At 55.1% G+C, this 57,671-nt stretch carries 48 protein-coding genes, 1 tRNA gene and 1 pseudogene (1 of these 50 running past the window's edge); 40 read left to right on the forward strand and 10 right to left on the reverse strand.

From position 1 onward, the window contains the following. Nucleotides 1-54: 54 nt before the first annotated feature. Nucleotides 55-129, reverse strand: a tRNA-Glu gene (locus BLQ24_RS02815). A gap of 196 nt (nucleotides 130-325) precedes the next feature. Between BLQ24_RS02815 and thrC the strand changes: the two genes are divergently transcribed. Together thrC and BLQ24_RS02825 are read left to right on the forward strand one after the other, a co-directional pair. Beyond that, nucleotides 326-1,798, forward strand: a complete 1,473-nt coding sequence (gene thrC / locus BLQ24_RS02820) for a threonine synthase (RefSeq protein ID WP_090162461.1) — start codon at nucleotides 326-328, stop codon at nucleotides 1,796-1,798. A 110-nt stretch (nucleotides 1,799-1,908) separates the two neighbouring features. Continuing rightward, on the forward strand, nucleotides 1,909-2,787 hold the full coding sequence (locus tag BLQ24_RS02825; protein ID WP_143004229.1) for a PrsW family glutamic-type intramembrane protease: 879 nt from the start codon (nucleotides 1,909-1,911) through the stop codon (nucleotides 2,785-2,787). A 307-nt stretch (nucleotides 2,788-3,094) separates the two neighbouring features. Here the strand turns inward: BLQ24_RS02825 and BLQ24_RS02830 are convergent, their stop codons facing one another. Further along, nucleotides 3,095-3,562, reverse strand: a complete 468-nt coding sequence (locus tag BLQ24_RS02830; protein WP_143004230.1) for a hypothetical protein — start codon at nucleotides 3,560-3,562, stop codon at nucleotides 3,095-3,097. Between the two features lie 143 nt (nucleotides 3,563-3,705). On the opposite strand from BLQ24_RS02830, the gene BLQ24_RS02835 reads away from it, so the two are divergent. Next, nucleotides 3,706-4,470, forward strand: coding sequence for an HpcH/HpaI aldolase family protein (locus BLQ24_RS02835; protein ID WP_090162467.1), 765 nt, complete (start codon nucleotides 3,706-3,708; stop codon nucleotides 4,468-4,470). A 103-nt stretch (nucleotides 4,471-4,573) separates the two neighbouring features. On the opposite strand, the pseudogene BLQ24_RS10300 reads toward BLQ24_RS02835, so the two are convergent. Beyond that, nucleotides 4,574-4,714 (reverse strand): annotated as a pseudogene (locus tag BLQ24_RS10300) (diaminopropionate ammonia-lyase); the annotation flags it as partial. A gap of 437 nt (nucleotides 4,715-5,151) precedes the next feature. On the opposite strand from BLQ24_RS10300, the gene BLQ24_RS02845 reads away from it, so the two are divergent. The 16 genes from BLQ24_RS02845 (at nucleotide 5,152) to BLQ24_RS02920 (ending at nucleotide 22,797) form a co-directional block, all read left to right on the forward strand. Continuing rightward, nucleotides 5,152-6,093, forward strand: coding sequence for a nucleoside hydrolase (locus BLQ24_RS02845; protein ID WP_090162469.1), 942 nt, complete (start codon nucleotides 5,152-5,154; stop codon nucleotides 6,091-6,093). 149 nt (nucleotides 6,094-6,242) lie between these two features. Beyond that, a complete protein-coding gene (gene bioB / locus BLQ24_RS02850; protein ID WP_173558662.1) occupies nucleotides 6,243-7,220 on the forward strand; it encodes a biotin synthase BioB in 978 nt (325 codons plus the stop codon). Nucleotides 7,221-7,245: 25 nt separating this feature from the next. Next, nucleotides 7,246-7,803, forward strand: a complete 558-nt coding sequence (locus BLQ24_RS02855) for a biotin transporter BioY (protein ID WP_090162474.1) — start codon at nucleotides 7,246-7,248, stop codon at nucleotides 7,801-7,803. A 124-nt stretch (nucleotides 7,804-7,927) separates the two neighbouring features. Beyond that, nucleotides 7,928-9,223 carry a hypothetical protein gene (locus BLQ24_RS02860; RefSeq protein ID WP_143004231.1) on the forward strand — a complete coding sequence of 432 codons (1,296 nt, stop codon included), beginning with the start codon at nucleotides 7,928-7,930 and terminating at the stop codon, nucleotides 9,221-9,223. 215 nt (nucleotides 9,224-9,438) lie between these two features. Further along, the gene (locus tag BLQ24_RS02865) at nucleotides 9,439-10,062 is read left to right on the forward strand and encodes a hypothetical protein (RefSeq protein ID WP_090162478.1); all 624 of its coding nucleotides are present in this window, start codon (nucleotides 9,439-9,441) and stop codon (nucleotides 10,060-10,062) included. A 10-nt stretch (nucleotides 10,063-10,072) separates the two neighbouring features. Then, entirely contained in the window at nucleotides 10,073-10,489 is a 417-nt protein-coding gene (locus tag BLQ24_RS02870) for a hypothetical protein (protein ID WP_143004232.1), read from the forward strand. A 9-nt stretch (nucleotides 10,490-10,498) separates the two neighbouring features. Continuing rightward, nucleotides 10,499-11,080 carry a PulJ/GspJ family protein gene (locus BLQ24_RS02875; RefSeq protein ID WP_090162482.1) on the forward strand — a complete coding sequence of 194 codons (582 nt, stop codon included), beginning with the start codon at nucleotides 10,499-10,501 and terminating at the stop codon, nucleotides 11,078-11,080. A gap of 111 nt (nucleotides 11,081-11,191) precedes the next feature. Then, on the forward strand, nucleotides 11,192-12,868 hold the full coding sequence (locus BLQ24_RS02880; RefSeq protein ID WP_090162484.1) for a GspE/PulE family protein: 1,677 nt from the start codon (nucleotides 11,192-11,194) through the stop codon (nucleotides 12,866-12,868). Nucleotides 12,869-12,906: 38 nt separating this feature from the next. Continuing rightward, complete coding sequence (locus BLQ24_RS02885; RefSeq protein ID WP_090162486.1) at nucleotides 12,907-13,980, forward strand: type IV pilus twitching motility protein PilT; 1,074 nt, start codon at nucleotides 12,907-12,909, stop codon at nucleotides 13,978-13,980. 108 nt (nucleotides 13,981-14,088) lie between these two features. Next, the gene (locus BLQ24_RS02890) at nucleotides 14,089-15,297 is read left to right on the forward strand and encodes a type II secretion system F family protein (RefSeq protein ID WP_090162487.1); all 1,209 of its coding nucleotides are present in this window, start codon (nucleotides 14,089-14,091) and stop codon (nucleotides 15,295-15,297) included. A 27-nt stretch (nucleotides 15,298-15,324) separates the two neighbouring features. Then, nucleotides 15,325-15,891 carry a hypothetical protein gene (locus BLQ24_RS02895; RefSeq protein WP_173452537.1) on the forward strand — a complete coding sequence of 189 codons (567 nt, stop codon included), beginning with the start codon at nucleotides 15,325-15,327 and terminating at the stop codon, nucleotides 15,889-15,891. 25 nt (nucleotides 15,892-15,916) lie between these two features. Next, complete coding sequence (locus BLQ24_RS02900; RefSeq protein WP_205508085.1) at nucleotides 15,917-16,711, forward strand: prepilin peptidase; 795 nt, start codon at nucleotides 15,917-15,919, stop codon at nucleotides 16,709-16,711. A 94-nt stretch (nucleotides 16,712-16,805) separates the two neighbouring features. Continuing rightward, nucleotides 16,806-17,816, forward strand: a complete 1,011-nt coding sequence (gene pilM, locus BLQ24_RS02905) for a pilus assembly protein PilM (RefSeq protein ID WP_090162492.1) — start codon at nucleotides 16,806-16,808, stop codon at nucleotides 17,814-17,816. Beyond that, the gene (locus BLQ24_RS02910) at nucleotides 17,816-18,532 is read left to right on the forward strand and encodes a cell division protein ZapB (protein WP_090162493.1); all 717 of its coding nucleotides are present in this window, start codon (nucleotides 17,816-17,818) and stop codon (nucleotides 18,530-18,532) included. The genes pilM and BLQ24_RS02910 overlap by 1 nt, the downstream gene beginning before the upstream one ends. Continuing rightward, nucleotides 18,532-19,158, forward strand: coding sequence for a hypothetical protein (locus BLQ24_RS02915; RefSeq protein WP_090162494.1), 627 nt, complete (start codon nucleotides 18,532-18,534; stop codon nucleotides 19,156-19,158). Before BLQ24_RS02910 ends, BLQ24_RS02915 begins: the two co-directional genes overlap by 1 nt. Nucleotides 19,159-19,224: 66 nt before the next feature. Beyond that, nucleotides 19,225-22,797 carry a type II secretion system protein gene (locus tag BLQ24_RS02920; RefSeq protein WP_143004234.1) on the forward strand — a complete coding sequence of 1,191 codons (3,573 nt, stop codon included), beginning with the start codon at nucleotides 19,225-19,227 and terminating at the stop codon, nucleotides 22,795-22,797. Nucleotides 22,798-23,485: 688 nt separating this feature from the next. Here BLQ24_RS02920 and BLQ24_RS02925 read toward each other — a convergent pair. Beyond that, complete coding sequence (locus BLQ24_RS02925; protein WP_090162497.1) at nucleotides 23,486-24,526, reverse strand: ribonuclease H-like domain-containing protein; 1,041 nt, start codon at nucleotides 24,524-24,526, stop codon at nucleotides 23,486-23,488. Between the two features lie 304 nt (nucleotides 24,527-24,830). Here BLQ24_RS02925 and BLQ24_RS02930 point away from each other — a divergent pair, with 304 nt between their 5' ends. The 6 genes from BLQ24_RS02930 (at nucleotide 24,831) to nhaC (ending at nucleotide 30,124) form a co-directional block, all read left to right on the forward strand. Further along, entirely contained in the window at nucleotides 24,831-25,400 is a 570-nt protein-coding gene (locus BLQ24_RS02930; RefSeq protein ID WP_090162500.1) for an NUDIX hydrolase, read from the forward strand. Beyond that, nucleotides 25,397-26,290: a tyrosine-type recombinase/integrase gene (locus BLQ24_RS02935; protein ID WP_090162502.1), complete on the forward strand. Its 894-nt coding sequence runs from the start codon at nucleotides 25,397-25,399 to the stop codon at nucleotides 26,288-26,290. Before BLQ24_RS02930 ends, BLQ24_RS02935 begins: the two co-directional genes overlap by 4 nt. 143 nt (nucleotides 26,291-26,433) lie before the next feature. Further along, nucleotides 26,434-26,790 (forward strand): 50S ribosomal protein L19, encoded by a 357-nt coding sequence (rplS, locus tag BLQ24_RS02940; protein ID WP_090162504.1) that lies wholly within the window; start codon nucleotides 26,434-26,436, stop codon nucleotides 26,788-26,790. A gap of 116 nt (nucleotides 26,791-26,906) precedes the next feature. Further along, nucleotides 26,907-27,812 carry a ribosome biogenesis GTPase YlqF gene (gene ylqF / locus BLQ24_RS02945; protein ID WP_090162506.1) on the forward strand — a complete coding sequence of 302 codons (906 nt, stop codon included), beginning with the start codon at nucleotides 26,907-26,909 and terminating at the stop codon, nucleotides 27,810-27,812. Beyond that, entirely contained in the window at nucleotides 27,809-28,480 is a 672-nt protein-coding gene (locus BLQ24_RS02950; RefSeq protein ID WP_090162508.1) for a ribonuclease HII, read from the forward strand. Before ylqF ends, BLQ24_RS02950 begins: the two co-directional genes overlap by 4 nt. A gap of 126 nt (nucleotides 28,481-28,606) precedes the next feature. Beyond that, nucleotides 28,607-30,124, forward strand: a complete 1,518-nt coding sequence (gene nhaC / locus BLQ24_RS02955) for a Na+/H+ antiporter NhaC (protein WP_090162511.1) — start codon at nucleotides 28,607-28,609, stop codon at nucleotides 30,122-30,124. Between the two features lie 781 nt (nucleotides 30,125-30,905). On the opposite strand, the gene BLQ24_RS02960 is transcribed toward nhaC, so the two are convergent. From BLQ24_RS02960 to BLQ24_RS02980, 5 genes are all read right to left on the reverse strand, one after another. Further along, complete coding sequence (locus BLQ24_RS02960; protein ID WP_242869571.1) at nucleotides 30,906-32,042, reverse strand: DHHW family protein; 1,137 nt, start codon at nucleotides 32,040-32,042, stop codon at nucleotides 30,906-30,908. A 71-nt stretch (nucleotides 32,043-32,113) separates the two neighbouring features. Further along, nucleotides 32,114-33,517 (reverse strand): MBOAT family O-acyltransferase, encoded by a 1,404-nt coding sequence (locus BLQ24_RS02965; protein WP_090162513.1) that lies wholly within the window; start codon nucleotides 33,515-33,517, stop codon nucleotides 32,114-32,116. Further along, the gene (locus tag BLQ24_RS02970) at nucleotides 33,507-34,016 is read right to left on the reverse strand and encodes a DUF4358 domain-containing protein (RefSeq protein WP_090162515.1); all 510 of its coding nucleotides are present in this window, start codon (nucleotides 34,014-34,016) and stop codon (nucleotides 33,507-33,509) included. Before BLQ24_RS02970 ends, BLQ24_RS02965 begins: the two co-directional genes overlap by 11 nt. Then, the gene (locus tag BLQ24_RS02975) at nucleotides 34,013-34,867 is read right to left on the reverse strand and encodes an SGNH/GDSL hydrolase family protein (RefSeq protein WP_242869574.1); all 855 of its coding nucleotides are present in this window, start codon (nucleotides 34,865-34,867) and stop codon (nucleotides 34,013-34,015) included. The genes BLQ24_RS02970 and BLQ24_RS02975 overlap by 4 nt, the downstream gene beginning before the upstream one ends. 208 nt (nucleotides 34,868-35,075) lie before the next feature. Beyond that, entirely contained in the window at nucleotides 35,076-36,281 is a 1,206-nt protein-coding gene (locus tag BLQ24_RS02980) for an ATP-binding protein (protein ID WP_090162519.1), read from the reverse strand. Between the two features lie 335 nt (nucleotides 36,282-36,616). Here BLQ24_RS02980 and BLQ24_RS02985 point away from each other — a divergent pair, with 335 nt between their 5' ends. From BLQ24_RS02985 to BLQ24_RS03050, 15 genes are all read left to right on the forward strand, one after another. Next, nucleotides 36,617-39,343, forward strand: coding sequence for a valine--tRNA ligase (locus tag BLQ24_RS02985; protein ID WP_173327978.1), 2,727 nt, complete (start codon nucleotides 36,617-36,619; stop codon nucleotides 39,341-39,343). 95 nt (nucleotides 39,344-39,438) lie between these two features. Next, nucleotides 39,439-40,212: a threonine/serine exporter family protein gene (locus BLQ24_RS10305; protein WP_242869572.1), complete on the forward strand. Its 774-nt coding sequence runs from the start codon at nucleotides 39,439-39,441 to the stop codon at nucleotides 40,210-40,212. Beyond that, nucleotides 40,212-40,736 (forward strand): threonine/serine exporter family protein, encoded by a 525-nt coding sequence (locus BLQ24_RS10310; RefSeq protein WP_173450761.1) that lies wholly within the window; start codon nucleotides 40,212-40,214, stop codon nucleotides 40,734-40,736. Before BLQ24_RS10305 ends, BLQ24_RS10310 begins: the two co-directional genes overlap by 1 nt. Before the next feature lie 22 nt (nucleotides 40,737-40,758). Further along, nucleotides 40,759-42,012: a serine hydroxymethyltransferase gene (locus tag BLQ24_RS02995; protein WP_090162523.1), complete on the forward strand. Its 1,254-nt coding sequence runs from the start codon at nucleotides 40,759-40,761 to the stop codon at nucleotides 42,010-42,012. A 16-nt stretch (nucleotides 42,013-42,028) separates the two neighbouring features. Next, a complete protein-coding gene (gene plsX, locus BLQ24_RS03000; protein WP_090162525.1) occupies nucleotides 42,029-43,039 on the forward strand; it encodes a phosphate acyltransferase PlsX in 1,011 nt (336 codons plus the stop codon). A gap of 128 nt (nucleotides 43,040-43,167) precedes the next feature. Continuing rightward, nucleotides 43,168-43,869: a ribonuclease III gene (gene rnc, locus BLQ24_RS03005; protein ID WP_090162527.1), complete on the forward strand. Its 702-nt coding sequence runs from the start codon at nucleotides 43,168-43,170 to the stop codon at nucleotides 43,867-43,869. Next, nucleotides 43,859-47,419, forward strand: coding sequence for a chromosome segregation protein SMC (smc, locus tag BLQ24_RS03010; protein ID WP_090162529.1), 3,561 nt, complete (start codon nucleotides 43,859-43,861; stop codon nucleotides 47,417-47,419). Before rnc ends, smc begins: the two co-directional genes overlap by 11 nt. A gap of 19 nt (nucleotides 47,420-47,438) precedes the next feature. Continuing rightward, nucleotides 47,439-48,416, forward strand: a complete 978-nt coding sequence (gene ftsY, locus BLQ24_RS03015) for a signal recognition particle-docking protein FtsY (RefSeq protein WP_090162531.1) — start codon at nucleotides 47,439-47,441, stop codon at nucleotides 48,414-48,416. After that, the gene (gene der, locus BLQ24_RS03020) at nucleotides 48,409-49,731 is read left to right on the forward strand and encodes a ribosome biogenesis GTPase Der (RefSeq protein ID WP_090162533.1); all 1,323 of its coding nucleotides are present in this window, start codon (nucleotides 48,409-48,411) and stop codon (nucleotides 49,729-49,731) included. The genes ftsY and der overlap by 8 nt, the downstream gene beginning before the upstream one ends. A gap of 1 nt (nucleotide 49,732) precedes the next feature. Then, on the forward strand, nucleotides 49,733-50,347 hold the full coding sequence (plsY, locus tag BLQ24_RS03025) for a glycerol-3-phosphate 1-O-acyltransferase PlsY (protein WP_090162535.1): 615 nt from the start codon (nucleotides 49,733-49,735) through the stop codon (nucleotides 50,345-50,347). Then, nucleotides 50,344-51,372 (forward strand): NAD(P)H-dependent glycerol-3-phosphate dehydrogenase, encoded by a 1,029-nt coding sequence (locus BLQ24_RS03030; RefSeq protein WP_090162537.1) that lies wholly within the window; start codon nucleotides 50,344-50,346, stop codon nucleotides 51,370-51,372. The genes plsY and BLQ24_RS03030 overlap by 4 nt, the downstream gene beginning before the upstream one ends. Beyond that, nucleotides 51,365-52,795, forward strand: coding sequence for a tRNA (N6-isopentenyl adenosine(37)-C2)-methylthiotransferase MiaB (miaB, locus tag BLQ24_RS03035; RefSeq protein ID WP_090162539.1), 1,431 nt, complete (start codon nucleotides 51,365-51,367; stop codon nucleotides 52,793-52,795). Before BLQ24_RS03030 ends, miaB begins: the two co-directional genes overlap by 8 nt. Nucleotides 52,796-52,827: 32 nt before the next feature. Continuing rightward, entirely contained in the window at nucleotides 52,828-54,189 is a 1,362-nt protein-coding gene (locus tag BLQ24_RS03040) for a MurT ligase domain-containing protein (protein ID WP_090162542.1), read from the forward strand. A gap of 2 nt (nucleotides 54,190-54,191) precedes the next feature. After that, nucleotides 54,192-54,953: a type 1 glutamine amidotransferase gene (locus tag BLQ24_RS03045; RefSeq protein ID WP_090162544.1), complete on the forward strand. Its 762-nt coding sequence runs from the start codon at nucleotides 54,192-54,194 to the stop codon at nucleotides 54,951-54,953. A 77-nt stretch (nucleotides 54,954-55,030) separates the two neighbouring features. Further along, nucleotides 55,031-55,768, forward strand: coding sequence for a site-2 protease family protein (locus BLQ24_RS03050; RefSeq protein ID WP_163427204.1), 738 nt, complete (start codon nucleotides 55,031-55,033; stop codon nucleotides 55,766-55,768). Between the two features lie 502 nt (nucleotides 55,769-56,270). Here BLQ24_RS03050 and thrS read toward each other — a convergent pair. Continuing rightward, nucleotides 56,271-57,671, reverse strand: the 3' portion of a protein-coding gene (gene thrS, locus BLQ24_RS03055; protein WP_090162548.1) for a threonine--tRNA ligase. Its footprint extends 372 nt past the window's final position; only the last 1,401 of its 1,773 coding nucleotides appear in the window; the start codon falls outside the window, past its right edge; the stop codon is at nucleotides 56,271-56,273.

Here is a 57,671-nt window from a genome sequence, read left to right on the forward strand (position 1 = left end):
AAACAGAAACCCCGCAAAGCACTGAATTTCAATGCCTTGCGGGGTTTCAAACGTTGGTACCGCCACCGGGACTCGAACCCGAGATTCAGCCGTGAGAGGGCTGCGTCTTAACCACTTGACCATGGCGGCGAAATGAATATCTCTCACTTTCTGTCGGCCCTTGCGAACTGACAATGACTATAATACATGAACTGGGAGCGGGTGTCAAGAAGGAAATGAAATTATTTTTTGGCGGGGATATGGCTTGCAGAATCCGATGAAATGTTGGATACTGTAACATAAACAGGTATGAAATTTGTAGTGACAGAACAAGGGGAGTGTTTTGATGAAGTTCAGAAGTACCAGAGGATATGAGCGGGAGATGACCGGTGCGGAAGCGGTCATTCAGGGGATCGCTCCGGACAGGGGACTTTTTGTCCCAACGGAAATCCCTGAAATGCCCTTCGACATAGCAGAGATGCAGGGGAAGTCGTATCAGGAAGTTGCAAAGGCGATTATCGGTTTGTTCTTCGATGACTATACAGAGGAAGAGATGCAGTGCTGCATCGACGGGGCCTATGACGGAAAGTTCGAGGCGGAAGAGATCGTTCCGGTTGTGAAGGCGGGAGATGCCTGGTTCCTGGAGCTGTATCACGGGAAGACGGCGGCGTTCAAGGATATGGCGCTGTCGATTCTTCCATATCTGCTGACGACAGCCATGAAGAAGCAGCAGGAGGACAAGAAAATCTGCATTCTCACCGCCACCAGCGGTGACACCGGGAAGGCCGCTCTGGAGGGGTTCGCAGATGTGGAGGGGACGGAAATTATTGTGTTTTTCCCGAACCACGGCGTCAGTCAGATTCAGCAGAAGCAGATGACATCCCAGGAAGGTTCGAATGTGCATGTTTTTGCCATTGAAGGAAATTTCGACGATGCACAGACGGGTGTGAAGAATATCTTCCAGGATGAATCCGTTCATGAAGCGCTGCTGAAGGAGGGTGTGAAGCTGAGCTCCGCCAATTCCATTAACATTGGACGCCTGGTGCCGCAGATCGCCTACTATGTATATTCGTACATCAAACTGCTGGAGCAGGGGGCTCTGAAATGCGGGGATCCGGTGAATGTGGTGGTGCCGACGGGGAACTTCGGAAATATTCTGGCTGCCTACTATGCCAAGCGCATGGGGCTGCCGGTGAAGAAACTGATCTGTGCCTCCAACCGGAACAACGTACTGACGGATTTCCTCCGAACCGGCGTCTATGACACGAACCGGGCGTTCTATCAGACGAATTCTCCATCCATGGATATCCTGGTTTCCAGCAATCTGGAGCGTCTGCTTTATCATCTGAGCGGGGAGGATGCCGGTGAAATCCGGCGGCTGATGGCGGATCTGGACGAGAAGGGACGTTATGAAGTGCCGGATTCGATCCGGGCAGGACTGTCCGCATTTAGTGCCGGTTTCGCCGGTGTGGAGGAAACCGATCAGACCATCGGTGCAATGTACCGGGAGAATCATTATTTGTTTGACACCCACACGGCAGTGGCATACAAGGTCTATGAAGACTATCGCCGGTCCACCGGTGATGAAACGCCGACACTGATCGCCTCCACGGCCAGTGCTTATAAGTTTGCATCCAGTGTTGCAGAATCGCTGGGCGTTCCGGAGACAGACGGGTTCCGGGCCATCGATGCGGTTCATGAGTATACCGGTGTGCCGGTGCCCCGGGCGATGTCCGGTCTGGAGGAGAAGCCGGTGCTCCATGATCAGGTGATTGACCGGACGGAAATGAAGGAAGCGGTGCTTCGAGCGCTGTCCTGAAATTGCTCAGGGACAAAGGGAAGGGGACTCCGGTCCTCTTCCTGATCGCCCGGGAATCCATAGAGGATCGGGGGGGACCCCTTTTCTGCAAGTTCGGAGGTGTTATTTCTTTGAAAAATGAAATCGAAAAGAATACGGATATTGACGGATACGGCAATCGGATCGCGGTCGGTTCTTCCGCCCTGCACAGGCGCAGGGTGGCGGGACTGACCGCGTTGATTCTTCTCTTCGCCTTAGGCCTGCTGAATGAGCCGGAAGATTTTCTGGGGCCGAAACATACATCCTGGGTCCGGTACATGGAAGTCTACAGTTCCTTCCTGCTGCTTCTGGTCTACATCGTGCCGTTTTTCCTGTTCATGCGGTGGTTCTGCAAAAAATACACAGTCAGCGGTCTTGAACTTCTGCTGGCAGGATTCTGCGGCGCCTTCATAGCCTCTCCCTATGCAGGGGACTTGAATGACGATTTTACCCGCATTATGACCCGCCTTCTGGGACATTATTACTCTGATGCGTGGATGGGATCTTTCGAGGTGGGGATCGTAGAAGAACTTCTGAAACTTGGTACGACAGCACTGGTTCTGTACGTGCTGGGGAGGAAAACTTTGAAAAGTTTTCTGGGCATCGGGATGTGTGTCGGCATGGGATTTCAGATCGATGAGGATATTTCCGATATCACCGAAAGCGGCTTCCGGCACGTGAATGAAATCATTCTGATCGCTGTGGACAGGATCCAGGTTGCGCTGGGGTCCCACTGGTGCTACGCCGCAGTCACTGCTGCAGGTTTGTATTTCATGGCCACAGCCATGGGAGACAGGAAGAGACGGCGGAAGGGGCTCGGCCTCATCATTCTGATCATGGCGGATCACTTCGTGTACGATACGCCGATCGGCGATGTAAACCTGTTCAATGCCCTCCTGACCGCTGCCGTACTGGTGCCGCTGGTGCTGATCTTACGAAGCTCTGAAATGTCTCCGGAGGAAAGGATATAGAGTATGGGACGGAAAAACGTTTTTGAGATGAACCTTCCGAGAATCTGCTGAATGCCCTGCTTGGAAATTTATTACAATAAGTATGCCGCAGGAGATCAACGTTCCGGCGTCACTGAATGAAAGGACAGTGGCCTTGACCGGGGATATCGGAGAAGACATCTGAAGCTGACGGATGCGGGAGCTATACTGCAGCGCAGAACCGAAGAAGACACAGAAAACGCCGCCGGCTGAGATACAGTTGGCAAGAGACAGAAGAAAAGATTATCTACGCAGGAAGGAGGATTCCAAATGATACTTCTTGCTCCGGTCAGTCAGAGAGATCCGGCCCCGAGAGCAGGGCATCCTCCAGCTTTCGGCGGATCCGGAGATGTGTTCCGGCACAGCCCATGGCGAAGCAGCTGCCCCGCAGGACCTTTGGGCCGAAAAACAGAACGATGCCACTCGATTCACCAACATGGAAGGAAGCAGGTGAAGCAGTCAGCTGCAGAATCGGTTCTATCTGCAGAGTCCGTGTCCGGCGGATCCCGGCTTTAGAAAGAGGATTTCCCTGGGCGTCTACGGCCTGGTAGCCGAAGCCTGCGGCAGGGGAGTCACCATCATTCGGGAGATAGAGTGCGGCCTGACCGTCCGTGGTAACAACTTCATTCGCCTGGACTTCTGCGCCCCGGAACGAGAAACAGTCCAGCATCTGTTTTATTTCCCAGTCCGGGACAGGACCGAGCCAGGCCCGGACAGCAGGGAGCTTCATCAATTCTTCTGCGTTGATACGTTTCATTGTTTTCCTCATCTGCTTGCTGTTTCCTTCTTCACAGCGGACATCACAATCCTGCTTTCATGTGAATGTGCAAAACAATTGTTTTACTTATCATTAAGCGTAGTATATATTGAAGTTAACGAAATAACAAGGAGAGTGAGCGGATGAATCATACAACGATTGGAACCTTTTTTGAACTGGGTGGCCGGGGAGCAATGGAAGCACTGACCCGGACAGGGCTGGACTATGTCGTCATTGACACAGAACATGGGTGCTTTTCTGAGGAGAGTACGGCGGATTTAATCCTCGCAGCCGAACGCGGCGGGCTGCTGCCTTATGTACGCATCGGAGATATGCGCAGGCCTTATGTGCTGCGAATGCTGGACATTGGTGCAAGGGGATTGATCGTTCCCAATATCCGTTCTGTGGAACAAGTCGAGGAATTGATAAGCTATGCGAAATTTCCTCCCCTGGGAAATCGGGGATATTGTCCAAACCGCACCAGTGGATGGGGTTTCGATGACTGGGCGGCAGATGCCGGAAACTATATGGCGGAATGCAACCGTCGCTGTAAGGTGATCCCGCAATGTGAGACAAAGGAGGCATTGGAGCAGATCGAACAAATTGCGGGGCTTCCCGGTGTAGATGGGATCTTTGTCGGTCCCTGTGATTTGTCCATCGACCTGGGGATTTCTCTACAATTCGACAATCCGGAACTTGTAAAAGCGATTGAAAGAATTCTCGCTGCCTGTAAACAGAATGGCAAAGAATCCTATATCTTTGCCGGGAATATGGACGATGCGGTGAAGTGGTCGCAGCTGGGCTTCGGCAGCATTGCTTACAGTCTGGATGCCAGTGTTTTCATCAGCACATGGAGGTCTCTCGTAGAAGATTACCATGAAAAATGTGAGAACGAGATAAGACTGTGAAGAAATGCGGATTGGCTGATTAAAGGACGTGATCGACCGTTTATTTGTTCCAGCTTGGGTGAAGCCCATCCCACACAATCCGGCGATAATTTTCCTGATCGGTATCTCCACAGCAGAGGCCGGTCATGATGGAATTCATGTCACCTTTCACATAATGAAGTTTTCCGTCATCCGCCTTCGCAGTGCGGTAGATGCAATCGGCTTTATCAGGTTCCACAATGGTGATGATGGGACGTTCTTCATTCTGATATACAACGGTTATTCCTCCTGTCCCGCAGATACGGACTCTGCGAGAACGATTGCTTTTCCTTCCACTGCTTCGGCCATTTTGGCAGTCTGCGGGTTGTAATCGATGACAAAAGTCTTATACATGGCAGTTCTCCTCCTTGCTCAAAAGATAACAGGCCGGCAAAACGTCCTCTACCTGTAGTGGGAAAATTTTAAGTCAATTTTTTGTAAAAGGGTATGCAACTGCTTCTTTACAATGAGGATAATCAATCCTGCAAACTGGATCATGTCCAGGCTGGTGACGACGCACCCCGTACGGGGCGAGAGTGTTGAAATCGTCTGGGTGAAATGTGACAATAGAATAATAATGTCAGGGGTTTGCCGCAGGGTGCGGGCATCTCAACGACGTTTTTCGTCGGAAAGTTTTCAGGAATATCTAAACAGGAGTATGGAATGAAGAAAATATTGGTGGATTGTGATCTGACCTTTGGTGTGCCGCAGCACCCCATGGATGACGGGCTGGCGATTCTCTACCTTCTGGGGGAGCCGGATGTGGAGATCGTGGGGATTACCTGCACATTCGGCAATGCGGATATCGGCACCACGTTTGAAGCCACGAAGAAGATGATGCGGGACATCGGGCGTTCTGATATTCCGGTTTTTGGCGGCGCCATGCCCACCGGACTGGATTATCGCCGCAGCGGACAGCGGTATGAAGTGATGGAAATAGAGGCGTCGGACGGGGAAGGGAACCGCTCCAGGATCTCCGATGCGGCGCTTTTCATGGCGGAAGAGGCAAGGCGGCTGGACGGGGAACTGCTGATTCTGGCCCTGGGCGCTCAGACGAACCTGGCCGGTGCATGGGAATCCGATCATGATTTTTTCGATCATCTGGCGGGGGTGACCTGTATGGGATGCATCACAGAACCGCTGATTCTGAACGGAACGGTTCTCGGAGAGCTGAATTTCTCGGTGGATCCGGAGGCGGGGTATACGGTGTTGACCAAGGGCCGCAATGTTACCCTTCTCACCGGCAATCATTGTCTTCCTTCTTATACGAAGCATGAGACTTACGAGAGCAGGCTGCTGGGAAGCGGCCGGCCAGTGGGGAAGTATATCTACGACAGAACCTCGGACTGGTTCCGGGAGAAGGTCCTGCGTTTCGGTCTGGACGGCTTCTACAACTGGGATGAGGCGGCGGCAGCCCGGATCTGCGGAAAGCCGTATTTTTCGGATCAGAAGCTGTGCTTCACGCCTTCTGTGGAGGATCTCCGGCGGGGATTTATCGGCGGCACCTCTTCCGGGAATGAAGTGTGCATCAATACGCCGGTCATCACAGATCCGGAGGGGCTGGAGGATTCCTATTTCCAAAATTGGCTGTGTCTGGATATGTAGTTTCTGTCTGCGTTCGTTTCGGCGGGCGCAGGCGGTTTTATTTTTTGTCCCCATCGTCACCCTGATTCAGGCATTATAGGTTGACGAATCCGACAGGCGTGTTACAATAAAGAGGTTGACGATTGAGTTACGAGGAGGGTGACAATATGATCATGGAATTGGCCCGGGAGATCACGGCGGGGCGCCGGCTCACTTCCCGGGAAGAGTGCGAACCGCTGCTTTCTGAGGAACTGGGAGCATTAAACGAGGCGGCGGACTATATCCGGCGGGAGATGACCGGGGACAAGGTTGATCTCTGCTGTATCATCAACGGACGGAGCGGGCGCTGTTCGGAGGATTGTAAGTTTTGCGCCCAGGCGTCCTGCAATCACACAGGAGTTTCGGAGTATCCGTTTCTGGATACGGAGACGATTCTCCGGGATTGCGGGAAATATGCGGCGCTGGGAGTGGACCGGTATTCTATCGTGACGGCCGGCCGTTCCCTCAGCGGCGGGGATCTGGATCATGCGGCAGAGGCATACCGGGCGCTCCACGAACGCTATCCCGACATGAAGCTCTGCGGGTCCCACGGTCTGGAGTCGGATGAAGCGTTCCGGCGCATGAAGGAGGCGGGGGTGGATACCGTCCACTGCAATGTGGAAACGTCCCGGCACTACTTCCCGCAGATCTGCTCGACCCATACTTATGAGGACAAAGTCAGGTCGATCCGGCGGGCGAAGGCCGCCGGGCTGCATGTCTGCTGCGGCGGCATCATCGGCATGGGGGAGAGCTGGGCGGACCGGATCGATATGGCGCTGGAAATTGCGGAGCTGGATCCCCAGTCGATTCCGCTGAATGTGCTGATTCCGATTCCGGGGACGCCGTTCGAAGATCTGGAGGGAATGAAAAATGAGGATGTCCTCCGGACCGTTTCTATTTTCCGGTTCGTGAATCCGGAGAAACAGATCCGGATTGCGGCGGGCCGGTTCCGGTTCGAGGACGGCGGTGCAGCGCTGTTCCGGGCAGGAGCCAGTGCCACCATAACGGGGGATATGCTGACCACCGTCGGGAATAATACCCGGGAGGACAGGGCGATGTTCCGGGAGATGGGATTCCGCCTGAAGCCGGCGTCCGGTGAAGAATTCTGAGGGATATGAAGCAGGAGGTAATGAAATGAATACAGGAAGCACTTCGAAAGTGAGAGAAATGACCATCACGGCGCTCATGGCTGCTGTGATCTGTGTGCTTGGGCCGATTTCCGTCCCGATCGGGCCAGTGCCGATCTCCCTGACGAATCTGGCGATCTATTTCGTACTGTATGCGGTGGGAACGAAGCGGGGGCTGAGTGCATTCCTGATCTACCTGCTGCTGGGACTGGCCGGTCTGCCGGTGTTCTCCGGTTTCACCGGGGGGCCGCAGAAACTGTTCGGACCGACCGGCGGCTACATTATCGGTTTTCTGGGAATGACGCTGGTGGCGGGATTGTTCATTGACCGTTTCACGGAGAAGCGGATTCGCTGCATCCTGGGAATGTTCCTGGCCACGTTGATTCCGTATGTGTTGGGAACGCTCTGGCTGGCCGTCTCTGCCCATATGACGTTCAAAGCGGCGCTGGCCGCAGGTGTTCTGCCTTTCGTGTGGGAAGATGTTCTGAAGATGGCTGCCGCCGCCGCTCTCGGTCCGGTGATCCGGAACCGGCTCCGGCGGGCGGGGCTCTGCTGCTACGAATAGCCGGCGGGATATTTTCCGCAGGAAGAGCAGCCCTTCGATTCCACTCGCGAAGGCTGACCCGATGTGCTACAATAATACGGATAGAGATGCGTAAACATTTGGTCGGTTGGTATCGGGTGAAGGTATGAGAAGAACGATTTACAGAAAAGTCCACGAGTTGTACGGAGAAGAGCTGCCGCCGGAGATTCGTCACCGGGTGGAGGGGGAACTTCGCATGATGGATGCCTTCGGGCTGGAGGAAGATTTCCGGTTCGTGGGGGATCTCACGAAGTATCTCCGCCGCAGCGGGATTCCCTATGTGATGGGAGGAGAGACGTCCAACTCGTTTCTATTGTGGCTGCTGGAGGTCACTTCGGCGAATCCGCTTCCGGCCCACTACTACTGTCCGGCGTGTGGAAAACTGGAATTTGTGGAGGAACCTTCGGACGGATTCGACCTTCGTCCGAAGGTGTGCGGGACCTGTCAGGTGGAGATGATCCGGGACGGTCATGATCTGAAACCGGAAATATTCTGGGGAACGACCACCGATATTGCCCGGAATGTGGTGACGCCCCAGATTTTCATGCGGGTTCCGGACGGTGCGATGAGCCGGGTCCGTCATTTCCTGGAGGCTGATCCGGTATTCGGGGAGAAGGAACGGAAGACCGGTCCCCGGGGGCTGGGGTTCTACTGCGGCTGTCTGCATGTATTGACGAATCTGGCACTTCCGGAACAGGATGACCACTGGTATGATCCCATTTCGGCGGACAGTGTCCGGGAATTCACGCTTCGCCACTACCTGTCCATCCTGCGGATGGATCCGGACACGAAGGCTGTGCCCCGCTCTTTCCGGGGCGTTCTGAAAATGTTCGGGCTGACACGGGGGAGCTGGTCCAAGATCAATAACCAGCGTACGGATGAAGCCGACGGAGGAAGCGGGGATGCGGTATACAGTCTGAACGACTTCGGTTACTCCATCGATATCGTTCCGGCGTTCTACGACGACGTCTTCAAATTGCTGCTGGAGATCGGCGTGGAGCGGGACAGCGCTTTTCTGGAAGCGAACCGGGTTCATTTCGGACGGGGGCTTTCGGACTACATTACGGATCAGTTCTACGAGAACAACGCACTGCCGTGGTGTAATTTCGCCATCCGCCTGACCAGCAGGGGCCATGCGGTGGAGTATCTGATCATGCAGTGCCGGCTGCACCGGTATGATCCTCCGCAGCATGAGCCGGAGCCGCTGCTGGCAGAGGAAGCCTTCGAAGACATTCCGCTGCAGATGCGTTACGCTGATCCGTTCAGAAACCGTTCCACCATTGCTGTGTGGAATGCGTATCTGAATGAGCCGCTGGCATTTGCCTTCCCCCGCAATCAGGCGCCGGTGGTTTTCGTAACCCGGCCTGCCGGTGCGGAGCAGAAGGATGAAAGAACTGAATAGAGGACGGGGCGCGGCACGAATGAGGTGACATCATGATTCGTGGCTGCGCCCCTCTTTTTTTGTGGGAGAAGGGGCTGCATCCGGCCCTGTCTGGGCGGTGCGGCCGTTGACAAAAAACGGCGCAGTAGTATAATTTACTCTGTACAATTGCAAGTTGTTTGGACATTAGTATAATTACGGGAACCGGCGGATTCCCGCATGTTCGGAGGCGCAGCGTGGGGCGGAGGGTGACCCGAAAACTGAAGAGCGAAAGCGGCGTGACACTGGTTCTGGCGTTGGTTTTTTTTCTGATCTGTGCCGTGATCGGTTCTGTTGTAATCGCAGCCGCCACCTCGGCCTCCGGAAGAATGGCGGGACTGGTGGAACAGCAGCAATCCTATTATACGGTCTCTTCGGCAGCGGAGTACTTCCGGGATGTGACGGAGAGCCGGACGGTGACGCTGCGCCAGACCGGAGAGGAGAAGGACGGTATGCTGGAGCCGAAGTTCGGGGATCCGACGCTGGAGCTGTCTTCAGAAGAAGAGAAGAGCCGGGTGATTACCGCTGCGGTGGAAGGACTTCTTCAGTCACACGGCAGTTCGTATCAGCGGAATCTGACCGTTCATGTGGACGGCAGTTCCTTCCGGGATGTTCGAGTCCGTTTTTCCATGGACCCGGACTATACAATCCGGGCGGTGTTTACGCTGAAGAATGAGAAATATCCTTCCCGGATGACCTGGAGCGCCCGGGCCGTGGTGAACAGTTCCGATTCTTATGGAGAAGAAACAGGGAAGGACGGGAAATCCGTCGTTCGTACCACCACGATCCGCTGGGAGAAGGGCGTCATCACGAAAGGCTGACGGATATAGTATGAAAGAACGAAGGAAGAAACAATCTTTTTCATTGATGCCGGAACTTCTGAAGAGCACGAGAGGCGAATCCATTGCGGAGGTTCTGGTGGCGGTGCTGATCGCTGCTCTGGCCATGCTGCTGGCGGCAACGCTGATTGTAAACAGCACCGGGATGGTGAAACGCAGCACTGCCCATATGTCGAAGGCCTACGATGGGATTTCCCAGATGGAGCAGGGCAGTGCTTCCGGAACGGGGATAGCATCGGACATTACCATCCGGGATGAAGAGGGAGGACAAGTGCTGGAATCCGGAAAGGTCCGGGTGATTCGGTCCGGAGACCTTTCCCGCTATACAGCGCCGGAGGCAGATAACGCCGGAGCGGACGGAAGCGGCAGCCAGGCAGGAAACGCATCCGGCGGGAACGGAAACCGGTAGGAGGCGGCCATGGGCAGAAGTAGAAATCGAAAAACGGCCGGCTTCACATTGGCGGAAACGCTGGTGGCGGTACTGATTATTTCCCTGGTTACGGTGATTGTGGCCGGCGGCATTACGGTGCTCCGGGATACCTATCAGAAAATCACATTGAAGGCGAATGCGGAGACAGCGGTTTCCACCACCCTGACAGCGGTGGGAGACACCCTGCGGTTCGCCCGTCCTGTTTCCGGCGACGGGGAAATGCAAGGCGGAGAGAATCCGTTCTTTCAGGACAGCGCCAGCGGAATGAAAGCAAGATTCGTGGATACGGAGCCGTCCGGCGGGGACGACGGCAACATCGCCATGCAGTACGGCAGTCCGAAGGACGGCCAGAAGATCCCGGTGATTTCCAGTCAGGCAGTGACAGATCAGTTTCATACGAAAATTGCTTATACATATGATGCGAGTACGAAGTGTTACCGGGTGACAGTCACTGCCGTGAATCAGAGCGATGCCGGCGGGAAGAGGGCCGGCGCAGCTGCTGCGGAGCATACGGTGTACTTCCGCTGTCTGAACGGGAGTGATTCTTCCGGCAGCAGTGAGAACGGTTAGTGCCGCAGCGGGCGCAGGGCCGGCGGACGAACGGCAGAGAGATTGATTTTTTGTCCGCAGACAGAACAGTCGCAGGAACGAGAGAGCGGCAGAGGCCGCAGGAGTTGCATGATGAAGAACAAGAGACTCGGGGAGATGCTGGTTTCCATGGGCCAGCTGACGGAGGAACAACTGAAGGAAGCGCTGGATCTGCAGAAGAAGCAAAAAGGCCGGTTCGGCGAGATCCTGATTGACAACGGATTTATCACGGAGGAGCAGCTGATCGAGACGCTGCGGATCCAGCTGGGTATTGATTTCGTGGATCTGACGAAGACGGAGATTGACCCGGCGATGTCCAAGTATGTTCCGAAGGCGATGGCGAAGGAGTACCTCATTATTCCGGTCAGGGTGTCCAATGACAACCTCTTTCTGGCCATGGAGGATCCGCTGAACTTTCTGGCCCAGGAGGAGGCAGCCCACACATCGAAGAAGAAGATTGTGCCGATGATCGCTTCCCGGTCCGCCATCGAGCATGCCATCAGCACATTGTACGGCAACGAGGGCGCTGTGGAGGCCATGGCCCAGATGCGGGCGGAGGCCGGTTTCCGGGAAGAGGAAGTGACGCCGGCAGAGGAGAACAGTGAATCGAATGCGCCGACAATCCGCCTGGTGAACTCGATCATCGAACGGGCGCACAACGAAAACGCTTCGGATATTCACTTCGAACCGACAGATCAGGAAATGGTCATACGCATGAGAATTGACGGCAGGCTGCACAAGGTTCTGACGATCCCGAAGGAACTCCGGGATTCTGTCATCTCCCGCATCAAGATCATGGGCCGGATGGACACGGTGGAGAGAAGGATCCCGCAGGACGGGAGAGCCTCTGTGAAGCTGAACGGGGATACGGTGGATATGCGGCTTTCGACGCTGCCGACGATGCACGGGGAGAAGGCAGTAATCCGGATTCTGGGAGGCCAGGCAGCCATGCTGGACCGGAAGGCGATCGGCATTCCGGAATCGGAGAACCGGAAGCTGGACCGGCTGACCTCGCTCACCAGCGGCGTCATTCTGATCGTGGGTCCGACGGGCAGCGGCAAGTCCTCCACCATGTACACCCTGGTCAACGAACTGCTCAGTGAGGAGACGAATCTGATCACCCTGGAAGATCCTGTGGAATACAACATCCGGGGCGCCTCCCAGGTGCAGATCAACGAAAAGGTGGGACTGACTTTTGCCAGCGGACTGAGAGCGATTCTGCGGCAGGACCCGGATATCGTCTGTGTCGGCGAAATCCGGGACGGAGAAACGGCGGAAATTGCCATGCGGGCGGCCATGACCGGCCATCTGGTCATCACGACGATTCACACAGAGGATGCGATTTCGGCCATCGACCGGCTGAAGGATATGGGTGTGGAGCCGTACATGATCGCATCGGCGGTCCGGGGCATCATCTCCCAGCGTCTGGTACGGAAGATCTGCCGGAACTGCCGGACGGAGTACACACCGGAGCCGGGAGAACTGGAATCAGCCAGACTGAAGCCGTATCCGGGAAGGAAATTCTACATCGGGAAAGGCTGTGAGTACTGCTTCCATACCGGTTACCGGGGACGCATCGGTGTGTTCGAGATCCTGATGATGAATGACGAGCTCCGGCGGCTGATTGTCAGCGGCGGTACGAAGCAGGCATTCCGGGAAGCATCGGCGAAGACGGATTTCGTGCCGATGATCCAGAATGCGGACCGGTTGGTGCAGTCCGGCATTACTTCCATCAGTGAAGTCATCCGGATGATCAGTAATCTGGAGTGATTCCGGTACGGGGAAAGCCCTGAGGAAAGCGCAGCAAAATGAATGTAGAAATGTTGATTGCGAAGGCCGCTTCGGAGGGGGCATCGGATGTCCACCTGATTGCGGGCCTTTCGCCGAAATATCGAAAAAACGGTGTTCTCCTGGACCTGGAAGAGTACATTCTGACTCCGGAGGACTGCGAGGAAGCGGCCCGTCAGCTGGCCGGAGAAGCTTATGAACAGATGCGGCAGATCGGGGAGCTGGACATGGCAGGAACCATTGCCGGAGAGCGGATCCGTATCAATCTCTTCCGCCAGCAGGGCCATGTGTCCCTGGCGCTCAGAATCCTGAGTTCCCGGATCCCGGAGCTCACCGGTCTGGGGCTGCCTCCGGCGGTTATGGATTTCCCGAAATATCCCCGGGGAATCATTCTGGTAACCGGAGAGACGGGAAGCGGAAAATCCACCACCCTGGCGGCCATTCTGAATGAGATCAACCACACCCGCCGGGAGCACATCATCACGCTGGAAGATCCGGTGGAGTACATCTATCACCCGGACAAGTGCATTATCAACCAGCGGGAAATCGGCACGGATACAGAAAGCTATGCGTCCGGCCTCCGGGCGATCCTCCGGGAGGACCCGGATATCATCCTCATCGGGGAAATGCGGGATCTGACCACCATCGAGACGGCCCTGACCGCTGCGGAGACGGGACATCTGGTTTTCGCCACGCTCCACACCAATTCTGCTGTGGACTCTGTGGACCGGATGGTCAGCGTGTTTCCAGAGGACCGGCAGGCCCAGATCCGCATGCAGCTTTCCACCACACTCCGGGCGGTGGTGGCCCAGCAGCTTCTGCCCAAGGCCGACGGCAGCGGCCGGGCACTGGCCTGTGAAGTGATGATGGTGACGCCGGCGATCTGCAATCTGATCCGGGAAGGAAAGACGCCGCAGATGCGGAATTCTCTCCTGTCCTCAGCTGCTTCCGGCAGTGTTTCTATGGATAACGCACTGCTGGAGCTGGTGTCGGAGAGACAGATCACCCCGGAGACTGCGCTGGAGGCAGCCCAGGATGAGCAGTTCCTCCGGAAGCGCATGGGTTTCCCGGCAGGGGGAGGACAAAGAATATAGGGCAGGCGGCCGCAGAAGCCGGAAGGTCCTGGGTGATCTGCCGGGAAAAACGGCAGTCACCGGAATATGAAGTGAAAAGAAACCGCACAGGAAGGGAGACTGGATAGCGTGATCACATACCGATACAAGGCGCTCAGCAGCGACGGAATAGAGACCCGGGGCGTTGTGGAAGCTCAGGATGAATTCTCCGCCGTACAGAAGATCCGGGAGACTTGTCCGGTCATCACCGAGATTCGGGAAGTGAAGGAGAAGAAGGGGATTTTCTCCCGGGACATCGGGAGCTCGAAAATCAATGAGAAGGAACTGTCAATCATGTGCTCTCAGTTTTCCATCATGCTCCGGTCCGGGATGTCTGCAGCCCGGTGTCTGGAACTGATCGCCCGGCAGACGGAACGAAAAGTGATCCGGAAAATGATGGAAAGTGCTGCTGAGGATGTTTCCGAGGGAAGCAGCCTGGCGTCGGGTTTCGAACGGAATTTCAAGGGGCTGCCGCCCACCTTCGTGGAAACCATCCGGGCCGGTGAAGAGGCCGGAACGGTGGAGGATTCCTTCGAAAGGATGGAGAAGTATTACCGGAAGAGTTTTCAGAACAAGGAAAAAATCCGCCGTGTCATGATCTACCCGATTTTCGTTGTGATCATCGCCGTGATCGTGCTGATGATCGTCATGGTGAAGGTGATTCCGACCCTGACCGCCACCTTCCGCCAGCTGGGCGGGAAACTGCCGGCCATGACCCGCTTCATGATAGCGGCATCGGATTTCTTCAGCAAGTACTGGATCCTCATGGTGATCGTCCTGGTGGCGGCCGTTCTCCTGCTGAAGTTCCGGCAGACCACGCCGTCAGGCAGAATCCGGCATGCGAAGAACATGCTCCGCATGCCGGTGCTGGGGAAGATCAATACGTTCCGGGGTGCTGCCCAGTTCGCCGGCACCATGGCGGTGATGCTGTCTTCCGGCATCACGGTGAATCGGGCCGTGGAGATCACTTCCCGGGTCATGGACAATGCCGTGCTGGGAGAGGAAACCGCCGGCATGATTTCCCGGGTGGAAGAAGGGTACCCCCTGGGGGACTGCATGATGAAAACAAAGTTTTTTCCGGAGAGTCTGAAGGAAATGTGCTCCATCGGAGAGGAATCCGGAGAACTGGATCAGACCCTGGAAACGATCAGTGAATATTTCACGAACGAGGCGGATCATGCCACGGCGAAGGCGATTTCGAAACTGGAGCCGGCGATTCTGGTTATCCTGGCGATTTTCGCCGGATTCATCGTCATTTCCATCTATCTGCCGATGTTCCGGATGTACAATCTGATGTAGCAGAAGCGACAGATCTGTGGTGGCTGTATGAATGGGATGAGGCGAAAACTGGAGGAGAATGCAGGGATGGCGCTGATCACGATCCTGCTTCTGACAGGGGTGATCACGCTGACCCTCATGATTCTGTGGTCCGGCTATCAGCAGCATGTACGGGACCGGAACCGGACGTTCGACCGGGATCAGGTCCGGGAGGCGGAGGCGCTGGCCCGGCACGATTACCTGTCGGAGGCCCGGTCCGGCGGGGTGACGTACTGTTACGACGGGATCCACCACCGGATGGTCCCGCCAGACCGGGCCGGCAGGATCCGAGGGTATGGCAGAACCGCCGGAGCAGATAATCGCCATCAGGAAACCGGCGCCCGGGGCATTCCGAACCGGGGCGGCCGAAACGGCGCCCAGTTCCTGGCGGTGAGTGTGGAAGAAGACGGCACGGTCTCCGCCTACTGGCGGGGGAAAACCCTGACCGTTTATGACTACAATCATATGACCGGGGGAGAGCGGAAACGGCTGACCCTTTCCCAGTACCGCGAGATCCGCCTGGACCGGCAGCGGCTGGCGAATCAGAGAAAACAGCCGGAAAGTGAAGGAAAATAATTCCCGGCGCATGCCGGGAGGAGGCTTGGCATTGTTACAGATCAGCGGTATCATAACGGCATACTGTACCGTGCTGGCGGCGGTTCTGGGAGCGGTTTTCGGCAGCTTCCTGAACTGCATGGCCTGGCGCATCGCCCACCATGAGAGCGTGATCACGGGAAGGAGCCACTGCCCGGTCTGCGGTCACGTGCTGGGACCGGGGGATCTGGTGCCGGTCTTCAGCTGGATCTTCCTGAAAGGGAAGTGCCGCTACTGCGGTGCGCCGGTATCCGTCCGGTACCTTCTGACGGAAGTGTTCTCCGCCGCCGGATTCGTACTGATTCTCTTCCGGTTCGATGTGAGCTGGACGCTGCTCCGGTATCTGGTGCTGTTCTGCATTCTCCTGACCCTGTCTCTGGTGGATCTGGAGATCTTCGAAATTCCGGACCGGTTCATCGCAGCGGGGATTCTGTGGTGGGCGGTCACACTTCTGCCGGCAGCGGAATCCGGAACCTCCTTCGGCCGTCAGCTTCTCACCGGTCTGACCGGGGGTGCGCTGGTGGGCGGCGGCATGCTGCTTCTGACGCTGCTCTTCGACCGGGCCACCGGGAAAGAGAGCATGGGCGGCGGCGACATCAAACTGTTTTTTATGACCGGGCTGTATCTGGGACCGGCGGGGGCCCTGCTGGGGCTGATCCTGTCCTGCGTCCTGGGCCTGGTGTTTGCGGCGGCCTCCCGTCGGCGGAAGATCCCTTTCGGACCGGCGATTTCGCTGTCGGCGATGCTGGTTCTTCTCTGGGGCCGTCCGGTGATCGAGTGGTACATGGGGTTTTTGTCCTGAGGAAGAGGTTCCCCGGGGCATCATGGAGCAGGACAAAAAAATACAGGGCGTGCGGCCCCGCAATATATTGTAAAGGAAAAGATTGGAGTAACCGATGGCATCAAGGAAGAAACTGCTTGGCATCGACATAGGGAACTACAGCGTGAAAATTGCGGTGAATCAGGGAAACGGACCGGAAGAACTGATTCAGGCCCGGATCCCGGATGGTCTGATGAAGGAGGGCCGCATCATGTCAGGAGACGCAATGGGGGACTTTCTGAAGGAAGTTCTGCGGGAACACGGTGTCCGGATCCGCAGTGTATTCCTGGGTGTGCCGAACAGCCGGTGCTTCGTCAGGAGAGTGCATCTGCCGCTGATGACGGTGGGTCAGCTTCGGGTGAATCTGCCCTACGAATTTCATGACTATATCTCCCAGGATATGGACCGGTACATCTATGATTATGCGGTGATCGGAAAGACGGAGAACAGTATGGACCTGATTGCTGTGGCGGCGGAGAAACGTCTGGCAGAAGAAAGTACCCTAATGATGCGGCGGGCCGGTCTGAAGCTGGTGGGTCTGGCGCCGGATGTGGCAGGTTTCTCCCGGGTACTCAGCGTTTTCGAGCAGGTCAACGGCATGGAGCCTCATCAGGCGGACTATGCCGTGCTGGATCTGGGGGACCGTTCCATCAAGATTCATTTCTTCAGCAGAGGAGTCTATGATGTTACCCGGAATATTGAGCCGGGTCTCCGGCGGCTGGTGGACGCTGCTGCGGAGCAGATGGGACTGGACCGCCACATCGCCCGGATTCGGATGGAATCCGGTGCGCCGGAAGTGCTTCACAGTGAGGCAACGCAGTCTCAGTACACGGACATCGCCGTGGAGATCATGCGTGTAATGAATTTCTACAGTTTCAGCAACCGGGAAAATAATCTGACCCGGCTGTACTACTGCGGCGGCGGAGCGCTGAACCGTCCTCTGGTGGAGGAGATCCGGAATACAGTGGAACTGGAACTGGTTCCGTTCGCCTCTCTGCTCACCGGCGATCCGGAAATACAGGAATCCATCCAGATTGCCCCCCAGAGTTACGGCTTTACCATGGATCCGGAAGGAGGCGCACGGTAATGGCGAGTTTACGAAGCATCCTGAATACACCCATCGGCGGGAGGAAGAGCCGGGATAGCGCCGGAAACAGAATGGGGCCGGAGAAACCGGAAGGCGAAAAAAAACGACGGTTTTCGTTCGGCAGTTCCGGTCGTTATCCGGAGAAAACAACCATTAATCTTCTGTACCGGGAACCGGATGAGAACCGGAAATTCACACTGATCCTGTTCGGGGTCTTTCTGATATTCCTGATTCTGTTCACGAAATTTCTGGTGATAGATCAGCTGCAGCGGGTGAACCGGGCGGAGGCCCGGTATAACCAGCTGAAGAGTGACATCAGCCAGTTGAAAGAAGAGAACCAGGTGTATGAGAAAGTACAGAGGGAATACAGCCGGTACGGCAATGCGGCGCTGACCGAGAAGGAAGCAGAGTGGCAGGACCGAATGGATATGATGGATACTCTGTATCGGGTGGTGCCGGACACGACGGACATCGCCGGCATTTCCATTGAGGGAAACCGGGCGGAGCTGACGCTGGACCGGGTCCGGCTGAAGGAAGTATCCACCGTCGTCGCTTCTCTGGAAAATGACCCGATCGTCTCCTATGTGTCGGTTTCAACGGCAGCGAAGAACGGCGGAGAAGCGGTGACAGCCACAGTGTCGGTGAACTTCAAGTCACCGGACGGGAGGGATACGGAAAACAGTGCAGAGAATGACAGTACGGGAGGCGGAGAATAATGAATTGGAATCGGGAACTGAACCGCAGAGAGAAAGTGGTGATTCTGGTACTGGCCATTCTCCTGCTGGTGCTGGTGTATTACCGGTTTGTGTATAGTTATGTGCAGTCCCGGCTGGCCCAGTATAATACTTCCGCACTGGAGTCCGAACTGCTGGTAGAGCAGGGAAGAGCGCAGCAGATCAGTTCGATGGAGGCGCAGATCCGTGCCGGAAAAGGTTCTTCGGAAGGGATTGTGGCGCCGTATAACAACCTGAAGCAGGAGATCCGGGAGCTGAACCGCATTTTCCGGGGCACAGAGAATTTCAATATGGACTTCAAACATGCTTATGCGGACGGTACGAATGTGCGCAGGAATATCAGTATCACGTTCACAGCAGGAAGCATGAACAGTGCCCGGTCTGTGATCAACGAACTCTACGGCTGCCGGTATAAATGTCTGATCCGCAATATTCAAGTCAGCCGGGGCGGAGGGACGTACGACTATGACTATCAGGCTTCCGGAGGCAGCACTTCCTCCGGCAGTGTCAGCGTCACTTTGGACGTTACCTTCTTCGAGACCACCTATGGAGCCTCCTCCACCAGCGGGTTGACAACCCTGTCGAATCAGCAGCAGGATCAGCAGTAACCGGGACGGACCGCCCCGGCTTCGGACGAAATATGGATGATATTCGGACGATAAGAGTTGAGGAAAATGAGTAAGTACGAGAACGAAAAACAAAACAGAATGATATTCCGGGGAAACCGCAGGAAAGGCGGCTTCACGATGGCGGAACTTCTGATGACGGTGGCGATCATTCTGATCCTGTCGTCCCTCGTTTTCGTGGGTATTCTCCAGATCGTCAATCATATGAAGATGATGGAGATGAATCAGACGGCGAAACAGATTTTCATCGCCGCTCAGAATCATCTGACGCAGGTCAAGGCAGGGGGAAAACTGGAAATTGAACTGGCAGAAGCAGAGGATTCCTCCGATCCGGAGGCAGCTGCTGCGAAAAGCTGGTTCGGTCAGGAAGTGACCAATATCCGGCTCTCCGACGGGAAGCAGACCTCTGCAGGAGAGGGAACCGGGGCGTCCGCAGAAACAACCGTTGAGAAGCAGTACTACGCCGTGGATCAGACCGGTCTGTCCGGCGGAGCGGGAAAAGGTTCCGGCATTCTGTCCGGTATGCTGCCTTTCGGTTCCATTGACGAAACCGTGCGAAAAGGCGGCAGCTGGATCATTCAGTACGAGGCTTCCACCGGCACGGTGCAGGGCGTGTTCTACACTGACGGTTCCCACGGCCTGTTCGGGAAGAGCAGTGCGAAGCTGACTGTGACAAACGACCAGGAGAGCCTGCAGAGTGCGGTGCGTAACGGGGCTTCGGACAATTACGGAGAAGCGGTCCGTATGCGCTATGTCCCGAAACAGACCGGTAATTCCGACCGAGTGATTGTGGGATATTACGGCGGGGCAGAAGCAAAGAAACTGGTTCTGAAAAAGATCAAGGCCCCGGTGGTGGAGATTGATAACAAGAACTATCTGAAAGTAAATGTGTACGATCCGAATTCCTCGACATTGAAGGATCCGAAGGTGAAACTGGTCGTGAAAGTGCATGGGGAAACCAGCAACAAAACAGTCTCCATCGCCCTGAATACAGATCAGAAAAGCGAAACGGGGGATTCCATCGACCGGGATCAGGTGCTCCGCTATGTCTCTTCGTCGAACCGTTCCGAGCAGATTGTGGACCGGAACGGAAAGACGGCGGATGGTGAGACAGTTGAGAAAATCACCGGAGACCATCTGGTTTACACCCTTGTGTTTGACGATATCACAAAGAAAAACGGACATTTCGCACAGATTTTCGGGAAGAAGGGGTTTCTGCCCGGGGAAGACATTGCCGTTACGGTGTCCGCCCAGGGAGAGAATACCGAGCTGCAGGAGAGTCTGCCGAAAACCGGAAACAGCCTGTTCGAGTCAGTCGGAAATATTGATTCCGGGAAAGATTCCGGCGCTTCCGATACGTCCGGTATTTCCATGATACCTTCTCAGGCAAATATCTCCAATACCCGCAACCTGGAAAATCTGGATCCGAATGTGTCCGGATTGCCGCAGAATAGAAAGGAAGTACAGGAATACCTGAATCAGGGGTCGGGAGACAGCCGGAATCCTGCAGAGAACAGTCCGGTGCGCCTGATCCGGAAAGCGGTGCAGACTGCGGATATTGCCTGGAAGTATGACGAACAGACCGATCAGACGGAGCATACAAATCAGATACAGACTGCATCCCGGGAAACCGATCCCCAGGTGTTCGGCAGCACGCTGGGCGCCAGAGGATTCGTGAACGAAGTACGTGGTCTCCGCGAAGCAGAGGGAAGGTTTCAGAATGGGATCCCGACCGAAAGCAGTTACTCCCTTTCGGATGAAGAGAATAAGATTGTGATTACGCGGGTAAGGAGCAGTGAGGACGATAATAAGCCCCAGGAAGATTCTTACTACAGTATCCGGAATGACCAGCTGCGGGAATATGACGGGGGAAACTGTATCATTGCCAATATGGTGATCCGGGGTGTGGCAAATGCGGAAACGACTTACAACGGGAGGATTGTGAAAAGCGAAGCGGAAGCAGGACTCTTCCGGGGATTGTACCGTAAAATTTCCGTCCACGACCTGATTCTGAAGAATTTTCATGTTAAGGCAACGGACGGCGATGCCGGAACCCTGGCAGGGACGATATCCTCCTCTGAGGAAGTTACGATCGACCATGTGGTTTCCTATGGGACGGAAGGGAAAGTGTCTGCTGAAGGGCACGAAGTAACTGTGAATAGGAATGCCGGAGAAGTGTATTACCCGGTAGGCGGCGGTCTGATCGGCAGTTGGAAAGGAAAAGGAACGGTCTCCAACTGCGCCGCTTCGGTTTCGGTAGCGGGAGTTGTCTCCGGCGGCCTGATCGGTGATGTGGAGGATCAGAACGGGAGTATCGAGATCCGGAACAGCTACTCCGGGGGGATGATTGACAAAGATAAACAGAAGTATTCGACGGACCCCTTCAATGTAACGTCTAAAAGTAACGGAAGAGGTTTGAATGGATATTATTATGCCGGTGGATTACTGGGATACGTGTCCTTCCAGGACGGAAATTCCGTTATTCAGGACTGCTATTCCACCTGTTCGGTGGGGGGAGCGTCAGACGAAAAAAATGTCTGGAAGGAGAGTTTCGTACGAGGCGGTTTGATCGGGTATTTGACAACCAAAGGAGCGAACGGGATCAAATATTCAATAGTAAATTCCTATGCAGGGGGATATGTCGCTCCTGCAGAAAACAACGATAAAGCAGGTGCTTTCCTTGGGTCCATTAATGGATGGATCGTTGTGCTAAGTGGAAATATGTATCTGCCGGATATAAACGGGGTTATGCCGGCAATTGGCGGAAGCATCGGTTTTTCTCTTGGCGACTTTGTTGAGAAAGCCGTTCCGAACCCCATGCAGACGAGATCGGTAAAGACAGTATATTATAATCAGAGAAGGACAACATATCCATTCCGCACGGTGACCGATGCGGGAGAAAGGGCTGCCAAACTGGAACGAAATGCAGTGGGACAGGGCCTTTCGGAAACGACCAGTGCGGGAGTTCATTTCGGCGACTGGGTGAAGCCGAAAAAGTTAGCTTCAAGATATTACCTGGCTTACCGGGAGGGGAATCGCTGGTTTGTCTATGACCCGACGAAACAAAAGGCGGTTGATCTGGGATCTGCGAAGAAGCTGGAGAACGATAAGTACATTGATAATAGTACGCCGAAGTATGGAGTGCTGGTTCCGCAAGGAGAAGACCCGGTACTTTACATCTGGAACGGCAGCTGGCAGAGTCAGAATTACAGCGGATGGACTCTTGGAAAACTGAAGGATGAAAGGGATCAGGATGCCATTGAAATCGCCGGCCAAGAATATGATTACTTTGATTTCGACATCGATCAGGAATCCGGAACCGGACTCATTGTAGCGGATGGAAATGGAAAAAACGCTGTAAACGTGGAGACCGGTTTCGCCAGGGCATTCTGGAAGTATGCTTACGGAAAAGGAAGATATGAAAACCAGCTCATGCTGGGATCTGATCGGAATGACCCGATTATCATCCGCACGGCGAAACAACTGAAACGTATCACTGATTACCCTGATGATTACCCTGGCCGGTATTACCTGCAGACGGCCCCGATCGATCTCGGTGTTGTAAGAAAAGCATTGTCGCAAGCCGGAAATGATGTGAAATACAGCAGCAAAGTCGGATAGAAAGAAAAATATGATGAATGTGAAATCCGCAGCGTGGCATTGACGTGAGATAAGTGTTGCTAAACTGTGCGGATGTGCGGCAGGAGCGTGATCGACTGACGGATGTAGGGTGGACAGGTGCGAAAATCCGTTTTCTGCGTATTTCGCACCTGTTTTCTGTGGATTTGGCCGGAAAGCAAGGGCGACACGATTCAGAGGGGTGCGGATCTGCGAAAACCCTCATTTTCGCACTGGGCTAACTGTATGGAAAATTTTTATATCGTAATTATTTAGGTCAGCATACACATCTCGTATCTAATTGCCGGCTTTTCAGCCTGTTCTCTTGTGCTGCCATAATTGTTCCCGGAATGTTCGATCGGCAGCCGGGATATTTTTTGTCCAATTCACCTAAAATGTGTACAATCAGTTCGCCGGACGAGGTGCGGAAATCCTGTTTTTTACTGGTATCGCACCCCCGGAAGGGGCAGAAATATATTAATCAGGTTTTTCTTTCGGATTCGCACCCGGAATACTGTGTTTCTGGTGCGGTAAGGGCACATTTGGGCAATGTCGCACCCTATCCATACAGTATACAAGTGATCCCCGTGTGATCTGCCCGTCCGGCTCCATGAGCGGCTTTGATCGTATACAATCCGCCCCGCACAGTTCTCCCACACACGAAAAAAGCCGCAGCGATTCGGGGGCAGCCTCATTCCGCCGCCAGTTCCGGTGCGATTCGTTTCAGGAAGGCGATCAGGAAGGCATTGATCTCCAGGTAGTTGACAGCTCTTCCCTGCTTCAGCACCAGGTAGCCGCTCTGGAAGGCAGGATAGGAGGCCAGATCGGATTGCTCAGTGAAGGCGGCGTCGGACGGAAAGCCCAGAAGGGACGATGCATCCAGAACCAGCGCAGACCGGCCGATCCGGCGGGCCGGGAATTCGAATTCGCAGGTGCTGGTCACGGAAGAGGCCTGCACGAGCACTGGAAGGGATTCTGTGGGGAATGCGATATAATCCCGCAGGGGGCCCAGTCTTCCGGTGCGGGCGGACGCGTGCAGGCTGTCCTTTGTCACTCGAATCTCTGTGAGGATCAGTCCCGCCGCCGGAAAGCCGGTCCGGAACATGGCCCGGTGCAGGTCGCAGTTCAGGAGCACAGGCAGGATTCGGCGAAGCTGGATGATGTCATCGTGGTTGTGCAGCAGGATGCGCTGTTCCAGAGCAGGGCTGTGGGTGTCCAGGTATTCCAGGAAGAGCCGGACGCTTTCGCCGCCGTCTATTTCGTCATAGCGGCTGTCGGCCACACCCATATAGTACTCGATGTTTTTCTGGCGAAGGGAGCCCAGGACTTCCTTCAGAGGAGAATCGTTCCGGATGATCGGGTATAGGTCCAGATTGTACAGTCCCAGGAGATCCTCCCGGCCGGGGATGTCCAACCGTTTCATGCGGGTCTCCAGGAAGGGAAGGTCGAACCTCCTGCCGTTGTAGGTGAGGACGCAGTCCGCCTCCTGGAGCTTCTCCAGGGTCCGCAGGATCAGATCCTCTTCTTCTCTCGGGTTTTCCATGAAATACTGGATGGCGTTGAAATGGCCCTGTTCCGGCTCCAGAATTCCGGAGAGAATCAGGCTGCTGCGCCGCGGATCCAGACCGGTGGTTTCGATGTCGAAGACAAATATCTTCAAATCGCCGAAGTAGAGATCGAAGGCGCGGCTGTGAAAATCGTCCAGATAGAGTTCGTCGGTAATCTGTTTCATAGGAATGCTTTCTGAAAGATGGTCTTTCCTTCCGGCGCCAAACAGCCGGAAGAGCAGATAACAAAATAGACTGCACAGGCTGCAGTCTACTTTGTTCAAAAGGGGTATTGGGATTAGAGATTAATGAGGCTATCAGGGGGATAACCTCACGGTTATTATATAATGCTACCTCTGAAAAATCAATAAAATTTATGAAAATCCGGGGCGCCGGAAGACCGGAAAATTCCGTTTTTTTCCGGGGAATAATAAATGGGAAATGTAAACCGGTTATGCTATAATCATACTGATACGATGGGAGGTTCTGATGACGTACCGAGAGAAAAAATTGGATTCGACCTATTCTTTCCGGGGGCATATCGTGAATGTCCGGGTGGATCATGTGGAAGCCGTGGGGGGAAGGACGGCGGTTCGGGAAGTTGCGGAACACGCAGACGGCGTAGTGATGGCAGCGCTGCTGGATGACGGAAGAATTCTGCTGGAGCGGCAGTTCCGTTATGCTGTGGGGAAAGAAGTGCTGGAGGTGCCGGCCGGGAAGATGGATCCCGGGGAGGAACCGGTAGGTTCCGCCCTGCGGGAACTGCGGGAGGAGACCGGGTACCGGGCCGGGAAGATCCGGGAACTGACTTCCGCCTATTCCTCTGTGGGTTTCTGCACTGAGAAACTGCACATTTTTCTCTGTACGGACCTCACGCAGGGGGAACGGGATCTGGATGAGACGGAAGATATCGAGATTATTCCGTACCCGCTGGAGGAAGCGTGGAACATGGCCATGACGGGTGAGATTGAAGATGCGAAGACCCAGATTGCAGTACTGATGACCATGGAACTGGTCAGAAGCGGAAAACTGGATGAATATATGGAGAAGAGTGAATGACATTAGATGTTTTTCTGGATTATCTGAAGAATACGAGGAATATGTCCGAAAATACCATCGAGGCGTATAAGCGGGACATCATGGCATTTCGGGATTTTGCAGCCCGCAGCGGGGTGAAGGACCTGCAGGACGTGACAAATACGAATATCGTGGCCTATCTGCTGGAATTGAAGAACAGTGGAAAATCTAAGTCTACGGTGAGCCGGAAACTGGCTTCCCTTCGGGCATTTTACCGCTACCTGCAGAGCCGGGGGATCATTGAGGAAAACCCGACGGATGACATCCGGTCCCCGAAGATCGGACGGAAGAAAATCTCGTATCTCAGTGTGGAATCGGTGGAGAAACTGCTTTCTCTTCCGGATGATTCGATCAAGGGTAAGCGGGACCGGGCGATCCTGGAGCTCATGTACGCCACGGGCATCCGGGTCAGTGAGATCATCGAAATGCGGCTGTCGGACCTGAATCTGAAGGTGGGTTTCGTGGCGCTGAACGGGAAGCACGGCGGCGCCCGGATTGTGCCTATGGGACGGCCGGCCCGCCGGGCGGTGACGGAATATATTGAAACCAGCCGGCGGGCGCTGATGAAGGACGGGGATCCGGAGGATCCCGCCGGAATTCTGTTCGTGAATTATCTGGGGCAGCCTTTCACCCGGCAGGGGTTCTGGAAAATCCTGAAGAAATACGGGGAAGAGGCGCATCTGGAAGAGAAACTGACCCCTCAGACACTCCGGAACTCCTTCGCCATGCACATGGTGCAGAACGGGATCGACATCAAGTCCCTGCAGGAACTGATGGGTCACGAGGATATCGCCGCCACCCAGATGTATTTCGGGGACGTGCGGAACCGGATCAAGGACATTTACGACCGCTGTCATCCCCGGGCGAAGTAATGGGGGAAACCATGAATTTTCCCTTGCGGAGAAGGAGCGGATATGGTATACTCTTCAAGTATTTTACGGACGGTCCTCTGGATGGGCGCCGGGGCGCTGGATTCATCGCATGAACGTCTATGGAGAAAGGGAGGAAATATCCAATGAACGTAATTGATCAGATCACGAAAGACTACATGAAGAGTGACATTCCTGAATTTGGTGTCGGCGACACACTGAGAGTCCACATCAAGATCAAGGAAGGAAACCGCGAAAGAATCCAGGTCTTCGAAGGCTATGTTATGAAGATCCAGAACGGCGGCATTGCGAAGACATTCACCGTTCGCAGAATCGCTTCCGGTGTCGGCGTCGAGAAGACATTCCCGATTCATTCCCCATGGATCGATCACATCGATGTAGTGCGTAAGGGTGACGTCAGAAGAGCGAGACTGCACTACATGCGTGAGAGAACTGGTAAGGCTGCCAGAATTAAGTCCAAGGAAATCAGAAAACAGAAGTAATCGGACGAACACAGAGATTGAAACGGAGGCGGCTGTCTCCGTTTTTTTCATATTTCCGGACGTTTCCTGCGCTCCGGAAACAGATGAGTGGAAACAAGTGAACAGAAAGGATAGAGATGGATCATATCAACTGGTACCCGGGACACATGAAGAAAACCCGGGAGCTGATCAGAGATAATCTGAAACTGGTGGATCTGGTGGTGGAAGTGATCGACGCCCGGATCCCGGTGTCCAGCCGCAATCCCATCATCGATGAGCTGGTGGGCGGAAAACCGCGGCTGATTGTTTTGAACAAGAGCGACCTCTCCGATGAGGATGCCAACCGTGCCTGGACGGCGTATCTGAAGGAGGACGGTGTGGATGTTCTGTCCATGAACTGTATGACCGGTGCCGGCGTGAAAACGCTTCTCCGGGAGCTGGACCGCATCGAGAAGCAGATCCTCCGCAAGAAAGAAGAGGTACGGCAGGCATCCGGTCAGGACGTCCGCAGAGAAGATAATGCGGCTGTGCGGAAGCGGAAGCCCCTCCGCATGATGATCGTGGGTGTGCCGAATGTGGGCAAGTCCTCCCTGATCAACCGGCTCACGGGAAAGAAAAGCGCCAGAACCGGAGACCGGCCGGGGGTGACCAAAGGAAAGCAGTGGCTGACCCTTTCCAACGGCATGCAGCTTCTGGATACGCCGGGCATCCTGTGGCCGAAACTGGAAGACCCGATGACCGGGCTGGACCTGGCCTTCTGCGGTTCCATCCGGGATGAAATTCTGAATATCGCCGACCTGGGGCTGGAACTGATCCGGCGTCTGATGCAGGACTACCCGGATCTGCTGGCGGCGCGCTACGGACTGGAAGAAATTCCGGAGGATCCGCTGGCCTGCATGGAGGAGATCGCCCGAAAGCGGGGAGCGATTCTGCCGGGGAAACGCATCGACTACGACCGGGTGGCCAAGATTGTCACCGATGAATTCCGGGCCGGAAAGATCGGCCGGATCACCCTGGAACGGCCGCCGGAGGTGCAGGCATGACGAAGGCGGAGCGGGAAAAGAAAATGATGGAGCGTCTTCTGGCGCTCCGGGGCTTCGACGACCGGTTCCGGAAGTCGGGGGAACTCTACCTCGCCGGTGTGGACGAGGTGGGAAGAGGTCCTCTGGCCGGACCGGTGGTCACGGCGGCTTGTGTGCTGCCGGCAGATTTCGACGTGCCGGGCATCGATGATTCCAAGAAGCTGACCGACCGCCGCCGCCGGGAAATGAGCCGGATCATTCTGGACCGGGCACTGGCCTTCGGCTTCGGCATCAGCACCAATGAACGCATCGACCGGATCAATATTCTGGAGGCGACGAAGGAAGCGATGTACCAGGCTGTGCAGGAGGCGGAGAAGATGCTCCGGGAACGGACCGGCTGCGGGCTGGACCGGGTTCTGGTGGATGCGGTGAATCTGGACATGCTGCCGGTGCCGGTGACTTCTATGACAAAGGGTGACGCCACGAGCCTGTCGATTGCCGCAGCATCCATTATCGCGAAAGTCCGCCGGGACGATATGATGATCGCTTACGAAGCAACCTATCCCGGCTATGATTTCGCCAGCAACAAAGGTTACGGGACAAAATCCCACTATGTCGGCCTGAAGAAACAGGGTATTTCCCCGATTCACAGGCGGACCTTCCTGCGGAACTTGGAGGATCATTTTTAATTTCGCATATTTTTTCAAAAAACGGTTTGCATATTCACTCTGAACGGTATATTATAAATTATATTGAATAATTATTAATATTGCTGGTTGCCGGCACCCTGGGTCCGGCGGAATCGGAGTGGAAACATGGAGAAGAAAAACAATAACGACGGCGGGACCGTTCAGAAAAAGGTCCGGAATCCCCGGGTACCGAAATTGTGGGAGGCGTGCATCTCATTTCTGGGTCTGATCCTCGTCATGTCCCTGGGCATTGCCGTGTTCCATGCGGCACCGCACATCCCGATGTTCATCGGAGTCATCATCGCTGCAGTCATGGCGCTGCATCTGGGATACCGCTGGGAAACCGTCGAAAAAATGATGGTGAACGGCATCACGAAAGCGATGCAGTCCATTCTGATTCTGGCCATTGTCGGCATGATGGTGGGGGTGTGGCTGCTCTGCGGTACCATCCCGACGATGATCTATTACGGTCTGAAGATCCTCTCACCGAAGATCTTCCTGCTGGCCTCCGTCCTGATCTGCTCCATCACTTCCCTGGCAACGGGTACCTCCTGGGGCACCATGGGAACCATGGGTCTGGCTCTCATGGGCATCGGCCACGGTCTGGGCATGCCGGTGGGTCCCACGGCGGGGGCCATCATCTCCGGGGCCTATTTCGGGGACAAAATGTCACCGCTCAGTGATACGACAAATCTGGCGCCGGCAATGGCGGGCACCGATGTATTCACACATGTGAAGTACATGATGAAATCCACCATTGTTGCTTACGGAATCACCATCATCTTCTTCACCGCCTACGGATTCATGACAGCATCCGGAAACGGAGCCGATACTTCCCAGGTAACTGCACTGACGGAAGGAATTGCAAATACCTTCCATGTAAATCCGCTGCTTTTCCTGCCGCCGCTGGTGGTTATTCTGGCCATCGCATTCCATGTGCCGGCGATTCCGGGCATCACCCTGGGTCTGCTGGTGGGAGCGGTGATGGCACCGATTTTCCAGGGCAATCTGCCGATCTTCATCCAGGGGGACAGCGGCCTGGCCCTTTCCCATACCGGGGTCACCTTCGGTGACATTCTGACCTGCGCCAAGGACGGGTTCCTGTGCAACACGAAGATCGATGCACTGAATGATCTTTTGTCCACCGGCGGACTCATGAACATGTCAGAGTCCATTCTGATGACCATCATCGCCATGATGTTCGGAGGAATCATGGAAGAGTCCCGGCAGTTGGAAGTCATTATCAATGCGCTGACCCGGGTCGTAAAGGGGGATGCGGCTCTGGTGGGCGCCACAGAGCTGACCTGTATCATGTCGAATATCGTCATGCCGGAACAGTATATTTCCATCCTGATTCCGGGCAGAATGTATGCACCGGCTTATCGGAAAAAAGGTCTTCACCCGAAGTGTCTGTCCAATGCGCTGGAGAGCGCCGGTACAGTCACATCCCCGCTGGTTCCGTGGAACACATGCGGTATGTACATTTCCGCCAACCTGGGCGTGACGCCGTTCGTCTATGGCCCGTGGGCGGTCTTCAACCTGGCGATGCCTGTGGTCACACTGGTCATGGCGGTGCTGGGCATCACCGTCACTAAGATGACAGCGGAGGAGCAGCAGCGTGCCGATGCCGGAGAGCTGGTGTAAGGGTCGGCCAAGGCACAGGCGGTCGGCCGGGAGAGTGCGGTCGGCCGGGAGGGTGCGGTCGGTCGGGAGAGTGCGGTCGGCCGGGAGGGTGCGAAATTACGAATATTGCGGATTTCGCACCCGGAACACCTGTCGTTTGCCTCAGAAGCAGACGAACAAGAAGAACGAGGGTGCGGAAATTGCCGAAAAGGCCTTTTCCGCACCTTCTTCCTTTCAGAACAGAATCTGTAATCGCTGGTTATCTATTCAGGATTGCATATTCATTCATTTCTTCTTGTAATATTGTTGAATTATGCGAAGGCACTTTTCTTGAGAAGAGTAGTTTAATAGTAAAAAAATGGTAATCGACAAATTAACCTTCCTTTTCCGGGTGCGAAAATGAGGAATTTGTCTAATCCGCACTTCGTGGAAGCGGTCTAATAGATTAATCAAGAAAAAGTTTGATTTTCGCACCCTTTGGATGCTGTTTTTGGTGCGGAAACGGCCAATTTGCCTGATTCCGCACTTTGCAAGCGTATGCATGACTTTAATCATGTACAATCATCAAGATGATCATTTCGCTGTGACTTATCTGGGCGAAAATTCGGGCAGTCCGTGTTATCGGTTTAAATTGATAACACGTAAACCGCAAAAAAACCGCCGGCATCATGATGCTTACATCAAAGCCGGCGGTTCATCCGATCGAGTGTGCGTTGCCCGGCCGGCGGTTCATCCGATCGAGTGTGCGTTGCCCGGCCGGCGGTTCATCCGATCGAGTGTGCATTGCCCGGCCGGCGGCGGTCTAAAGCATGAGAGAGAGTGACTCGTCGGTCATGAAGGTGTTGTCGTTGTATAGGAACAATACATCTGTGACACCCTCGTTTCGGATCAGGTCCTTCACGTTGCCGAAGTAATAACGGGGATCCACCACCACGATTTCCCGGAAGTCCTGGGTCAGGAAGGGGAGGAAACTGTTGGCGTAGGAATCCTTGATCAGCAGCAGACGGCGGCGGGAACGGACCGGCGTCTTGACGGTGTAGAGCGGGTGGTTGCTGCCGCCGAACACGGTGTAGGCATCTTTTTTCTTCAGATTGTTCAGCTGGTAGAATTCCGTAGTTTTCTGTTTCGTGTCGGCGTAGCTGATCACGGATGGTTTTGTTTTTGAGGACGGCAGGTACAATGTGATGTTGTCATAGCGGCCGCCGGTGAAGCCGCTTTTTGAATAAAGGGTGCCGGTGAAGTCGTTTTTGACGATGTACGGCTTGTATTTCACTTCTGAACGAAGCTTCAGAGGTTTTCTGGCATAGCGGTAAGCTGCGTAAGCGCCCTGGGTGGTCCAGTGGTGGTCGGTGCGGTAGTACACCTGCTGTTTCCGGGATGCCTGGCGCAGGGTCTGGCGGGTGTCTACCGGTGTGACGCCGATTTTCTTCATTTCCCGGAAGAAGCGGTCCATGTCCCGGTTCTGGTCATGGACCCGGACTGTCATGGGCAGTTTGTCCTGCAGGATGTTGGCGGCATTAGGGGCCAGCAGGAAATACATATGGAGGCGGGGATACTGTTTCCGGAAGCGGGCGATGCTGCTCTCAGTCTTACGGAGAACAGTATTCTTCGGGGCACTGACGGTTTCCATCAGGTAGTGATCCCGGCAGCGGATGACGCCGTTGGAGATACATTTCCCCAGGGTCACATCCGCTGCGGTATTCAGACGAATGAACTGATCCCGGAGCGGGAACTGGTCGTTCGCATATTTGTCCAGTTTCGTCTCCATCCGTCCCTCCATGTACTGCAGGAGGCTGACGGGCGGCAGCTGCTGGAGAATCCGGTTCTCCTGAGGGGAGAATGTCCGGTCCGGCAGCAGGATGTTCAGCACCAGGACGGCCATCAGCAGGGCGGTGAAGCCCACCGAGGCGATTTTCATGATTTTTGGATCGTGTTTCATGCGTTATCTCATCTCTTTCAACAGGCAGGTATTAGAACCGGTGCCATAGCCGGCTGTTTGGTATACCGGTATCAGAACCGGAAATACAGGAACGGGTTGTAGGAACTGTAAACCAGGCTCGCTACCGAAAGCAGGAACAGGGCCAGCAGGATGAGCAGTCCGGCCGCCGGCACCACTTTCAGGATCCGCTTCCAGAAGCGGATGGGTTTCTCGGTGGAGCAGACTGCGGCGATGATCAGCAGGATCAGGTTCGTCCGGAGCAGATACAGTGTGGTCATATTCGCCAGAGCGTATTTTCCCGGCAGGAACATGGCAGCAAGCATCCGGCCTGCCGCCGTCATATCGGATGCGCTGAAGAAGGTCCATCCGACCATGACAATCAGCATGGTATAGACATGCTTCAGCCACTTTGGCGCCTTTTCCAGATACGGTCCGTAAACGTATTTCTCCAGGATCAGGATCACGCCGTACCAGGCGCCCCAGAGGATGAAGTTCCAGTCCGCTCCGTGCCAGAGGCCGGTGAGGGACCAGACGATCATCAGATTCAGCATGTGCCGGGGCACCGGCACCCGGTTTCCGCCCAGGGGAATGTACAAGTATTCCCGGAACCAGGAGGACAGGGAAATATGCCATCTTCTCCAGAATTCAGTGACGCTCTTCGAGATGTACGGATAATTGAAGTTCTCGGAGAATTCGAACCCGAACATTTTCCCCAGGCCGATGGCCATATCGGAATATCCGCTGAAGTCGAAGTAAATCTGCAGGGTGTAAGCTGCGATGCCGATCCAGGCGCTGACCAGGGAAAGCTGATTGTCACTGTATCCCGAAATGTCGGTGAAAACCGCACCGCAGGCATTGGCCACCAGAACCTTCTTCGCCAGTCCGAAGGAGAAACGGATCACACCTTCTCCGAACTGCTGGAAGGAGAAAGTCCGGTTTTCCAGCTGCAGTGCGATGTCCCGGTATTTCACAATCGGCCCGGCGATCAGCTGCGGGAACATGGAAAGATAGAGCATGAACCGGAGCAGCTTTCGCTGGGGCGGGACCTCTCCCCGATAGACATCGAAGATATAGGACAGTCCCTGGAATGTGTAGAATGAGATGCCGATCGGAAGTGCCAGTGCGGTGTAATGAATGTGCGCTCCGGTGAGGGCATTGATCTGATCCATCACGAATCCGAAGTATTTGAAGAAACCGAGGATGAACAGGTTCACGATCACCGTGAAAACCAGATCCTTCTTTCCGGTACCGCCCTTCTTCCGGGCCGCATCGATTTCCAGCGCCATGAAATAGTTGAAGAAGCCGCTGTAGATCATCAGGAATACGTAGACCGGCTCCCCCCAGCTGTAGAATATCAGGCTGGCGATGAGCAGTACGATGTTCCGTCCGTTCAGGAAACGGTTCGGAATGATGTAGTAGGCCAGCAGCACAAGGGGCAGAAACCAGAACAGAAACAGGATACTGCTAAATAACATGCAGGAACACCTCCTCGTATACGGAAGGATCCTTGGCGGTGGCGTAGAAGAGGAAGTTTCCTCGTTTCGTCACCACTGCATTCTGCAGGCGGGATACCTGTTCCGGCCCATATCCTTCATAGGTCCGGATCTGGTTGTCGATCCGGTCTTCCACGGCGTCTTCCACTGCGCTCAGGTCAGACTTCTGTCTGGCCTTCACCACCAGAACTTCATCCACGCCCAGGGCTTCCCGGCTCCGGTAGTAGAGGAACCCGTCGTAATGGGATGCATTCAGTCCCATGAACTGCATCAGCTGGCGGGAACTGCATTTCTGCATTGACTTGATTTTCGTTTCGCTGCGGAGTGCGTCGTCAATGCGGGAGACGGACACGTCCCTTGCGCTGTTCATGTGGTATACCGCTGCCAGAAAACCGATCAGAAGCAGTATTAGTATGATTTTTGTGACCCGGGAATCCGTGATCCGGGCGAGAATTTCGTTTTTCTTCGTTTCGTTCATCATTCATCCAATCCGGCCGCCCGGATCATTTCATCCATCCAGAGCGGGTAATATGCTGTCGACGCATGGATGCCGTCACCGGCATAGAAATTCGGGTGATCCCGGAAAATATCGGTGGTGTCGACATAAGTATAGGAAGATTTCCGGCAAAGGGATTCAATCGCCCGGTTGAACCGGGTGTATTTCCTCAGATTCTTCCGTTTCGCCAGTGTCTTCGGGGAAGGCGGAGCGATACTGTTCAGAAAGATTTTCGTGCCGGGAGACGCACGGTGGAACTGCCGGAGCAGTTTCTCGTACTGACCGGCGAAGGCCGCCGCATCCCCCCGGAAGTTGCCGATATCATTCAGTCCGAAGGAGAAGAATGCTTCCTTCGGCTGACCCTGGGCGGCCTGGGTGAAGAGGCTTCCGTCCCGGAGCAGTGTGGCGCCGATCCGGCTGTAGACCTGACCGTCCGGGAGCCATCCGTACACGCTGAATCCCTCGGTGACGGAGTCTCCGACGATGACTGCGCCGGACAAAAGTTTCATGTAGTACGCCCGGGATCCTGCCGTATATCTGCTGCCGGAGGAGGACGCCTTCTCGTCCAGGGCGTTGATTTGTTTTTCGACACTGGATACCGTGCCGTAATGGAACTGCTGCACGGTTTCGATGTTTTTCTGTACGGTTCTGCTGTCCGGGCCGTCTACATGATTCATACGCAGCAGGTTCCGGGTGAAGAGGAGAGCCAGCAGAATTGTGAACAGCAGTCCGATCAGCTGCCAGTTCAGTGTTTTTCTGTCCTCCCGTTCCAGAATGAAGCAGCGCCGCAGGAAACGGACGGCGTGCCGGAAACGTGCAGGATCCGAAATATTCATGTTCAATGTTATCTGCCTCCGGTTTTTCGATCTTCGGAAGACGGGAATCCGGGTAATCTCCGCCTTCATGACACCTCCCGCGGAAACTCCCAGAGAGAAGCCGCGGGAAGAAATGAAATGTTTAACAATCGACTCATATTATCAAAAAGACGGCGGGATATCAACCCCGCCGCTCGAAACTTCAGTTCTGTTAAGGATATTTAGAATTCTACTGAATGCCGATGAGGATCTGCTGGATGAACTGCTTCGCTGTCCGGGGGCTTCGGCCGTTGCTGCGAATGGCGAAGGCCTCCGCCTTCCGGCAGAGTTCTTCTTCCGGCATTGTCACTTCTTCCTCGGCCGCCAGTTTCTTCACGATCTCCAGATAGAGGTCTTTCTCCGGTTTCTGGAAGGTAATGGTGAGTCCGAAGCGTGCAGAGAGACTCATGGTCTGCTGCAGTGTGTCATTCAGATGAATGTCGGAGCCGGCCCGGTCTTCATTCAGCTCCCGCACCAGATGGCGCCGGTTGCTGGAGGCGTAGATGGCAATGTTATCGGACTTTCCGGTGCTGCTGCCTTCCAGCATGCCCTTCAGGTAGGAGAAGTTGTCATCTTCCGTGGTGAAACTCAGGTCGTCGATGAAGAAAATGTATTTCAGCGGTGTGTCGTAGAGCTGGTCGATAATTTTCGGGATCGCATTCAGCTGTTTTTTGTCAAACTCGATGAGCCGCACCCCCCGGTCTGCAAAAGCGTTGGCGCAGGCCTTGATGGTGGAGGATTTTCCTGTGCCGGCGTCACCGTAGAGCAGGACGTTGGCGGCACCGATGCCTTCCGCCAGTGCCCGGGTGTTCTCGTAGACCATGCGCCGCTCCCGCTCGTAGCCGTAGAGCTGATCCAGGGACTGGGGATCGGCATATTTCACCGGGTCCAGGGTGCCGTTTTTTACCGTGAAGAAACGGTAGCGGGCGAACTTGCCGTATCCCCGGGTCGGGATGTTATTCAGCATTTCGTGATACTCTGTCGGAATGTCGCATTCAGCGGTATCCCATTCCGGCAGAAATCCGCTGCATCCGATCTGGCTGATGAGAACAGAGGGCGGAAGGGAAGCCAGTTCCTGCATCACGTCCAGTTCCTCTTCCAGACAGCGGTGCATGTTCTCGCTCATTTCCCGGCGTTTCACCGTGTTGCGCAGGTAGAAGTTCATGTCATCCTGCAGGAAGGTACGGACATAGGTCGTGATGTTTCCCCCCGCCTCGAACAGTGCGCCGGTGAAATCACCGTACCGGCGGAGCTGCTCCTCCAGGGAGCCGGTGCCGATGCTGTCGATCAGGGCCTGGAGCCGGCCCACCACGTCGTCCTCCAGAATGGACCGGAAGATGGACAATGTATTCAGCCGGCGGTTCAGCCGGGATAATTCGCTTTCTTTCTGTGCCATGAAGACCTCACTTTCCTCGGTATATGTGTGATATGTGCTGCCGGTCAGAAATGCTCCGGAGGGAGGGCGGAACGGGCATTTCAATGTTTTGTTACGGAATAGTCCTTATTTTAAATTGGGAGTTGTTGTGTGTCAACAAAAAATATATGATAGAGTTGTGTTTGTGTACATTGCGGGCGGCGCCGGGATTGCCGCTGATTCGTGCTTTTCACACGTTGTCTTTCGTGCTAAAATAATACGATAGGCTGGACGGGTGGAACCGAACGGGAGGAAACGGGCCGGCCTGACACACAAAAATCAGATGAAATACTAAGGGAATAGAAGGAAGTATGATCATGAAAAATCTTTCGAAAACGTATGATCCGAAGGAATTCGAGGATCGGCTCTACGCTATGTGGGAGGAGTCCGGCTCGTTCCATTCGGATGTGGATCCGGACAGAAAACCGTTCACCATCGTCATGCCGCCTCCGAATATCACCGGAAAGCTGCACATGGGACATGCGCTGGATCAGACGCTGCAGGATGTGTTGATCCGGTATAAACGGATGCGGGGATACAATGCCCTGTGGATTCCGGGATCCGATCATGCCAGTATCGCCACAGAGGTGAAGGTGGCGAACCGGCTGCGGGATGAGGAAGGTCTGGAGAAGGAGGACCTGGGCAGAGAGGCGTTCCTGGAACGAGTCTGGGACTGGAAGCGGGAGTTCGGCGGAACGATCACCCGTCAGTGCCGCAAGCTGGGAGACTCCTGTGACTGGTCCAGGGAACGGTTCACCATGGATGAGGGCTGTTCCAAGGCTGTTCGTGCGTTTTTCGTCAGATTATATAACCGGGGTCTGATTTACAGAGGAAAGCGTCTGATCAACTGGTGTCCGAGCTGCAAGACGTCTCTATCTGACGCGGAAGTGGAGCACGAGGACAAGCAGGGCGAATACTGGTATTTCCGTTATCCGGCAGCGGAAGAAGGCGGAAAGGACATCGTCGTGGCGACGTCCCGGCCGGAAACGATGTTCGGTGATGTGGCCATCGCCGTGCCGGAGAACGATCCCCGTTATAAAGACATGGTGGGGCAGAAGGTAGTTCTGCCGCTGGTGGGCAGAGAGATTCCGATTGTGGAAGACCCGTATCCGGATCCGGAGAAGGGAACCGGTGCCGTGAAGATCACACCGGCCCACGACCCGAACGACTTCGAGGTGGGACAGCGTCATGATCTGGAAGTTCTGAGCTGCATCAACGAAGATGCAACCATGAACGAGCTGGCCGGCAAGTACGCCGGAATGGACCGCTATGAATGCCGGAAGCAGTGGGTTGCCGATCTGGAAGCGGCGGGCTATCTGGTGAAGGTGGAGAACATGACGATTCCTGCCGGTACCTGTTACCGCTGCCATACCGTCATCGAGCCGATGCTGTCCGAGCAGTGGTTCGTGAAGATGGAAGAACTGGCGAAGCCGGCGCTGGAAGCGGCGGAGAAGGGGGATCTGGAGTTCGTTCCGGATCGTTTCGTGAAGATCTATAATCACTGGCTGGAGGATATCCGGGACTGGTGCATCTCCCGTCAGCTGTGGTGGGGCCACCGGATTCCTGCATGGTACTGCGATGAATGCGGTGAGACGATCGTATCCGAGGAGGATCCGACGGTCTGCCCGAAGTGCGGGTCGAAACATCTGCATCAGGATGAAGATGTACTGGACACCTGGTTCTCCTCTGCGCTCTGGCCGTTCTCCACACTGGGCTGGCCGGAGGAAACACCGGAACTGAAGTATTACTATCCGACGGACGTTCTGGTGACCGGATATGACATTATTTTCTTCTGGGTTGTCAGAATGGTATTCTCTGCGCTGGAAGAGACGGATCAGGTTCCATTCAAATATGTCTATCTCCATGGTCTGGTACGGGATTCCCAGGGCCGGAAGATGAGTAAATCCCTGGGGAACGGCATTGATCCGCTGGAGGAAATCGACCGCTTCGGTGCGGATGCGCTGCGTTTCATGCTGAGCAACGGCATCACGCCGGGCAACGACATGCGGTATCAGGAGTCGAAGATCCTGTCTGCACGTAATTTCGCCAACAAGCTCTGGAATGCGTCCCGGTTCGTCATCATGAATCTCCAGGATGAAGAGGGAAACTTCCTGCCGATGGCGGACGGAGAAGGTATGGGACTGGCCCGTACTGCCGACTTCAGCGGCATCGCTCTGAAGGATGAGGACAAGTGGATGATCAGCAGGCTGAACGACGCCGTTCAGTATGTGACAAGTGCGATCGATAACTTCGATCTGGCGCTGGCCAGCCAGAGAGTGTACGATCTCATCTGGAATGAATTCTGCGACTGGTATATCGAGTTTGTGAAGAAGAGACTCTGGAGCGATGACGAGGAAGACAAGGCCGTTGTGCGGTTCGTCCTGGTTATGGTGCTGAAGGAAGAACTGAAACTGCTGCATCCGTTCATGCCGTTCATCACAGAGGAAATCTGGGACTTCCTGCCTCATGCGGATGCGGAGAAGGAAGGATGCCGGAACGAGTATCTGATCAGTGCGAAATGGCCGGAGTTCTCCGAGAGCAGATGCTTCAGTGAGGAAGAGCAGATTGTGAATATGGCCATGGAAGCGATTACTGCGATCCGGAATGCGAGGGCGGAAGCGGAAGCGGCGCCGTCCCGGTCACTGACTGCAGTTATTCAGGCAGACGGAGAGGACCTGGACCGGATCAGAAGCGGAGAGCGTTACATCCGTGACCTGGCCAATCTGTCCGACATGACCTTCATCAACGGCGGTCAGGAAGGACCGGAAGACGCTGTGTCGAAAGTCATTGCAGGTGCGCAGATTTTCATTCCGATGGCAGATCTGGTGGACTTCGAAGAGGAATATCAGAGATTGTCCAAGGAAAAGAAGCGTCTGGAGGGAGAAGTGGCCAGAGCCGAGAAGAAACTGGCGAACCAGGGCTTCCTCGCCAAGGCTCCGGAGAGCGTTGTGAACGAAGAGAAAGAAAAGAAAGTCCGTTATGAAGAAATGCTTCGTAATGTTTCGGAACAGCTCCAGACTGTTGCAGCTAAAATTCAGAAATAATTAAATCGATCGCGGATGCGCGCCCGGAATAACCTGTGCCGGACGCGCATTCGTGCTGGTAACAGAATCAAAAACATACCTTCGGGGAGGAAAACTTGGAGCGAATCTACGATTATAATAAGATTCTGCAGGGGATTCTGGACATCGGGGAAGCGATGCTGTTCAGCGGTGCGGAGGTCAACCGGGTGGAGGACAGTATGTATCGGATGTGCCATGCGTACGGCTTCGTCCGGTGTGATGTATTCACCATGGTAACGAATCTCCAGGCGACGATTGAGACGAAGGACGGAGAAATTATCACCCAGATCCGTCACGTGTGGAAATCGGACACGAACTATGACAGGCTGGATTACCTGAATAACCTGTCCCGCTATGTGGTGGCCCACAAGCCCGGTGCGGAGGAGCTGCACCACCGTTATCTGGAAGTGATGGAGCGGCAGCCCCAGCCGGTCTGGCAGCGCTACCTGGGAGGAATAATGGGCGGCGCCGGGTTCAGCGTATTCTTCGGCTGCAACCTGATGGACACAATTGTGGCTGTCATTGCGTCGTTTTTCGTGGTATTTCTGGGGCGGAAAATTGCGAAGTATGAAGGAAATCCGTTTGTGTACAACTTCGTGATTTCATTTCTGGTGGAACTGGGCATCATACTGTCCGTTCATCTGGGAATCGGAGACCACTCCGGCCGGATTACCATCGGCGTGGTCATGCTTCTGATCTCCGGGCTGGGCACCACCAACGGCATCCGGGACCTGCTGCACAAGGACATTGTTTCCGGGTTCATGAACATTCTGGATTCGATTCTGGGTGCGGGGGCGATTGCCATGGGAATCGCCTTTGCCATTGTGATTCTGAAAGGGGTGATGGTCTGATGTATCTGGCGCCAAGTCTGACGGTACAGCTCATCTCCTGCACCATTGCCTGCGTCGGATTCGCAGTCTGGTTCAAGGTCCGCGGTCTGCAGGTTATGTGGTGCGGCATCGGTGCGTTCATTACGTGGCTGATCTATGCACTGATCTATGATTACAACAGCAGCAACTTCATTGCCACCTTGGTGGCGGCAATGTTTGTATCATCCTACGCCAGCGTCATGGCCAGGGTGAATAAGGCACCGGGCACCATATTTATGACAGCCTGTGTCTTCCCTCTGATTCCGGGACCGAATCTGTATTACATGATGTACGGATTGGTGGAGCATGATCAGGGGATGTTCGCAAAGGAGACCTATGTGCTGTTCGAAACGTGTTTCGGCATTGCCATGGGCTTCATTGTGATCGACATCGTTGTCCGCTATATCAAGCTGTTCATCCGTCTGTTCCGCCGCTGGAAGCGGAGACGGAGGAAACTGGCACTGGCGAAGAAGCTGAGCCGTTATCGTAAGGAAATGGATGTGTAATGTTTTTACAGGAGGTAACGAAATGCTTGACAAGACAGGAAAAGACAGTTCGAATTACAACGCGGAAAACATCCGGCTGATTCAGGAAGCTTCCCCGTTCGTCGGTCAGTGGATCGAGAAGGAATACGAGCGGCAGAAGAACAATGTAGAGCTGATTGCTTCCGAAAACTACTGCTCCGATGCGATTCTGGCAGCCTGCGGCAGCTGCCTGTCCTGGAAGTATGCGGAGGGATACCCGTATGAGAGAAATTCCGGGAACAAGGGAAGATACTACGGCGGAACAGAGAATGTGGACCAGATTGAGGAATACTGCTGCGAGCAGTGGCGGAAGGTATTCCACACGGATTATCATGTGAATGTTCAGCCTCACAGCGGCTCCCAGGCCAATTTCGCAGCATACCGGGCGCTGATCCGTCCGGGAGACACCGTGCTGGCCATGAGTCTGGATAACGGCGGCCATCTGACCCACGGTTCTTCTGTTAATTTCAGCGGAAAACTGTACAACATGGTGTTCTACGATGTGGACGAGAACGGCTATATTGACATGGAGGATGTTCGGAAGAAAGCGAAGAAGTACCGTCCGAATCTGATTGTGGCCGGTGCATCCGCCTATTCCCGGATCATCCCGTTTGAAGAATTTGCGGAAATTGCGAAGAAGGTGGGCGCCTACTTCATGGTGGATATGGCTCACATCGCCGGACTGGTGGCGGCGGGAGAACATCCGACGCCGTTCGGATATGCGGACATCGTTACGACGACGACCCACAAGACACTCCGGGGTCCGCGGGGCGGCATGATCTTCGGCCGGCCGGAATTGGCGAAGAAGATCGACAGCGCCGTGTTCCCGTACGCCCAGGGCGGTCCGCTGGAGCACATCATCGCCGGAAAGGCCATCTGTGCAGAAGAGGCACAGCAGCCGGCGTACCGGGAATATATTCATCAGGTGGTGCTGAACTGCCGCGCCTTCTGCGATGAGTTCCTGAAGATGGGATACACCGTGGTGACCGGCGGCACCGACAACCACCTGTTCCTGCTGGATCTGAGAGACCATCGTTTCTCCGGCAACGACCTGCAGAAAGCCTGCGATGAAGCGGGAATCACGCTGAACAAGAATGCCGTGCCGAATGATCCGCGTCCGCCGAAGGAGACCAGCGGTGTCCGTGTGGGAACAGCGGCGATGACGACCCGGGGCTTCCTGGAGGAGGACTTCCGGGAGGTGGCGAGACGGATCGACCGGATCGTGAAGAAGCTGGACGAGGAGTTCGAGGAAAAATAATTCGAGGAGAAACGTTATGAGAATTTTACTGGACGGCATGGGCGGAGACAATGCGCCGAACTTAATCGTGGAAGGCGCTGTCATGGCACGGCGGGAAGTGCCGGAAGACGTGGAAATCATGCTGGTTGGAAAGGAAGATCTGCTCCGGGAAGCGCTGAAGGAAGCGGGAGGATCGGAGGAAGAAATCCGGATCATCCCGGCCTCGGAGGTCATCACCAATGATGAGGCGCCGGTCCGGGCGGTTCGCCGGAAGAAGGACTCTTCCATCGCCGTGGGCATGCGCATGCTCCGGGACGGGGAGGCGGATGCCTTCCTGAGTGCCGGCAGCACCGGTGCCATTCTGGCGGGAAGCCTTCTGATTGTGGGGCGGATCCGGGGGATTGACCGACCGACTCTTGCGACGGTCTATCCGGTTATCGGTCATCAGCCTTCACTGCTGGTGGATACCGGTGCCAATGCAGAATGCCGGCCGGGAAATCTCAGAGATTTCGGTCTCATGGGCAGCATCTATATGGAACACGTGCTGAACCGGGACAATCCGTCTGTGGGTCTGGTGAACAACGGCACCGAACCGGGAAAGGGTACAGAGCTGACCAAGGAAGCATATAAGCTTCTGGACGAAAGCGGGCTGAACTTCATCGGCAATGTGGAAACCCGGGAACTGCAGAATGCGGTCTGCGATGTTATCGTCACAGACGGATTCACCGGCAATGCCATCATCAAGCTGACGGAGGGACTGGGTCTCATGATGCTCCGGGAACTGAAGCAGATGTTCACGGCCAGCGGCAAGACGAAGCTGGGGGCTCTGCTCATGAAAGACCAGCTCCGGGGCATGAAGAGGCAGTTCGATTACAAGGAATACGGCGGTGCGCCGATTCTGGGTGTGAAGAAGGCGGTGCTGAAGATGCACGGCTCTTCGGACGCAACGGCGGTGTGCCAGACGATCCGGAAGGCAGTCCCTTACGTGGAGCATGATGTCTGCGGCATCATTGAACATGAGGTGGAGGCCCTGACGGACAAAGCGTAACGGGGCGAACGTTCGTCGGATTGTTTTTTGTCCTTCCCCGGGAGGACATACCGCAGCGTAAGGATAAGACGAGGGGTCCGGAATCATCCGGGCTCCCCGTCTCTTGACAGAAATAATCGGGAGGAACCATGAACCGAAAAGAATTCGAACAGGAACTGCAGTATGCATTCCGGGACAGCTCCCTTCTCACGAAGGCACTGACCCACAGCTCATACTGCCGGGAGAAGGGCCTGGCGCCGAATCAGAGCAATGAGAGACTGGAGTTTCTCGGCGATGCTTTTTTGGATGCCATCACAGGGGCGGAACTGTACAAGCGGCTTTATTCGGTGAACGAAGGGAAGCTGACGAAGACAAGGGCTCTCGTGGTATGCGAAAAATCATTGGCGAAAGTAGGCAGAAGGCTTCGGATCGGCGAAGTGCTCCGGATGGGAAACGGAGAGGAGAAAACCGGGGGACGGGACCGGGAGTCCATCGTGGCGGACGCCACGGAGGCCGTGATCGGTGCCATCTATCTGGACGGGGGATATGAGGAAGTGAGCCGTTTCGTGCTCCGGGAATTCGGATATCTGATCGACCAGGCGCTGAACGGCAGACTGTTCAGTGACTACAAGACGGAGGTTCAGGAAATTCTGCAGCAGGGCGGCGCAGAACCGCAGATCGAATATAAGGTGACGAAAGAATCGGGACCGGATCATGACAAGACGTTTTATGTGGATCTGATCGTGAACGGCGAATGCTGCGGCTCCGGCGTCGGAAAGACGAAGAAGGAGGCGGAGCAGAACGCCGCCCGGGCGTCACTGGAGAAAGGGAAGAGAGAACATGTACTTTAAGCGTCTTGAAATACACGGATTCAAGTCGTTCGCAGACCCGGCAGTGATTGAATTCAATGAGGGAATCACGGCGATTGTGGGACCGAACGGCAGCGGAAAGAGTAATATCAGCGATGCGATCCGCTGGGTGCTGGGAGAGCAGAGCGCGAAGGAACTCCGGGGCGGGAAAATGGAAGAGGTCATCTTCAACGGTACGGAGAGCCGGAGAGCCCGGGGCATGGCGGAGGTGACGCTGGTCATCGACAATGCAGAACGGAAACTGAATGTGGATTACACAGAAGTCGCCGTGACCCGCCGGATGTACCGCAGCGGAGAGAGTGAATATCTGATCAACGGCAATAACTGCCGCCTGAAGGATATCCGGGAACTCATCATGGATACAGGCATCGGTGTGGACGGTTATTCCATCATCGGGCAGGGAAGGATTGCGGATATCATCAGCAACAAGACCGAGAGCCGCCGGAAAATTTTCGAAGAAGCGGCCGGTGTGGTGGCTTACAAGACCCGGCGGGCGGAGGCGGTGAAGAAACTGGAGACCACCTCCTCCAATCTGGAGCGGATTGACGATATTGTTTCCGAGCTGGATGACCGGATGGGCACCCTGAAGCGGGAGAGCGACAAGGCGAAGAAGTTCCAGAGCCTGAACGAACGGTATCGGGAACTGGAAGTCAATATTCTCCTGAAGAACATTGAGGATGCCCAGGAAAAGGCCGGGAAATTCAAGGTGGACATTTCCGACCTGAAGGCGAAGGCGGAGTTCACAGAGGATAACCGGAAGCGGACCGGAACGGATATTCTGGACGCCGAGAAGCGGATTGAACGGGTCCGGAAACAGATCAGTGAGATCCACGAGAAACTGCCGGAGGTGGCGGAGGCCCTGAGCAGCGCCCGGAAGGAGCAGCAGTTCAATCAGGAGCGCCGGAAGGCCATCGCCGCAGACAAGCAGCGGAACCGGGACCAGCTGGCAGCGCTGGAAATACGGATTGAAGCGGCAGAGAAAGAAATGGGGAGTCTGAAAGATGCCCGAGGGGATCTTTCGGCCCGCCATCACGAACTGAATAATGATCTGGAGGAGAAGAAGCGGGACTATCAGCGGATTTCCCGGGGATCGGACGAGTCCAGGAAGATCATCGATGAAGGAAATGACCGGCTGTACCACCTTCACAGCGAAGCTGCAGCGAAGAAGAGTGAGGCGGAAAGCATCGAGAGCTACAGCAGCTCCCTGGAGAAGCGGAAACGGCAGCTGCGCAGCGACTCCGAAGCGGCGGAAAGCCAGAAGAAGGTTTACGAGCAGAAGCTCCGGGAACTGGAAAACCGGATGAAGACGGCCCAGAACAACCGGGAGCGGATCGAAGGAGAAGTGCTGGAAGCGGGAAACCATTTCCGGCAGATCCGGGAGAAACGGGAGGAAGCCCGGAAATCCGCAGACCGGCTCCGGATTCAGATCGGTCAGATGGAATCCCGCCGGAAAACCATCGAGGAGATGGAACATAATTTCGAGGGATACAGTAATGCGGTCCGCTACATCATGCAGTCCGGCCTGATCGGAGTGGAAGGCGTGGCGGCGGACATGCTGGACGTGCCGGCGGGCATGGAGACGGCCATTGACACGGCGCTGGGTGCCGGAAGACAGAATATCGTGATCCGGGATGACCGGGCGGCGAAGAAAGCGGTGACGGCATTGAAGCACAACCGGGCCGGCCGGCTGACTTTCCTGCCGGTGGACACCATTGAAGCGAAGGCCGCCCAGGTGCCGCCGGAAATCGCAGAGGACGAAGGGTTCATCGGCCTGGCGGTGGAGCTGGTACATTATAATGAGCGGTACCGGAATATCTTCCGCTACCTGCTGGGACGTACCGGCGTCGTGCGGGATCTGGATGCGGCGATCCGGCTGTCGAAGAATCACGGTGTACGCCTGAAGTATGTCACGCTGGAAGGCGAAGTGGTGAATGCCGGCGGTGCCATCACCGGAGGAAGGTACCGGAACCAGGGTGCCACGCTGAGCGGCCGGCGGAATGAGATATCCCGTCTCGGCAATGAGATCGGTGCGGCCCAGGATGCCCTGCGGAAAACAGAGAATAACATTGCGGACCTGGACCGGACGTTGAAGATGCTCACAGAGAACATCAACCATCTGAACGGACAGCAGCGGGAAAATGATCTGAAACTGACCGCACTGAAACCGCAGATCCAGGCGCTGAATACATCGGCGGACCGGATCGACCAGGTTGTGAAGAAGAATGGGGCGGAGATTGAGTCCATCGACCGGGAACTCCGGGAAACGGAACATATGGCGGAGACCCTGATGGAGGCCAGCCGGAATGCGGAAGAAGGGATCCGGAAGATCACCCGGGAGATCAGCGAGGCGGAAGATGCGGTGGCGGCGAAACTGGACGCCGTGGAGGCAGCCCGCAAGGCGCTGACGGAAGCCCGCATCGCCCTGCACGAGCTGGAAAGCGAGCAGAACGGACAGGAGTCGATCATCAGCCGGGCGAAGAAAGAACTGGAAGAGCTCCGGCGGGAGCGGACCGGTCTGAACGACCGGGGACAGGAACTGGAACGGGAGGAAAACCGCCTGAACACCGGTTCCTCGGATGCTTCCTCGGAAGTCCGGAAGCTGGAGCAGCAGATGCAGACTCTGGAGGACCGGCTGGACGAGTTTGAGACAGAGCAGGGAGAGATCGAGAAGAAGAAGACGGCACTGTCCGGTGAGATCATCCGGTATGAGCAGGAAATCAACGCCTGCCGGGATCAGCAGTACCGCCTGGAAGTGAAAGCGGCGAAGAACGAAACCCAGCTGGAACACCTGAAGGACAAACTCTGGGATGAATTCGAACTTTCCATGGCCCAGGCCATGGATCTGAAATGGGAGGTATTCGTCCTGTCCACATCGATCAATGAGGCCAGGGATCTGAAGAACCAGATCCGGGGACTGGGGGATGTGAACATCAGCGCAATCCGGGAATACGAAAGCGTCCGGGAGCGGTACCGTTTCCTGCAGGAACAGCAGACCGACGTGAAGATGGCCCAGGACGAGCTGAATGCCATTATCGATGACATGGACCGGAAGATCGACCGGAAATTCAGAGAAAACTTCAACCATGTGGAATATAATTTCGAGCGGATCTTCACGGAACTCTTTGGCGGAGGCCACGCAGAACTCCATATGACGGACGAACGGCATCCGCTGGAGTCGGACATTGAGATCGTCTCCCAGCCGCCGGGAAAGCGGCTGCAGAACATCAATCTGCTGTCCGGCGGGGAGAAGACAATGACGGCACTGGCACTGATGTTCGCCGTGCTCTGTGTGAAGCCCACGCCGTTCTGCATTCTGGATGAGGTGGAAGCGGCGCTGGACGACGAGAACATCGCACGGTTCTCCACATATCTGAAGAATTTCCATCAGACCCAGTTCGCCCTGATTACCCATCAGAAGGCGACCATGGAGCATGCGGATACCCTGTACGGCATCACCATGGCAGAAGAGGGGGTTTCGAAGATCATCAGCCTGAAGTTAGGAGATCCGGAAGCGGAGAACTTCGTGGAATAGAGACAGGAGGCATATATATATGGCATTGACAGCGAAGAAGAAAGGCTTTTTCGGCCGGCTGTCCCAGCGTATCGGTGACGTGCTGCTGATGCGCGGAAAAGTGGATGAGGCCATGCTGGATGAACTGGAAGAGGTGATCATCACCTCCGACATCGGCATGGACACCACCATGAAAATCATGGACCGGCTCCGGGAACGGATCCGTTACGACCGGATCGAGGATCCGGAGAAGGTGAAGGAAGTCCTGACGGAAATTATTGCATCCCTGATGGACAAAGGGGAGCGGTGTGCGCTCTCTGAAGAGTATCCGCTGATCATCATGATGATCGGCATCAACGGCGGCGGAAAAACCACCACCATTGCGAAGCTGGGTCACCGGCTCCGGGAACAGGGAAAAACCGTTATGTTCGCTGCGGCAGACACCTTCCGGGCGGCGGCCAGCGAACAGCTGGAGATCTGGGGAAACCGGATCGGCATCAATACCGTGCGCCATCAGGAAGGTGCAGATCCCAGTGCGGTGCTGTTCGACGCTGTTCAGAGTGCGAAGGCGAAGCACATCGATGTGCTGATCTGCGACACGGCGGGCCGGCTGCAGAACAAGAAAAATCTGATGAATGAGCTGGAGAAGATGAACAAGGTCATCGACCGGGAGTATCCGGAAGCAGCCAGAGAAACCCTGCTGATTCTGGATGCCACCAACGGGAAGAATGCAATCTCCCAGACGAAAGAATTCAACGAAGTGGCGCCGCTGACCGGAGTGGTGATCACGAAAATGGACGGAACAGCCAAGGGCGGCATCGCTGTCACCGTGGCAGACCAGTTCGACATGCCGATCAAGTTCATCGGCGTGGGCGAGACGATCGATGATCTGGAAGCCTTCGATGCGAAGGCCTTCGCGGACAGCATTTTCGAAGGCGAGGAGATCGGCGTCCCTTCTGAGGATTCCCACCCAGAAAGCGAGACAGAGACAGAGAACCGGGAGGAAGAACATGAGTAAACCAATCGTAGCAGTTGTCGGAAGGCCGAATGTGGGGAAGTCCACCTTCTTCAACCTTCTCACCGGCACGAAGAAGGCGATCGTGGAAGATACGCCGGGGGTCACCCGTGACCGGATCTATGCGGAGACCGACTGGAACGGACGGGAGTTCGCAGTGATCGATACCGGCGGCATCGAGGCGAGAACTGATGATATCATTCTCTCCCAGATGCGGGAGCAGGCGGAAGTGGCCATGGATATGGCAGATGTCATTGTCTTCATGGTGGACGGAAAGGAAGGCCTGACCGCCGCAGATGAAGAGGTGGCCGGTATGCTCCGCCGCACCGGAAAGAAGATCATTCTGCTGGTGAACAAGGTGGACAAGGCCAACCAGCTGCCGGACACTTTTTATGATTTTTATAACCTGGGGATCGGCGAACCAATTCCGATTTCCTCGGCGAACCGTACCAATGTGGGAGACGTGCTGGACGACATCGTGGCCAGCTTCCCGGACGGATCCACCGAGAAGGATGAAACCATCGGCATCGCCGTCATCGGCCGGCCGAATGTGGGGAAATCCTCTCTGGTGAATGCGCTGATCGGAAAGAACCGGGTCATCGTCTCGCCGATTGCCGGCACCACCAGAGACTCCGTGGACACGCCGTTCCGCTGGGAAGGCAGAGAATACACGCTGATTGACACGGCGGGAATCCGCCGGAAATCGAAGATCTATGCGGACGTGGAGAAGTTCAGTGTTCTCCGGGCCGTGGCTGCCATCGAGCGGGCCGATGTCTGCATCGTGATGATCGACGGAACGGCCGGCGTCACGGAGCAGGATAAGCGGATTGCCGGCCTGGCTCACGAAGCCGGAAAGGGTGTGGTCATCTGCGTGAACAAGTGGGACCTGGTGGAGAAGGAAACCAACACCATGAAAACCTACACCCAGGTCGTCCGTTCGGAACTGCCGTTCCTGGGGTATGCGCCGGTGCTGTTCATCTCTGTGCTGAACAAGACCCGGCTCCGGGACGTTATGGTCTATGCGGAAGCTGCAGCGGAAAACAGTGCTCTCAGAGTGCCGACAGGACAGCTGAACAGTCTGATTGCCGACGCCATGATGATGCAGCAGCCGCCGGCGGACAAGGGCCGGCGCCTGAAAATCTACTACGCCAGCCAGATCGGCGTGAAACCGCCGCTGTTCAGTTTCCAGATCAACGACCGGAAGCTGATCCACTTCTCCTACAACCGGTACCTGGAGAACCGGATCCGGGAGGCCTTCGGCTTCGACGGAACCCCGATCAAGTTCGTGTTCCGGGAGAAGAGGAAGAGAGAACAGTAGCATGGAACAGATCAGTCTGAGTTTCGTCATCGCCATGATTGTGGCCTATCTTCTGGGGAATATTTCTCCTTCCACGATCCTCGGCAGGATGCACGGAATTGATATCAAGAAAGAGGGCAGCGGCAACGCCGGTGCCACCAATACTCTTCGCGTCCTGGGGCCCAGGGCAGCCGCAGTCACCTTCCTGGTGGATGTGATGAAAGGGGTCATGGCGGTCATTCTCGCAGAACAGATGGCCGGTCCGGCCGCCGGACGATGGGCGTGTCTTTTCGTCATGCTGGGCCATGTATGGCCTGTGGTGCTCCGGTTCCGGGGCGGCAAGGGAGTGGCAGTGTCCTTCGGCGCCATTCTTGCCGTCAACTGGAAGCTGGCGCTGCTGCTGCTGCTGATTGTGGTGGTGGCCGTGGTGATCACCCGGAAGGTATCCTTCGGCTCCATCGCTGCGTGTGTGAGTTTCCCGGTGCTGGGATATCTCCTGGAGCGGGAATTCATGCCGGTGGGGGTCATTATGGCGCTGATCATTCTGTATGCGCATCGTTCCAACATCGGCAGACTTATGCGGGGAGAAGAGAATTCGATTCACTTCAGCCGGAAAAAGGAGGATCATCAGTCATGAAAAAAACAATTGCGGTGATCGGTGCAGGAAGCTGGGGCACCGCTCTGGCCATGACCCTGGCCCATAACGGCCATACGGTGAAACTGACCACCAGAAGCAGGGAACATATTCAGCAGATGCGGGAGACCCGCAGAAATGAGCGTTATCTTCCGGGGATTCGCCTGGAGGACGGCATTCAGGTTGTGGATACAGATTATGAGGCGATTGAAGGGGCGGATATGGTGGTATTCGCCGCACCGGCCCAGCATTTCCGGGACGCTTTCGTTCACGCCGTATCCGCCATCGACGACGGAACCATCATCGTCAACGTGGCCAAGGGAATCGAACGGGGAACCCTGATGACTTTGTCCCAGGTAGCCCACATTCTCCGGCGGGATCTGCCGTACGTCACCCTGTCCGGTCCTTCCCACGCGGAGGAAGTATGCCGGTTCATGCCCACTACGGTGGTGGCGGCATCCCGGGACCAGGAAGCGGCCAGGGCCGTGCAGGATGTATTCATGTCGGAGCGTTTCCGGGTGTACACCAGCAGCGACGTGATCGGCGTGGAGCTGGGAGGCGCACTGAAGAATATCATTGCGCTGGGCGCCGGCGTTTCCGACGGAATCGGGTTCGGTGACAATGCGAAGGCGGCGCTGATGACCCGGGGTATCACGGAGATGACCCGTCTGGGAGTGGCTATGGGAGCGAAACCTTCCACGTTTGCCGGGCTGTCTGGTGTGGGGGACCTGATTGTCACCTGTACTTCCATGCATTCCCGGAACCGCCGCTGCGGTATTCTGATGGGACAGGGCAAGTCCCCGGAGGAAGCCCAGAAGGAAGTGGGCATGGTGGTGGAGGGAATCACCACCTGCGAGGCGGCCTTCAAGCTGCGCCGGACGAAGCACGTGGAGATGCCGATCACAGAATGTATTTACAGATGTATCAAGGGGGAGATCGGACCGGAGGAAGCGGTGAGTCTCCTGATGACCAGAGAGAAAAAGGACGAGGTCCAGCCGGATCTCGATTTCGGAGAGGTTCATGGATAAAACATTTCATATTACAACATTCGGATGTCAGATGAACGAGCATGACTCGGAGATTATGGCGGGTATGCTTCTGGAGCGGGGCTACCGGCAGGAAAAGGAACGGAAAGACGCGAACATCGAGATCATCAATACCTGCAGCGTCCGGGAAAATGCGGACAAGCGGTTCTTCGGAACCCTGGGACAGCTGAAGCGCCGCCACGAGAAGGACCCGGACTTCGTGGTCTGTGTGTGCGGATGCATGATGCAGCAGCAGCGCATCATCGACCAGCTGAAGGCGAAATATCCGTGGGTGGACCTGATTTTCGGCACCCACAACATCAGCCGCATGCCGGATCTTCTGGAGAACGTGCTTTCCCGGCGGGACCAGGAAATTGAAATCTGGGACGGGGGGAGAGAGATCGTGGAAGGTCTGCCTGCCCGGCGGCTGTTCCGGAGCAAGGCGTTTGTGAATATCACATTCGGATGCAATAATTTTTGTACATACTGCATCGTACCGTATACCAGGGGCCGGGAGCGGAGCCGGGCGCCGGAAGAAATTCTGAAGGAAATCTGCGGCCTGGCTGCGGACGGGGTGAAGGAAGTGACGCTGCTGGGGCAGAATGTGAACTCCTACCGGGGGACATATGAGGATCCGGCGACAAAGGACAGGGCGGCGGACCGTTCGGCCGACTATGATTACTGTTCCTTCAGCCACCTCATCCGGCTGATTGCGGAGATCGACGGCATCGAAAGAATCCGGTTCATGACTTCCCACCCGAAGGATTTGTCCGACGAATTGATCCGCACATTTGCGAATACACCGAAGTTGTGCCATAATATCCATTTGCCGGTGCAGTCGGGATCCGACCGGATTCTGAAGCGGATGAACCGGCACTATGACAGGGAGAAATATCTGGGTCTGGTGGAGAAGCTCCGCCGGGCCGTGCCGGACATGACGATTTCAACGGATATCATCGTGGGGTTCCCGGGAGAGACGGAGGAGGACTTCGAGGATACCCTGGATATCGTCCGTCGGGTGCGGTATGATTCTGCGTTCACGTTCCTCTATTCGATCCGGAAGGGAACGCCGGCCGCAGAGTATGAAGACCAGGTTCCGGAAGAAGTGAAGCATGAACGGTTCAACCGTCTGGTGGAACTGGTGGATCAGATCAGCGCCGAGAAGAATGCGGCGTATGAGGGTACGGTCCGGCAGGTGCTGGTGGAGGGCCGCAGCAAGCGGAACCGCGGCTCACTGTCGGGAAGAACGGACGGCTTCAAGCTGGTCAACTTCCCTGCGGATCCGAAGAACCTCCCGGAGGAGGTCAGAGGCGATGCCCGGACGGTGCAGGAGATGGAAGACCGTCTAACCGGACATTTCGTGAATGTGAAAATCACGAAGGGGAAGACATTCAGCCTGGAAGGGCAGATCGTTTCAGAGAATTAATACGTTACATGTAACAGGAGGCTGAGTTTACTATGAAATTCATTATCGCGCTCTGGTACGGCAAGCTGATCAACAAACTTGTCAATCTGATCGATAAGTCCCGGGGATCGAATGTGGCCGGTCAGCACGCCATGAAGATCGATCCGGAAATGATCCGTCATTTCAAGGGAATCGATCCTGAGAAGGTGCTGTTCATTACCGGAACGAACGGAAAATCTACGACAAACAATCTGATCAATCACGTGCTGACGACCAACGGAAAGAAAGTGGTCACCAACCTGGAGGGGGCGAATCTGATCTGGGGTGTCACCACGGCGCTGATCAAGGCATCCACGCTTTCCGGAAGAGTGGATGCGGACTATTACGTCTTCGAGACGGACGAACGCTATATCGGCCTGATCCGGGAACAGCTCCCGGCCTGCAACGTACTGATTACCAATCTGCAGAAGGACCAGGTACAGAGAAACGGTGATCCGGATTTCATCATGCGGAAGTTTGCGAAGATGATGGACGGCGCCGGCATGAGAATGTTCCTGAACAACGAGGAACCGCGTTCCCGGGGATTCGACCGGTTCGCATCGAAAGTGGTGACCTATGGAGCAGAGAAGCATTCCCGTGCATTCATGAAGGGAACAAGCTATGTCACCATGCCTTGCCCGAAGTGTCATCACAGAATCAGCTTCGATTTCTATAACAACGACGGTGTGGGACAGTTCCACTGCACCCACTGCGGCAACGCCAGCCAGCCGGAAGCGGATTACTGCGCAAAGAATGCAGATTTCGAAGGCCGGACGTTCACAATTGACGGTGTTCCGTTCACAATGCCTCTGAACAATCCGCACATGCTGTATAATTATGCGGCCACGGCCGCAGTGGCGAAGGAAATGGCGGGAATCAGCATTGAAGATACTGCGAAGTCCTTCGAAACGTTCCATAATATCGGCGGACGGGACGAAGTGCTGCATTATCAGGGAAAGACCATCACCTATATGCGGATCAAGCAGGAAAATCCGGAGACTCTACAGACGATCCTGAACATTATCGCAGCGGATCCCCGGGAGAAGATGGTGGTTCTGGGCTTCGGCACCGTTTCCGACTTCACTCCGTACTACTCCAATACGTTCTACACTTATGACTGCGACTGGTCCCGGATCGAGGCGTCTCATGTGGAAAGCTACTACTGCTTCACGGAGGATGTCTGCTGCGATGCGGCTAACCGTCTGATCTACGAAGGGGTTGATCCTTCGAAGATCATCATTGAGGATACGGACAGCAACGATAATCTGTTCCGGGCCATCGGAAATGCGAAGACCGACACGGTCTACATGATTACGAAGCTGCATTCGTTCGAATCCATGGAAAAATATATTGAAGAACACGAAGGAGGCAGATAAGGATGAGTGAGTTCAAGATCGCATGGCTGTTCCCGGATACAATGTATCTGCACGGGGAACGGGGGAATATTCTGGCCCTGGCGAGATACGCAGAATTCGCAGGATATATGCCTTCTGTGGTGAAAGTGGACTTCGATACAGAGGACTTCGATCCGGCGGCGTACGATATCCTTTTCATGGCTCCGGGAGAGGTGGTGTCCTTCCCGTCCGTCATCCAGTGGCTCAGACCGTATCGGGACAAGCTGGAGGCTTATGTTGCGTCCGGCCGGCCGATGCTGGTGACCGGCACATCTATCGGTCTGTTTGGCCGGAAAATCACCAGAGAAGACGGCACCGTTTTCGAGGGACTGGGAATGATCGGTCTGGAAACAAAGGAAAGGGATTCTGTATACGGTGACGATGATTACTTCCGTGTGAACTATAACGGGGAGGAAATGGAGATCATCGGCAGTACAATTCAGATGTGCGACTTCCGGATGGAGGATGAGAAACCGTTCGGAGAGCTGATCTACGGATATGGCAACAACGGGAAGGACCGTCAGGAAGGGGTGCAGGTACGCAATGCCGTGTTTACCAATGCACTGGGACCGGTACTGGTGTGCAATCCGTGGCTGACGAAGGAAATGATCCGGGTGGCAGCAGCCGTCCGGGGGGATGGAGACGTCCCGATCGATGCGGATATGTCTCTGGAGAAGAAATCTTTCGAAATGAAGAAGGATTTCAATCTGCACAAGAAGACGAATCTGACGAACTGCGCCGGATAAGAGGAAAATAATATACGGGAAAGTACATTGCAGCCGGAAAGAAATTTCCGGCTGTCATGCTATCAGGAGGAAAGAACATGAATCAAATGAGAAGAAACCAGATATTCTTTCTGGCGGTCATCATCATGATGGTGGTGACGAATCTGCTGAACGGCCGGTATTCCAATCCCGGGGCATGGCTCATGGAAGAACTTCTCATGCTGCCGGGCATTGTGATCGGCCTCAGTTTCCATGAGTTCGGACACGCCGCTGCATCGGTTCTGCTGGGGGATCCCACGCCGAAGCAGCAGGGGAGGCTGACACTGAATCCCGCGGCTCATATGGACATTTTCGGCTTCGTGTGCCTGCTGTTTGCAGGATTCGGCTGGGGTGTGCCGGTGGAGATTGATCCCCGGAATTATAAGCATCCCAGACGGGATGAACTGATTGTTTCCCTGGCAGGGGTTGTGATGAACTTCCTCACTGCAGTGGTTTTCGCTCTGCTCATGCGTCTGATGATCCGTGGCGGGCTGGTGCTGGACGAGGCCTCCCAGGCGGCGGATCTTCCGACCATACTGTTCGACATCCTTCGCTACGTGGTGCAGATTAACGTGGTGCTGATGGTATTCAATCTGCTGCCTTGTCCTCCTCTGGACGGATTCGGCATTCTGACTCAGATTTTCAACCTTCGGAAATACCGGTGGTATTATCCGCTCTATTCGAACGGCGGTGTGATTCTGATCCTGCTGATTTTCCTCAGAGGTGTGGATCTGGTGCTGGATCCGGGCATTCGGATTGTCTGGAGCTGGCTCATGAATACGATTGTACTCGGTTAGCGAACAATCGTATTTATGAAAAATACAATCGGTTTACTCATTTTTGTTTAGGTTAACTCTTGTTCGCCGTGTGGGGGTGCTGTTTTCAACACCCCCCCGAAGGCTTGATTTCATGCGGTTTCACCGTTTTCCACATGAGATTTGAAAATTGTATACGATTTCATCGACATTTGCATGTTGATAATTGAACGACTTGAAAACATTGAAATTTCAATGTTGATATTAAAAACGAGATTTTGTCAAGTTCGAGTTATCCACAATTTTTATCTTTTGTAATTTTGTTCGCAGTTTGTTCCGCCGGTTTCCGGGAACTGTCGTAAAATTCATGCAGACATCCACTTTCTCTCGAAAAAAAGAACAGATATGCGAGCTTTTCTGACGACGAAAATAATCGCTCGGTTCGTTTTCGGAGAATGAAAAAGGCCTTCCTCCCACCTGTCCGATGGGGGAGGAAAGCCCTGTATGAGGTTATTTCTCTGTTTGCTGTGATGTCAGGAAGGGACTACTGAAAGTCTTCTGTCAGCTCCAGTGTGTGCGCTTCATTCAGGCTGCGGCATACTTCCACAAACTTGTCCAGCGGCACATTCTGAATCTGCCTGTTGGACCCTCTGACATTGATGGAGACGGTGTTTTCTTCGGCTTCCCGGTCACCGACAACCAGAATGTACGGATCCTTGTAGTGCTTGAAGTTCTTGATCTTTTCCTTCATGTTCTTCTCTGCGTAATCCGCTTCGACACGGACGCCCGCCTTGGTCAGAACTTCTTCCACGTGCTTTGCATATTCGTTATGCTGCTGACGGATTGGAACGACGGCAACCTGCTCCGGGGACAGCCAGAACGGGAACGCTCCCTTGAAGTTTTCTGTCAGGATACCGATATAACGCTCCATAGAGCCGAAAATCGCACGGTGCACCATGACCGGCATCTTCTGGGTGCCGTCCTGGGCAGTGTACTTCAGTCCGAAATTCAGCGGCAGCTGGAAATCCAGCTGGATGGTGCCCATCTGCCATTCTCTTCCCAGTGCATCTGTCATCTTCAGGTCGATCTTCGGACCGTAGAAGGCACCGTCGCCTTCATTCAGCTCGTAATTACCTTCTCCGTACTTGTCGTTCAGGATGGCCTTCAGATCCGCCTCTGCCTGATTCCAGGTTTCGATGTCTCCCATGAAGTCCTCCGGTCGGGTGGAGAGCTCTGCCTTGTAAGTCAGACCGAAGGTGCCGTAGATCTGGCCGGCGATATCCATGATATCATTGATTTCGTCTGCCACCTGTTCTTCTGTGAGCAGGATGTGTGCGTCGTCCTGACGGAACATCTGAACACGGAAGAGACCGTTCAGCTCACCGGACTTCTCTCTTCTGTGAATGACGTCTGTCTGGGAGATCCGGAAAGGCAGGTCCTTGTAGCTTCTCACATTTCTCTTGTAAACCAGAATCGCATTCGGGCAGTTCATCGGCTTCACTGCGAATACTCTGCCGTCTTCGTTGTCATCCGGAATAACGAACATGTTTTCCTTGTAGTGTCCCCAGTGACCGGAGGTCTCCCACAGATCCGAGCTGCTGATCACCGGTCCGGAAATTTCCATATAGTTATGTTCTCTGTGGATGCCTCTCCAGAATTCCTGGAGTGCGTTGAAGAGCTTCCAGCCTCTCGGCAGCCAGAACGGCATGCCCGGCGCACTCGGGTCGAACATGAACAGATCCAGTTCCCTGCCCAGTTTCTTGTGATCTCTTTCCTTTGCTTCCTGAACCAGCTTCAGGTGCTCCTTCAGCTGTTTCTTGTCCGGGAAAGCGTATACATAGATGCGCTGCAGCTGTTCTCTGTTCTCGTCGCCCTTCCAGTAAGAACCGGATGCGGACTTGATCTGGAATGCAACGTTCATCAGTTCCTGGGAATTGTCCACATG

Source organism: Eubacterium pyruvativorans (genome assembly GCF_900102225.1).
Lineage (GTDB): Bacteria > Bacillota > Clostridia > Peptostreptococcales > Anaerovoracaceae > Aminicella > Aminicella pyruvativorans.

Coding starts and splice junctions, on each gene's coding strand:
- thrC (WP_090162461.1), top strand. CDS start 326: ATGAAGTTCAGAAGTACCAGAGGATATGAGCGGGAGATGACCGGTGCG.
- BLQ24_RS02830 (WP_143004230.1), bottom strand. CDS start 3,562: ATGAAACGTATCAACGCAGAAGAATTGATGAAGCTCCCTGCTGTCCGG.
- BLQ24_RS02835 (WP_090162467.1), top strand. CDS start 3,706: ATGAATCATACAACGATTGGAACCTTTTTTGAACTGGGTGGCCGGGGA.
- BLQ24_RS02845 (WP_090162469.1), top strand. CDS start 5,152: ATGAAGAAAATATTGGTGGATTGTGATCTGACCTTTGGTGTGCCGCAG.
- BLQ24_RS02855 (WP_090162474.1), top strand. CDS start 7,246: ATGAATACAGGAAGCACTTCGAAAGTGAGAGAAATGACCATCACGGCG.
- BLQ24_RS02860 (WP_143004231.1), top strand. CDS start 7,928: ATGAGAAGAACGATTTACAGAAAAGTCCACGAGTTGTACGGAGAAGAG.
- BLQ24_RS02870 (WP_143004232.1), top strand. CDS start 10,073: ATGAAAGAACGAAGGAAGAAACAATCTTTTTCATTGATGCCGGAACTT.
- BLQ24_RS02875 (WP_090162482.1), top strand. CDS start 10,499: ATGGGCAGAAGTAGAAATCGAAAAACGGCCGGCTTCACATTGGCGGAA.
- BLQ24_RS02880 (WP_090162484.1), top strand. CDS start 11,192: ATGAAGAACAAGAGACTCGGGGAGATGCTGGTTTCCATGGGCCAGCTG.
- BLQ24_RS02885 (WP_090162486.1), top strand. CDS start 12,907: ATGAATGTAGAAATGTTGATTGCGAAGGCCGCTTCGGAGGGGGCATCG.
- BLQ24_RS02895 (WP_173452537.1), top strand. CDS start 15,325: ATGAATGGGATGAGGCGAAAACTGGAGGAGAATGCAGGGATGGCGCTG.
- pilM (WP_090162492.1), top strand. CDS start 16,806: ATGGCATCAAGGAAGAAACTGCTTGGCATCGACATAGGGAACTACAGC.
- BLQ24_RS02910 (WP_090162493.1), top strand. CDS start 17,816: ATGGCGAGTTTACGAAGCATCCTGAATACACCCATCGGCGGGAGGAAG.
- BLQ24_RS02915 (WP_090162494.1), top strand. CDS start 18,532: ATGAATTGGAATCGGGAACTGAACCGCAGAGAGAAAGTGGTGATTCTG.
- BLQ24_RS02920 (WP_143004234.1), top strand. CDS start 19,225: ATGAGTAAGTACGAGAACGAAAAACAAAACAGAATGATATTCCGGGGA.
- BLQ24_RS02925 (WP_090162497.1), bottom strand. CDS start 24,526: ATGAAACAGATTACCGACGAACTCTATCTGGACGATTTTCACAGCCGC.
- BLQ24_RS02930 (WP_090162500.1), top strand. CDS start 24,831: ATGACGTACCGAGAGAAAAAATTGGATTCGACCTATTCTTTCCGGGGG.
- BLQ24_RS02935 (WP_090162502.1), top strand. CDS start 25,397: ATGACATTAGATGTTTTTCTGGATTATCTGAAGAATACGAGGAATATG.
- rplS (WP_090162504.1), top strand. CDS start 26,434: ATGAACGTAATTGATCAGATCACGAAAGACTACATGAAGAGTGACATT.
- ylqF (WP_090162506.1), top strand. CDS start 26,907: ATGGATCATATCAACTGGTACCCGGGACACATGAAGAAAACCCGGGAG.
- BLQ24_RS02950 (WP_090162508.1), top strand. CDS start 27,809: ATGACGAAGGCGGAGCGGGAAAAGAAAATGATGGAGCGTCTTCTGGCG.
- nhaC (WP_090162511.1), top strand. CDS start 28,607: ATGGAGAAGAAAAACAATAACGACGGCGGGACCGTTCAGAAAAAGGTC.
- BLQ24_RS02960 (WP_242869571.1), bottom strand. CDS start 32,042: ATGAAACACGATCCAAAAATCATGAAAATCGCCTCGGTGGGCTTCACC.
- BLQ24_RS02965 (WP_090162513.1), bottom strand. CDS start 33,517: ATGTTATTTAGCAGTATCCTGTTTCTGTTCTGGTTTCTGCCCCTTGTG.
- BLQ24_RS02970 (WP_090162515.1), bottom strand. CDS start 34,016: ATGATGAACGAAACGAAGAAAAACGAAATTCTCGCCCGGATCACGGAT.
- BLQ24_RS02975 (WP_242869574.1), bottom strand. CDS start 34,867: ATGAATATTTCGGATCCTGCACGTTTCCGGCACGCCGTCCGTTTCCTG.
- BLQ24_RS02980 (WP_090162519.1), bottom strand. CDS start 36,281: ATGGCACAGAAAGAAAGCGAATTATCCCGGCTGAACCGCCGGCTGAAT.
- BLQ24_RS02985 (WP_173327978.1), top strand. CDS start 36,617: ATGAAAAATCTTTCGAAAACGTATGATCCGAAGGAATTCGAGGATCGG.
- BLQ24_RS10310 (WP_173450761.1), top strand. CDS start 40,212: ATGTATCTGGCGCCAAGTCTGACGGTACAGCTCATCTCCTGCACCATT.
- BLQ24_RS02995 (WP_090162523.1), top strand. CDS start 40,759: ATGCTTGACAAGACAGGAAAAGACAGTTCGAATTACAACGCGGAAAAC.
- plsX (WP_090162525.1), top strand. CDS start 42,029: ATGAGAATTTTACTGGACGGCATGGGCGGAGACAATGCGCCGAACTTA.
- rnc (WP_090162527.1), top strand. CDS start 43,168: ATGAACCGAAAAGAATTCGAACAGGAACTGCAGTATGCATTCCGGGAC.
- smc (WP_090162529.1), top strand. CDS start 43,859: ATGTACTTTAAGCGTCTTGAAATACACGGATTCAAGTCGTTCGCAGAC.
- ftsY (WP_090162531.1), top strand. CDS start 47,439: ATGGCATTGACAGCGAAGAAGAAAGGCTTTTTCGGCCGGCTGTCCCAG.
- der (WP_090162533.1), top strand. CDS start 48,409: ATGAGTAAACCAATCGTAGCAGTTGTCGGAAGGCCGAATGTGGGGAAG.
- plsY (WP_090162535.1), top strand. CDS start 49,733: ATGGAACAGATCAGTCTGAGTTTCGTCATCGCCATGATTGTGGCCTAT.
- BLQ24_RS03030 (WP_090162537.1), top strand. CDS start 50,344: ATGAAAAAAACAATTGCGGTGATCGGTGCAGGAAGCTGGGGCACCGCT.
- miaB (WP_090162539.1), top strand. CDS start 51,365: ATGGATAAAACATTTCATATTACAACATTCGGATGTCAGATGAACGAG.
- BLQ24_RS03040 (WP_090162542.1), top strand. CDS start 52,828: ATGAAATTCATTATCGCGCTCTGGTACGGCAAGCTGATCAACAAACTT.
- BLQ24_RS03045 (WP_090162544.1), top strand. CDS start 54,192: ATGAGTGAGTTCAAGATCGCATGGCTGTTCCCGGATACAATGTATCTG.
- BLQ24_RS03050 (WP_163427204.1), top strand. CDS start 55,031: ATGAATCAAATGAGAAGAAACCAGATATTCTTTCTGGCGGTCATCATC.